We start from the raw sequence: 57,671 nt of genomic DNA on the forward strand, positions 1-57,671 counted from the left end.
TCCAGAACGCGATGGTTCAGCATTACTACACGGGCAAGGTCGTACTCGACCTGCAAGAGAATGATGTTTACTGGTGTACGGCCGATCCGGGCTGGGTAACGGGAACGTCCTACGGCATCTTCGCGCCATGGTTGAACGGCGCAACGATTGTTATTCGCGGCGGCCGGTTTAGTCCTGGCGACTGGTACGGCGTCATACAGAAGTACGGCGTAACGGTATGGTATAGCGCGCCAACGGCGTTCCGCATGCTGATGGGCGCAGGCGACGACGTCGTATCGCAGTTCGACCTGTCCAGCTTGCGTCATGTGCTTAGCGTTGGCGAGCCGCTTAATCCGGAAGTTGTCCGCTGGGGAATGAAAGTATACGGCCAGCGTATTCACGATACATGGTGGATGACGGAAACGGGAGGCCAGCTCATTTGCAATTACCCAAGCATGGACATTAAGCCAGGCTCCATGGGCAAGCCGCTTCCAGGCGTATCAGCTGCAATCATTGACGATAACGGCAACGAAGTGCCGCCTTATCGGATGGGCAATCTGGCTATACGGACGCCATGGCCTTCGATGATGCGCAAGATTTGGAACAATCCGTCCAAGTACGAGGAATACTTCCGCTTGGAAGGCTGGTATGTTTCGGGCGACTCCGCTTATATGGACGAAGAAGGGTATTTCTGGTTCCAAGGCCGAATCGATGACGTTATCAATACATCCGGCGAACGTGTCGGACCTTTCGAGGTCGAGAGCAAGCTGGTCGAGCATCCCGCAGTGGCCGAAGCCGGCGTAATCGGCAAGCCTGACCCGATGCGCGGCGAGATCATTAAAGCGTTCATTGCTTTGCGTGAAGGCTACGTGGCGTCCGAAGAGCTTAAGAAGGAAATATCGCAATTCGTCAAGGTTGGCCTTTCCGCTCACGCCGCACCGCGCGAGATCGAATTCAAGGATAAGCTGCCGAAGACGCGCAGCGGCAAGATCATGCGACGCGTGCTCAAGGCTTGGGAGCTTAACTTGCCGACCGGCGATTTGTCTACCATCGAGGACTAATAAATACTGAAGGCGGCGCAGGGATGATCCTGCGCCGCCTTCGGTTATTTTATGTAGCTTACCTTTGGAATAGCTCGATTCGCTCGCCGTCCGGTCCGCTGACGAAGAAGTAACGATAGCCGTTCGGCAAAGTCGTAATGTCTTCGTCGACGAATCGAACTTCAAGCTGCTTCAGACGCTTGAACTCCGTCTCGATATCGTCCACAGTAACCGCGAAATGATGCACCTTGCCTTCGATGGGCAAACCGTCATTGTAGCCTTGAATGAGCTCCAGATCGGTCTCGTCCGATTGTCCGAAGCCTAGGAAGGCAAGCTCGATTACGCCGTTCGTGTGAGGCAAACGCCCCTTAAGCTCGAATCCCATAACTTCGGTATAGAACCGGATGGAAGCCTCCATATCTTTGACCATTATCCCGACATGATCGATACGTTTGTTTGTCAAAACGACCATTCCTCTCATCTAGCCTCATAGGAGTAAAGTGAAATTTGAATCCTGTTTTATGTTATCGATCTAATTCAAAGCTGTCAAGCCGGGTTGCTGATAGAGGGTTGATCGTTCGAGAAGGATTCATCGTATGTCATCCAACGTATGGAAAACATAAAAAAACGGTATCCCGCTGCAAGCCGCATGGCTAAGGGGATACCGTTTCTTTTGTTTCATGGAAAGCTATTGTAATCGCTATTGGCCGCCTACAATGACCACTTGGGAAGCAGCGGATTGGCCGCTCGCATTCTCGGAGGTAATGTAGAACGCGCCTGTTACGAATACGCCGATATACTCGAATTGCGATTCGCTTGTCGAGCCGATTATTGAATACTGTCCGTTATTGTCCGGACTGTAGTAAATATGGTACTGCGTAACTTGATCCGATACGGAGTTCGGCGTCCAGCTAAGCTTAACGCTTACTTCGTTTTTGTCAGCCTGCAAGCCTTCAGGAGCGGCAGGAACGTTGCCCGCTGGTTGTTCCGTGCCTGGATCGCCGCCGCCATCGCCTGGGAGCTCAGGTATGACCGGGGCGTTCCCGTATTGAACCATTAAGCTTGGCTGGGATTCCTTGCCTACGACATCGACGGCCGTAACATAATAGCTGTAGCTATGCGCGTTCGACGCGTAAAACTTCGCTTTGTACTCGTTTCCGGCAGGAATCGATTCGCCTTCCTTCGTATAAGCTCCCGCGTCAACCGATTTGTACACGCGGTAACCTACGACATCCTTTGCTGCGCTATCGGTGAATGTTAGAATTAATGCGCCATTGGCATCTTTTAGCCTAACGTTGCTAGGAGGCGGCGGCGCTGCGCCATCGTCAACGCGCGGATCCGGCTTGGATGGCGCGTCGTTAGCCGCATCCTTCGGCAAGTAGGCCGACATCGGCCTTCTGCTCTTCGCAGGCAGCTTCGCTTGCGCGGCTTTGATTTCATCCATAAGCGCATCAAGCGGCTTCTTGCGCTTGACGACGATCTGCTCCTTAAGCATATCGAGCGGTGTAGCCGGATTCGGTACATAGTTGACGCCTTCATACGTTATATAAGCCATCTTCACCAGCGAATCGTCAACGGCCTTCGGCACATACTTTCTATTGAACCAATCCGTTACGAGCATGCCCGCCTCTTTCGTCAATTGACTCGGAAGCAAGCCGCTTGCGCTCGAGACGGTTGCTTTCACGAGACCGTCCGGTTTATTGAAACGATCGGTAACGAGCAGCTCAGGCTTTGTTTCCACCAGTCGATCCATAATTTTAGCCCATATCGCTCTGGCACGTTTCTTGCCTTCCGTGGAGAGGGAGTTGACCTGCTCCTCATAACCTGCCCATACGCCGAGCGTGACGTCCGGCGAGAAGCCCATGAACCATACATCGCCATAGCTTTGCGTCGAACCTGTTTTACCTGCAATCGGAATGTCGCCATAATGCTTGAACTGCGATGTTATGCCGTAGCCTGAGCCGGACGGGCTGGAAATAACCGTCTTGAGCATATCGGTCATCAGGAACGCGCTTTGCTCGGAGAACACGCGCTCCGGCTGCAATTTATGCTCATAAATGATTTTGCCTTCCGCATCCGTAATTTTCTCGATCATGTATGAATCGTTATAAATGCCGTTATTCGGTATTGAGCCGTATGCATTCGTAAGCTCTTCTACCGAGACGCCGATGCTGAGACCGCCGATTACGCCCGTCTGAGCGCCATCGTCCTCTGGCTGCAGTGTCGTAATGCCGAGCTTCTTGACGAAGGCCCAAGCGTTCTCGATTTTCAGCTTATCGTTAAAAATCTTAAGCGCCGGTATGTTCATCGACTTGTTAAGCGCTTCGCGTGCCGTTACAAGGCCGGAGAACTTTTTGTCGACGTTCATCGGGATGTGGAAGCCCTTCTGATAGTCCTTCATGACGATCGGCGAGTCATCGATGATGCTTGCCGGTTGAATAATGCCTTGCTCAATCGCAGGCAGATAGGCTGCGATCGTCTTCATCGTCGAACCTGGCTGGCGAGTCATCTGAGTGGCGTAGTTTAACTGCTCTTCGTAGAAGTCGCGACCTTCGAGCATGCCGAGTATGGCGCCAGTCTTGTGGTCGAGCATGACGGCTGCGATTTGCTCAAGGCCTTTCTCTTCGCTATAAGGCGTAAAGTTCTCTTCATTGGAGCCGATCTCGCGCATAAACTTGTAAATATCTTTGTCGATCGTCGTGTATACTTTGTAACCGCCCCGAAGCAGATGCTCTCTAGCTTCCTCGATCATTGGCGCGTTTTCCTTCTTGCGCAATTCTTCCTTCGTCAAGTCCGGATCTTTCTGCATAAGCATAATTTCCGCCGCTTGGCGTTCAGCTTCGAGCATGAGATACGGATACGTGGTATAGGCCTTCTCGCTAGGTGCGGCCAACGTCTTGCGAATGTCGAAGGCGAGCGCTTCGTCATATTGCTGTTGAGTGATGCGTCCTGTCTCCAGCATGCGGCGAAGGACGATCTGCTGGCGATCAATGGCAAGCTCGATGCCTTCTTCGTTGTATTGCCCTTTGCCCGTGTACGCCGTATAAGCGGATGGACGCTGCGGCAAGCCCGCCAAATAGGCAGACTGGGCAATATTAAGCTTGTTCAGATCGGTAATGTTGAAGATTCCTTTGGCTGCCGCCTTAATCCCGAATACTTGATATCCGCTCGAGCCGTTGCCGAACGGCATCTTGTTCAAGTACGCAGCCAAAATTTCCGGCTTCGTCAAATATCGTTCCATGCGGAGCGACAAGAAAATTTCTTTGATTTTCCGGCTGTCGGTTTTGTCCAAGCTGAGAAATACCCGGCGCGCAAGCTGCTGAGTCAGCGTACTGCCGCCGGTCTGGGTTTCCTCGTTAAGCAGCTTCTGCTTAACCGCACGTCCAAGACCGTTAATATCAACGCCGTAGTGCTCGAAGAAGTTGTTGTCCTCGACGGCGAGCAGGGCGTCGATCACTTGCTGCGGCAAGTCCTCGTACTCGACGATCAAGCGGTCCTCATCGGTTCGAAGCTGTCCGACGAGCGAATCATCATTGAAATATACATAACCGGTAAGCGAATTTTCCCCGACTCTCTCCTCGATGACGGTACGGGGTCTGACCTCTTCGTTTTTCACGAGTGCGGCCACATAGCCGGTTACGGCACCGCCTGCAAGCAAGCCGATGAATATGCCGAAGTAAACCATCCATTTTACGGTTATAAAAGTTACGATTCCGAATGTTCGCCATTTGCTTCGTTCCGTTGGCGCCGGTTGACGTTCTTCTTGCATCTTTTTAATTCCCCCTCCAAAATAGCAAGTCCATTATAACATAAAACACCTCTAGAAGCAGGTACTAACCATATGGTCATAGTATTCGTTAATCCATTGACGTATTAGGGGGAGAAAAAGTTCTGCTCGGATATGAATTTCGGCAATAAAACGGCCTGCGACTGCGAAAAACGAGGAAAATAGATCAAAATACAGATTATTTGCTTCTTTTTAAGCGATTTCGAAACATAACGGCTATTATGTCATAATACAAATCGGGAATAGTTGTTAAATATGGTTAAAGGAAGAGGATGAGCGATAGTGGAAACGCTGTACTTAGCCTGTCTCATCGGCGGCATCCTGTATGCGATCGTCAGCGTCATATTCGGCGATTGGCTTAGTATGACTTTGGACGGCATGCTTGATTTCCTGACGTTGGACGGCCATTCCTGGCTGCAGCCAACCGCTCTTATTGGAAGCTTAACCGTATTTGGCGGCGCCGGCATTATGCTAACCAGATATACTCCGCTTAGTGCAGGCGTCATATTGGCTCTATCGGTGCTTATTGCCTTAGCCGCAGGAGCTGGCGTTTTCTTACTATATGTCCGTCCGATGGAGCGAAGCGAGAATCCCATCGCATTCTCCTTGCATGCTTTGTCAGGCTCGCTCGCGGAAGTGCTTGTCACTGTTCCCGCCAAAGGATATGGCGAAGTGCTCGTTAAAGTGGGGGCGGGATTTACGAATCAAATTGCGGCGAGTTACGAAGGCGTCCCGATTATTGCCGGCTCCCGCGTCGTCGTTGTCGAGGTAAAGGACCATACGTTATATGTATCCGAAGTGGACTTATCCTAATGCTAAGCAATAGAGAGGAGTAATCGTATATGCCGGAATATTTGTTGATACCCACGATTGCGCGATATCGATCTGGAAGCGAAGGAATTATTGCGCCGCGAGAAGCAATACGATGCCGAAGTGAAGGAAGAAGGCGGATGCGGACAGATATGCCGTAGAGCAAGCCGCGGAGGCGGACAAGGCGAAGCGGCTGCGCGAGGCGGACGCCATCCAATATCGCATAGAAGCCGAGGCGAAGGCGCTTGCGGCGCAGAAGAGGCTTGACGGCCTTGCGGTTGCGGAAGCGGAGAAAGCGAAAGGCACGGCCGAAGCCGAAGTCATCAGATTGCGTGGTCTGGCGGAAGCAGAGGCGAAGGAGAAGCTCGCTCACGCTTTCGAGAAATTCGGCGAGACGGCCGTTCTCGATATTATCTTGAAAATGCTGCCCGAGCTCGCTGGACAGATTGCAGCTCCGATTCAGGCGATCGATACGCTCACCATTGCAACCGATCTAATGGCAACCGCACCCGAAATGCTGAAGAGCGTATCGGGGATAGATGTCAATCAGCTGATAATGGGACTAACCTCAAGAGCGATTTCGCCTGAGCCGTCCAATCTTAACCGAAGGACCGAGCAGGAGTAATCGATTTATTCTGCTATAGCAAAGAGGCCCGCAGCGCGGGCCTCTTGCTGTATAGGGATATGGGGTTAAATGTCTGATTGTGCATGGAGGCAACCGTTCAGAGCATTGGATTAGTAGCCGCCGCCGAAAATTCCGCAGCTACAAGCAATAATAACGAGCAGGATGAAGAGAACCAGAATAGCACCAACGTTGTTAAAAGCACCACCTACGTAACCGGACATTATACAATGCACCTCCTTACGTGTTGAGTACTCTTTACTGTATGAGCATCATGTGCCGGATGACTGGGTATTTGTTACGGGGGCTAACGTTTATATGTAAAATGGGCGAGGCGAGAAGGCAGACTCAAAAAAGAAAAACCGCATGAATGCTGGTGCATTCATGCGGCTTAATCTTATTAACGGCTGTAGAACTCGACGATTTGTTTCTCGTCGATATCTTGGGACAGCTCGCCGCGGTCTGGCAGGCGAACGTACTTGCCTTCCATTGCTTGCTCGCTGAACTCAAGGTAGTTAGGAAGGTGATGACGGCCTTCCATAGCTTCTTTAATAGCTTTCAGGCTGCGGCTGCGCTCGCGCAAGCCGATTACGTCGCCAACAGCAACGGTGTACGAAGCGATGTCGACTTTTTTGCCATTTACAGTTACGTGACCGTGAGCGACCAATTGGCGTGCTCCAGCACGGGAGTTGGAAAGTGCAAGACGGTACACAAGGTTGTCAAGACGGCTTTCAAGGAGAGCCATGAAGTTTTCACCGGCTTTACCTTTCATTTTTGCCGCTTTGTCAAACAAGTTGCGGAATTGCTTTTCGTTCAAACCGTACATATGGCGAAGCTTTTGTTTCTCTTGCAATTGAATGCCGTAACCGCTCATTTTCTTGCGTTGGTTAGGGCCGTGCTGACCCGGAGGGAAGGCGCGTTTCAATTCTTTTCCTGTACCGCTCAAAGAAATTCCAAGGCGGCGGCTCAACTTAAATTTAGGTCCTGTATAACGTGACATGCGTCGTGTTAACTCCTTCATCAAATAAATTTTGAGAATGGGGTTGTGTTTCGCCGTATACGTTCGAGTGTCCGAGCATGCTCGTCCCTGATCTGCACTTCAGCCGCTGGCCTATCAGCGAACGTAATCCTTGAGGGTGACACAAAACCGTACGCCCATGTATTCAACAATAAATATTATATGAAATCTACCCAAAATGTCAAGCTATGCTTTGAATATTTAAAAGTTTGTAATAAGCATCTAAAGTCCTATAATTTTTTGATCGAGTAGTGCAAAAACATCAAATATGAAGTAATATATTAATATTCTTACTTAAGGAAATATTAGTTAACACGCCTGATTCAGGCGTATTAACCGCCTCCTGTTTATGGTATAAAATACAGTACAGGCTGAACTTATCTATTATGTCTATCATATAATGTAACCTCATCTCCTGGCTATACAAACGGAAGGGTTGGGTGCCGGATGGTTAATCGGATTAACAATGATCCTGCTTACAGTGAATCGTTAACGGAAGATCTCGCATCTACAGAAACAGAAGCCGTTTGGTTTGCCAGCGAAGATATTACCGAAGCGGACGAGCCATATTTGCCGCCGTTACTAGCAGACAGCTTTCACCAGTGGATCAATGAGGCAGATGGACTTCCTTTGCTCCGTTCTGGTGAATTTTCATTATTCGGAGCAGATCGCGGACGTATAGCCGCAGCAGGGCACCATGGAGTTGATTGGCAGGAAGGCTATGCGGTGTTATTGAATGACGTTATTTCTTCCGTGTTTGAGCGGAAAATTGCGATTTCAGCGAGTTCGGACACGTTGCATCTGGTAGGAGTACCGATTAGGAAACGCACGGATGATCGGATATTTTCGGTCTTATGTTATGCAGCCCAATCCGAGGCTTCAACAGCGCAATATGCGCAAAGCGTGGAAATATGCGGCTTCCACTTCCGGAGCTGCTTCTACCGCCGATTCGAACAACTATTCGTACAGGATCTTCTCTTGCAGCAGAAGCAGACGGAGAAGGAAGCAAAGCGGAGAGATGCGCTGTTTCTCGCCGCGAAGCGGCTTTACGATCAGATAGACGTATCGTCGGTGCTGTCGGAAATGCTCAGCAGCCTGGAGCAGCTTTACCCAAACTCCGAGGTCCATCTTTATTTATCGCAGGACCATCTGAACGGGGACGAGCGCGTGAAGCCGCTCGTATTCAAGAATGCGGCGCATGATCTCGTTGCGAAAGCGTTTCTGGACGGGCGGTCCGAAACCGAGCACGACCGTGACGGAACGATTCGTCTCGCCGTGCCGATGACAGGCAAGCAGGCCGCATATGGCGTGTTATGCATGACGATTGGTCCGGGCAAATGGGACGAGGCAGACTTGCCGGCGTTTCTTCTGCTTGCCGATACGGCGGGATCGGCGTTCGAGAATGCGAAGCTGTACGAGCAGTCTAATCTGCTTATTAACGAACTTAGGCTTATCAATGAATTGACGAAGCGGCTCAATCAATCGCTGCGCCTCAAGGAAATATTCCAATTCGCGACGAGCGAGTTATTAAAGATATTCGATGCCGATTATTGCTGCGTCCTGCAGATGAACAAGGAGAAGGATCAGTTTGTCGTTATGTCGAGCAACTTCCCCGCGCTGGCAAGCGAGCGTTTCTCGCCTGAATACGGCTTCTGCGGCATGGTTTACAGGACGAGAGAGCCTCTTATCATATCGGACTACTGGCATACGAGAGTCGTTACTTCCAAGCTGATGGACAATACGGGCTCGCGTTCGCTTATTGCCGCTCCGATTATCGTGGACGGCGAAGTGGTAGGAGTCATCCTCGTTACGCATAAGGTGCCGAACTTCTTCTCGTACGAGAACTACAAACTTCTTCAAGTGATGAGCACGCACATCGGTCTGGCCGTAACGAATGCGTCACTGCATGCCGAGGTACGAAGAATGGTCATTACCGACAACTTAACCGGCCTGCATGCACGCCATTATTTGAACGAGCAAATTCAGAACCGCCAGAGGAAAGATCCGTTCGGCGCGCTCATTCTGGTCGACATCGACTATTTCAAGAAGGTAAACGATACGTTCGGTCATCAGGTAGGCGATCAAATATTGATCCAAGTGAGCAATATTATTAACGCATCGATCAGGCAAGGCGATATAGCCGCACGCTGGGGCGGCGAGGAGCTGGCGGTTTATTTGCCCGGCATTAGAGCGGAGCAAGCTTACCGTATTGCCGAGCGTATTCGGATCCATGTCGAGGCGGAGACCGATCCGGTCGTCACTGTATCCTGCGGCGTATCGGAATGGACATTCGAGAATGAGAAGATTAGCGTTGAGTCCTTATTCTATCGCGCGGATATGGCCTTATATGAAGCGAAGAACAACGGAAGAAACTGCATTTTCGTCGGACAGAGCTAGCTGGCTGAAGCCTATACAGATATGTTCATAGTACAAGGAAGGGGCGCCGTTATCGGCGCTTCTTTCTTTATTTCTGTCCGGCAAGAGGAATAAGGCGGGGATACGTCGGGGGAATCTACGTAGAAGGTCTGTAACGCGGAAGGAGAGCTTATGAGATACAAACAGGTGAAGACGGCAGCTTGCATCTTGTTATGCGTTAGCATCGCTTTAGGAGGCTGTAGCAGCATGGCCGTACAGAGAGAACCCAAACGTTGGCTTTCGTTGTCTTATTCCGGGCTTGCGGCGATGGATCAATATACGTTCACCGGGTCTATGAATATGAGTTTGAACGGCGGAACGTCGTTCAGTCCCCGAACCTTCGAAGGCAAGGTCATCGACCATAAGCAATTAACGCTCCAAACAAACAGCGGCGATCAGCTGCATATTAATCCTGTACTCGTTCTGGAGTCGCTTGCCCAATCGGACAAAAATAACATTGTTATAAGCGAATCTTCCGATCCGGACACGATAACGCTGCAAATTGCGGAGGATGACGAGGCATCGAAGAAAAGGTGGGAGCAGCGTCTGAGGCAGCAGCTTGAGGCGCTAATGGTGAATGAGCCGCCTGTATCGGCCCCGTATAAAAAAGAATGGGATCAGGAGGCTGAGCGGTCACGCAAGCAGCTTGAGGCCATGCTGAGTTCGATGCGCACGAAATCGAGCTATGAGCTTGTTATCGACAGGAATCGGCTGCTGCCGCTGAGACTCGATGAGCAGACGGTATTCCAATACGAATACGGCGGCAAGACGGCTTCCGAGGCGCGCCATACGGCGATTCGATTCCAAGCCTTCGAAGGCTCTTCGAGCGCAGCCGTTCAATAACGTCTTCATTCGTGGTACGATAATGAAGTAGATGTTACATAATGACGAAGGAGATGAAACCATTATGCGCGATCCTCGAATACAGAAGCTGGCACAAAATCTGGTTGGCTACTCCATTGATGTGCAGCCTGGCGAAAATGTGTTGATCGATATAATCGGAACGGAGCGGGAGCTTGCCAAGAGTTTGATCGAAGAGGTGGCTAAGCGGGGAGGCAGGCCATTCATCGAAACGAGCGACCGTTCGGTGCTGCGGACAATGCTGCATCATGCAACCAAAGAGCAGCTTGAGCTGTGGGCGGCGCTCGATCTGGAGCGTATGAAGAACATGCAAGGTTATATAGCCGTTCGTTCGGGCGAGAACGCGAATGAGCTGTCCGATGTTCCGGAAGAGAAAATGCGCTTGTACGAACAAATTTACCGTAATCCCGTACATATGGAGCAGCGCGTCAAGAAGACGAAGTGGGTTATCCTGCGTTATCCGAATCCGTCCATGGCGCAGCTTGCCAATATGAGCACGGAAGCGTTCGAGAACTTTTATTTCGACGTATGCAATCTCGATTACGCGAATATGGATAAGGCGCAGGATCCGCTGCAGGCGCTGATGAAAAGAACGGATCGCGTTCGCATCGTGGCTCCGGGCACCGACCTTACGTTCTCGATCAAAGATATCGGCGCGAAAAAATGCTCCGGACACCGGAATATCCCGGATGGCGAAGTGTTCTCGGCGCCAGTCCGCGATTCCGTCCAAGGCACGATTACGTACAATGCGCCTAGCGTATACTCCGGCGTATCGTTCCAGAACATATCCTTCACCTTCGAGAACGGCAAGATCGTCAAAGCCGAGAGCAACGATACGAAACGTCTGAACGAAATATTGGATGCGGATGAGGGATCGAGATATATCGGGGAGTTCGCGATCGGCTTCAATCCCTACATTTTGCACCCGATGAACGATATCCTGTTTGACGAGAAAATCGCCGGCAGCCTGCACTTCACGCCAGGTCAAGCTTACGAAGAGACCGACAACGGCAACCGCTCGTCCGTACACTGGGATTTGGTTCTTATCCAGAGACCGGAATACGGGGGCGGAGAAATTTACTTCGACGACGTATTGATCCGCAAGGACGGCCGATTCGTTATTCCCGAGCTTGAAGCGTTAAATCCGGAAAACCTGAAAGGCGAAAAGTAAGGCTATGAAAATTGGAAATTAAAGCGTTTTTCATTTTGCCTCTTGATGGATGCGAGATTTCGGGTTATCATGGTGTCAAAGGTAAGCTTTACTAAAATAACTGGAGGGATCTCCCATGTCCAATAATGCCGCAATAGTTGAAATTTCCCAAACGGCTAGCCAATTCCGCTCATCCATCGTTCTACAAGCCGAGAGTAAATATATCGATGTAAAGAGCATTCTCGGACTATTCACGACATTAGTGGGAGGCCATGCTTACGAGCTTCACGTTCACGGACCTGACGCTGAAGAAGCGAAGGCTGCTATGGCTGCCGTATTCGCTAAGCACAACCTTAATGTTTCGGTCATTACGGAATAATCGAACAAGAATACGACTAGAGCACTCCTCGCTACGCGCAGGGGTGCTTTTCTGTTTTGTCCTTGTGTATTCGTCCTTTTTCGTCTAATATAAAAGGTATAGAAGACGGCGGTACGCGCACAGGGGGGAAAACGATGTCTTCACCGGAAATAACTGTCCAATTGCATGAGAAAGCGCTTCGTCTCCTTCAGGAAGATGCGAGTAAAATAGAAAAACTGATCGAAGTTCAGATGGAAAACTTGACTACTCGTCAATGTCCGCTGTACGAGGAAGTTCTAGATACGCAAATGTACGGTTTCTCGAGAGAGGTCGACTTTGCCGTTCGCGCCGGATTGATTGCCGAGCTGGCCGGGAAAGAAATCGTTAGCAGGCTTGAGAGAAATCTTGCCATGCTGTATGAAGCGTTAGATCGCAAAGAGTAGTCCCCCATTCGGGAGACTACTCCTTTTTTTTGCCCATATAGCCGTCTCAAGAAAGCTATACCAAATAGAACGCGATCCCGAGTATAACGTAAACCATAAGCAGCAGTACGCCTTCGTACCAGTTCGTATTGCCGTCTCGCGAGACGGACTTGGCGATGAAGACCGATACGCCGATAGCTGTCAGTTCGATTGGCGTGAATACGATATCCATCGTGTTGCCGAATAGCGTACTGATGATAATAAGCACCGGAGCAACGAACAAGGCGATCTGCAAGCTGCTGCCGATAGCGATCTCGACGGCTGCCCCGATCTTGTTCTTCATGGCGAGAACGACCGCGGCGCTATGCTCCGCCGCGTTGCCGACGATGGCAATGACGAACGCCCCGATGAACAGCTCCGACAAGCCGAAGCGCTCAGCGAACGAATCCAGCGTATGAACGAGCCATTCGCTGACGAATGCGACCATGACGGTGGCAAGCACGAGGAACAGGATCGAATTCCTCTTCGACCAGGCAGGCTCTTCGCCGTGATCGGCAGCCATCTCGACATCCGCGAGCATATCCTTATGCGTAACCATCGAGAAGACTAGCCACAGGACGTAGGAAATAATCAGGATGCCCGCTACCGCGAGGCTTAGAAACTGGTCCTTATCGAAGGTGAACTTCTCGGAAACGATGAATACGGCCGGAACGAACAGTCCGATTACGGCCATGACCATGAGCGTCGCGTTATGTTCGGCGAGCCGGTTATTGAACCGCTGCTCCTTGTATTTCAAGCCGCCAAGCAGAATACTAAGTCCAAGCACTAGCAGCAGGTTCCCGATAATGGCGCCGGTCAAGCTTGCTTTCACCATATCGAACAAGCCTTCCTTAACGAGGAAGATCGCGATTATGAGCTCGGCTGCATTGCCGAACGTGGCGTTAAGGAAGCCGCCAAGCCGTTGTCCGGCGTAGTGGGCGACGCTTTCCGTCGCTTTGCCGAGAAAGCCAGCCACGAATATAATCGCAATCGCGGAAATGACGAACTGTACGATCATGTCCCAATGGGCGTAATGGCCAATCGCGCTAAGCGCGAACATGAGGATGAGCCCTGAGAAAAACAACTTCTGATTCATTAGATCCACCTCTTTTTGACTGTGCTGAAATCCTGCTAATAATATAGCGAAAAAAACGGGGGAAGTAAACTTTTACCAATATAATAAGCTATACGGTTGTAAACAAAGCATGCGCTTCTTGATTACCGCGTATCCATCTATTACAATGTTCATATATGGCAAAAAACGAGGAGTGAATCACATGACCGAAGACCTTCAAACAGGTATAATTCGTATTTCTGATGATGTAGTAGCTACGATAGCGGGACTAGCGGCACTTGAGACACCAGGCATTGCAGCGATGTCGGGCGGAATCTCGGAAGGTCTGGCTAAGCGCCTAAGCGGCAAAAACGTTCAAAAGGGCGTTTCCGTCGAGGTTGGCCAGGTCGAAGCGGCAATCGATCTTCGGATTATCGTTCATTACGGCATTCCGATTCAGGAGGTTTGTCGACAGCTTCAGCTGAATGTGCGTGAATCGGTTGAGAATATGACGGGATTGCATGTCGTCGAGGTGAACGTGAAGGTCGAAGGCGTCGCGTTCAAAGAGGATGAGTTGGAAGAGGCTCAACGGCTCAAATAAGGCAGGTAAAATAAAACGGTATCCATCTTAGCGGATGGATACCGTTTTTTGGTTGCTTCTCGTTGTTGCAGCCTTCGAATTGCTTGTACTTGCTTTCTCGCTCCGATTCGATTCTCTCGATATGCTGAGGAGCACGCCCATGCACATTAGACAGATAAGCAAGGAAGAGCCTCCATAGCTAATGAACGGCAGTGTAACGCCGGTCAGCGGAATAGCGCCCGTGACGCCGCCGATGTTGATGAATGCTTGAATGGCCAGCAGTCCTACGATCCCTACGCCGACGACCGTGCCGTATTGATCCGAACACCGCAGCGCTACGATGAGGCCGCGCCATAGGAAGAATAAGTAGAAGAGTAGGAACAGCGTGCCTCCGATAAAGCCGAATTCTTCGCCTATGACCGCAAAGATGAAGTCATTGTACGCATATTGCAGATAATGCAGCTTCTGTACGCTTTCGCCGAATCCGGCACCGCTAATGCCGCCATGTCCGAACGCTTGAAGGGACGATACGAGCTGCCATCCCGCGCCTTGCGCATCGGCCAGAGGGTCGGCATAGGAGGTAAAACGATCGAACCGATATTCCCATTTCTTAGGGTCGATCGCCATCGAAATGCTGAACACGACGGTCACGAGCAGTACGACGGCAAGACCGGACGTCGCTGCCTGCTTCAGGTTCGCTCCGCCTGCGAATATCATGACGATGGCGCTTGAAGCGAGTACGAGACAGGATCCGAGATCGGGCTGCATCATTATAATCCCGCATACGGCTCCAACGATGATTATCACTGGCAGAAGCCCCTTCTTGAAGTCTCGGAACTTGTCGCCCTTCTTCGAAATGAGCGCTCCAAGGTAAAGAATGACGGCCAGCTTGGCCGGTTCCGTAGGCTGTACCGTAAAGGGGCCAATCTGAATCCAGCTTTTTGCACCGTTAATATCGGGAGCAATGAAAGGTACGAGAATGAGCAGAAACATAACGGGTATAAAGTATAGCAAAAATAGCTTCTTGTATACCTGATAGCGAATGTTCATGCTGAACAGCATGGCGAATACGCCAAGGCCAGCCCACATGAGCTGGCGTTTCGTAAAGTGTAGCGCGTCGTTTTCCTCGACGAGCGCAATGCTGGAGCTCGCGCTGTAGACCATAACCAGTCCGAAGCCGACGAGCAGCAGCGTCATTATGAGAAGCAGAAAGTCCGGTCTTCCACGGCCACCGTTCTGCGGTTGCTTCATAAAGTGACCGCCTAAGCTAACAGTTGTTTCAATTGCTCGATTCGTTGCGTTGCCGTGTTCATGATCGCCTGCGGAATCGGAGACTCATATTCCATGCCGTGCGGGAAAGTAGCTCGTCCGATATAGACGGCTTCGATAACGAGCACCGCATGAGCGGATTCCAGTTTGCCTTCTAAGGCGCGCGTGTTGATGCGCAGGAAGTAGTCGTTGCCGTTCACGCGATCCTCAAGCTTTAAATCGTATGTAGCGCGATAGTATTCCCATTGCCAACGAACAAAGCCGACTTTCTCGGCGGATTCGTCCAGGTGGTACAATTCGCTCTTAACACCGTTTAATCCGGTATTTTCAATAATCATGGTATTTCCTCCTAAAGGTTTAGTGAAGCAAACCTGGCTCTGCAAGCGACTGCTTCCAATCATCAGACATAAGTTGTGCATTCTTTACTCATGATAGTATGTTTCCCCAGCTAGCGCAACCCTTACTCCATAGTCATAAACACCTTAAAAGTGACATTTTTGAGAACTGTAGAGCTAGGCGGCATAGCTAGTCCAATAAGCTTCCGCAAGGCGGCGAATATCTGTTAAAATAGATGAAATAAAGTTCGCAAGGAGAGGGAGATTCGAGATATGCACAAGAACAAAGAGATAGAGCATGCGCTGCAGCATCTCTATCCCGATATGGTGCGTTGGCGCAGACATCTTCATCAATTTCCGGAGCTATCGTTCCACGAGAGAGCGACTTCGCAATGGATTGCAGCCAGGCTCGCCGAGATGGGCTGCGTCGTGAGGAGCGGCGTAGGCGGACATGGCTTGGTCGTAACAATAAAAGGAGACAAGCCAGGTCCGGTTGTGGCGCTCCGGGCGGATATTGACGCACTGCCGATTCAGGACGAGAAGCAATGCCCATATGCGTCGAAGGTGCCGAATGTCATGCACGCATGCGGGCATGACGGTCATACGGCGGCGTTGCTGGCCGTAGCTGCTTATTATTCGGCGAACCGCGAGCGGATTGCAGGCGAACGCCGATTGTTGTTCCAGCCGGCCGAGGAGCAAACACCGGGAGGAGCGAAGCCGATGATTGAGGACGGGGTGCTCGAAGGCGTAGACGTCATATACGGCGTACATCTATGGTCTCCGCTCCCGTTCGGGCTTATATCGTCCAAACCTGGGCCGTTCATGGCGGCCGCAGACGAATTCGTTATCGATATTACCGGTCGCGGGGGCCATGGCGGTCTGCCTCATCAAGCGGTGGATGCGATCGTCATCGGCTCGGCCATCGTGCAGGCGGCACAAACGATCGTCAGCCGCAGCGTCAATCCGCTTCATCCGGCTGTCGTGTCCATCGGCTCGTTCCAGGCGGGCACGACGAACAATGTCGTCGCCGAGAAATGCCGCTTGAAAGGAACGGTAAGGACGTTCGACGAGACGACGAGAAAACGGATACATGAGCGGTTAGAGTCATTAATCAAGCATACATGCGAAATGCACGGAGCGAAATACGATTATCAAATGCGCATCGGCTATCCGCCTGTCGTTAACGATGATAAGGAAGCGAAACGGTTCTTTGAAGTAGGTGCGTCCCTATTCGGCGACGAGGCTGTCCAGCGCTCGGAGCCGTTGACCGTCGCAGAGGATTTCTCCTATTATTTGAATGAAGTGCCGGGATGCTTCATGTTCGTTGGCGCCGGCAACGAGGAGTGCGGTGCGACCTATTCCCATCATCATCCTAAGTTCGATATCGACGAGCGCGCGATGCCGAATTCCGCGGCGCTCCTCATCGGCATGGCGGAAGATTACGCGGAAGAATTTGCAAGCTAAGCGGAACATCCACTTTGTATGAACGGTAAAATCGTAGGGAAAGCTATACGCCGAACACGTTCAAGAGAGGATGATAATAAAATGAGCACTAAGATCGAGAAATTGATGTCAACAAATTGCGTAACAGCCACGCTGCAGGATAATGTGTATGAGCTTGCGGTAAAAATGAAGCAGCATGATATCGGTTTTATTCCGATTGTCGAAGGCAAAAGGCTGATTGGCGTCGTAACCGACCGGGATTTGGTCGTTCGCGGTTATGCGGAGAAGCATCAGGGCTCGGAAGCGGTGGAGACGGTGATGACTCCCGCGCCGGTAACGATAACGCCGGATACTTCCGCTGACGATGCAGCAGAGCTGATGGCTGAGCATCAGATCAGAAGGCTGGCGGTTGTGCAGGACGAAGAGCTTGTCGGTGTCATCGCCATAGGCGATTTAGCTGTAAGGGATAAATTCGCCAATGAAGCCGAAGCCGCTCTTAGCGCTATTTCGGAGCAAGACCATTCAAACCAACTGCATTAATGTCAAAAGGCTGGCCGGGCATTCATTCATGCCTCGTGCCAGCCTTTTGTTTCTCAGCGATTACTTGTCCTCCCAGACGGTGACAAGCTCGTTATTTGCGTTGTACAGCTCTCCAGGGTCTGTCTCGCTATTGCTCCAAATGCTTTCCTTGCCCCAGCGCAAATGTTTATCGGGCAATAGATCTTTTCCGTTATTGGATGAAATCGTAACTTTATCTCCTGCGCTTAGCTTGTATTTCTCGAATTCATAGGTTTGATTGCCGCGGACGCTCACAAGTTTCCAGCCGCCAAGCTCAATGTTCATATCCGAGTTGTTGGTTATCGTGGCAATCTCGGCTTGCTTATCGACGATGAGCTCGATTCCGATTTGCTCTGCTTCCTTGACCGGATAGGCATTTTTGAATTTCTCCCGATCCGTCCCCCAAAGTCCCAGCTCCGCTTGTTTCGCTGTCTGCTCGATTTGCTTGTATACGTTTTCCAGCTTGACGTTCGGCTCTACGATCATGACTTTGGCAAGTCCTTCTTCGAGCAGCGCTTCATTCAGTATTCGTCCGTCCTTCAACTCGACAACGGCTAAGGTGCGATCGTACTTGTCCTCTTGCTCTTTATCGAAAGAAAGACGAATCTCTTCAGATTCGGACAATGCTTGTTTCGTATAGTCGTACGCCTCGCGGCCGAATGGTTCCTCGGTTCTATTCAAATCCGCATGGGCAATCTCGGGAGTGTTCACATAAAGCAGCCGGACGGTACGATTGCCGTCTCCGACTTTTATTTGGAAGGTATCGCCGTCGATGTAATCGGATACGGAATACCATACGTTTGTTTGCAGTTTCTGAGGGGATGTCGTTGCCCAAGAACAGCTTGCTAGCGAAAAGCAACCAAGCATGAGCAGCGCGATTCCTATTCGTTTCACCTTCGCATACCTCCAATCGGACATGTTAATGAAGCCTATTTCAATTAATATACCACATAATACGACCAAGAATCGCGCTTTATCGGTCATGGATTGGCATAAAATCATAAAAAACCTTTCATACTGACAAAAGGAGCATTCTGTTTGAGGAGGGAAAACGATGCCGGGCCATTCAGAAGGAGCGATTATCATCCAATCCGACTTGACGATATTGCTGGATGAAGAAAGCGCAGACGCGGAGCAGGCAAGGGATAAACTGCTGCTTTTTGCCGATGCAATGAAGCAAGCGGGCTCGATGCATACGTATCGGATTACAGCATTGTCCCTATGGAATGCTGCAGCGGCGGGATACGGAGCGGAGGAGCTCATTGGGTGGCTTAAGCAGTTCCGACGTTATGAATTGCCCTTTGCTGCGGAGACGGCCATTCGCAGACTGATCGGAAGATACGGCAAGCTGACGTTGACGGCTGTCCAAGGAGGGCTTCTGCTCAGCGGAGATGCGGAATTGATGGAAGAGCTTGCAGCGCAGCCGGCGATAGGCAAGCTTGTCAGCGGACGGCTGACAAAGGAGCAATGGGAGCTTTCGAAAAATCGCAGAGGCGAATTGAAGCAGGAGCTCACGAGGCTCGGATATCCGGTAATCGACCTAGCGGGATACCATACGGGAGAAGCGCTGGCGGTGAAGCTGAGAGACGTAACGCTTCAAGGCAAGCCATTCGAGCTCCGGCCTTACCAGAAGCTGGCGGCGGAACAATTCTACCGCGAGGGAACCGTACAAGGAGGAAGCGGCGTCGTCGTGCTGCCATGCGGAGCAGGCAAAACCATCGTCGGCATTGCCGCGCTGGCTAAGCTAAGCAGCGCCACTCTTATCCTGACGTCCAATTCGACGTCCGTGAAGCAGTGGAAGGACGAACTGATCGACAAAACGACGCTGAAGGAATCGGAGGTCGGTCAATACTGCGGCGCTCTTAAGCAGGTGCGACCGGTTACGGTAGCGACTTATAACATTTTGACCCATCGAAAGTCGAAGGACGCGCCGTTCTCCCACATGAAGCTGTTCTCGGAGCGGGACTGGGGACTCATTATTTATGACGAGGTGCATCTGCTGCCAGCACCCGTATTCCGTATGACGGCGGACATCCAAGCAACAAGAAGGCTTGGTCTGACGGCAACGCTCGTTCGCGAGGACGGATGCGCGGAGGATGTCTATTCGCTTATCGGGCAGAAGCAGTTCGATTTGTCATGGAAAGTAGCCGAACGGGACAATTTTATCGCTGCCGTCTCCTGTACGGAAATAAGAGTGCCGCTTACGCCTGCCTATGAGGATGAATATAAAGCGGCGGGCGCGCGCTCGCGTTTGCGCCTGGCATCGGAAAATCCAGGCAAACTTGACATTGTGAAGAAGCTTCTAGGCGAGCATGCAGGCAAGCCAACGCTTATTATCGGCCAATATTTGAAGCAGCTTCACGACGTTTCGCGTTCGCTTAATGCGCCGCTGCTTACCGGCGAGGTACCGCATGAAGAACGGCAGAAGCTTTATGAACAGTTCAAGACGGGGGAGATCCATGTGCTTGTCGTATCTAAAGTAGCTAATTTTGCCGTCGATCTGCCGGACGCTGCCGTTGCGATTCAATTGTCGGGCAGCTTCGGCTCGAGGCAGGAGGAGGCGCAGCGAATCGGAAGGCTTCTTCGCCCGAAAGCGGGCGCGAACGAGGCGTGGTTTTATACGATCGTGACCGATCAAACGAAAGAAACGGAATTCGCGCTGAAACGCCAGCTGTTCATGCTCGAACAAGGGTATTCCTATGATCGGCTGCAGCACTCCGATTCGGCGGCCGATAGGGAGGCAACAACAAGTGAAGTTGAGTGAGCTATGCAGGAAATTGACGGAACAACAACAGCGCGACTTCATTAACCATGACGTTTGGTCGGACGCGCGGCGAAGACAATTGACATGGATAGAGGCATTAAGGGACCGTCAGTCAATCGGCGAAGCAACGGACAAGCTGTCTGCGCATGCAGTTGCGCTGCTAACGGAAATGATAAGAGCGTTCGGGGCTGAACCGATCGCCGAAGAGCGGCTCGTGAAAGAGGTGCGAAGGCGGACGATGATGTCGGGCGCAGAGTGCGATATGTCGCTTGCGGAGCTGGAGCGATCCGGCATCCTGTTCGCAGTAGTTAAAGTATGGGGAGAACGGACATACTTCTTGCCTAGAGATTGTTTTTTGCCTTGGCAGCAGGCGTTGTTTCCGGCCAACGTTCAACCCGTCGCTCCGGACGATAAGCTTCTATCGGGTCCAGTGACGGTTAGGCCTGTTTGCAGACCGCTTGGCAAGCAGTTGATGGGCGCGCTCGCGGCAATGGGACGAAACGGAATGACCTTGACGGCGAAAGGCGTATTAGCGAAAAAAACGATCGCTGCCATCGAGCAATGGGCGGAATTCGACGAAACAACGTTAAAGGGTTCCGGTTTGAATTGGTCCAGTAGGGAGCATTATTCCATGAAGGCAGCGTTCCTGCTGGAAGCGGCAACGGCTTCCGGGCTGATTCAAGCGGAAGAGAATCAGCTGCTTTGGGAGGAGGATCGCCTCGCCGCCTGGCTATGCCAAGACGAGGAGGCCCGCGAGCGCCGATTGTTGCAATGGTGCTTGGACCTCTTGTTGCCCGTGAACGCTCAATCCGCGAATAGGGTCTCTGCTTTATGCGCGCTCGATGCAGGCAGATGGTATCGTTCCGATGATATTCGTGCTTTACAGGAACAATGGAATCCGGACGGGGAGACGGGGGAGATGACTCTTGATTGGTTGTCTCTGCTCCTCGGCTTCGGCTGGATGGAGGCTGCGCAAGCGACGTCAAGCGGAAAGACAACAGAGCTTTTTAGGTGGAAATTGGATGTGAATGCAACAGATATTGATGCAGCGCATGCGATCAAAGCCGATCCGCGCAGAGGGCAGCTGCGGGTGCAGCCGAATGGGGAATTAATCGTACAGCCGGGCTGCACTTTGGCTCTTCATTGGGAACTGGCGCTCCTTGCTGATTGGATCACAGACGAGACGGTTGCTATTTATCGTCTGACGGCAAGCTCCGTGTCGCGAGCGCTGGAATTCGGCCGCACAAAGCAGACAATCCGTTCCTGGCTGGAGCAGGCAAGCGGTCAATTGCCGCTGCCGGATACTGTCGAAGCGATGCTGGAGGAATGGACAAGCAAGGCATGCCGGAGCTGGTTCGAGGAAGTGACGCTGTTACGCTGCGACGATGAGCGGATGGCGGAGATCGTACGTTCGAACAGCGAACTTTCCCCGATGCTCATTCAAGCGATCGGCGCTACAGATTTCATCGTAAACGCGTCATCAATCGCTCAGATTAGGAAGCTTCTCCAGCGAGCCGGTTATCCTCCTATGAAAGCGCTGCGTACGCAGGAAGCAGCTCCCGTATCCTCATCCTACCCTGTCATTAGCGAAAGAACGGCCGGTATGAATAGGATTGCCGACGCCAAGACAGAGCTCTCGAGGGGCACGAACGCCTATTCATTTTTGTACGCACCTAGCAACATCACGCACTATGAGCTGGCGAGCCCAAGGGCTCAACTTGCCGAGAAGCTGCAATCGCAAGAGGAGGGGGTGCCATCGATGTGGACGAAGCAGCTTCGCGTCTACCATCACTCTACGCGCAAGGAACTGGTAGAGCGGGCATTAGCCTGGCAGTCGCCGCTGCAGCTGCGTATGGACAGCGAACTCCATTCGTTCGTTCCCGAGCGACTCGAGCTGCAGGGCGGCGATTGGGCCGTCGTGGGCATCCTTCGAAATGCCGCGGACAATAAGCCGATACGGCTGACGCCCGATATGTGGGATGAGATGAGAATCGTCGTTCCTGGCCGCTCGCAGCCATAATAATCTCTACCTATTGGCTAAGCGGTTATGATATGATAGTGTAGAAGTAAGCAAGTGGAAAAGAGGTGGACGAATGCCAACTGTCGAAGGGGTGCAGGAGACTTTATGCGAGCAGCCCGAAAGCGGCGTGTCTTCGCTCGATATGGCGTCGCTGCTGCTTTGTGCCTATGAATTAGGTGATTGGATCAATGAGTCGGCGGAAGTTGCCGAATATTTATATTGGAAGTCGGCTGTGAATGCAGACGAACAAGTGAAACAAATTTCCAGGCAGTTCGAGAAAGCGAAGGAGCTGTTCGCGGAATGCGAGCGCTTCGGAAGGTTCCACCCGGACTATAACGCCGCCAAGGATCAAGTGAAGCAGATCGAACGGAGCTTAGGCGAGATCGAGAGCGTGCGCAATTTCAAGATTGCGGAGCAGGCTGTCGACGAGATCTTGTACGAAGTGTCCCGAATGATCGCGGAGTCGGTGTCCGAGAACATCAAAGTGCCGGGCAACGAGAAGGCGGCCGGAGGAGGCTGCGGAAGCGGCGGCTCTTGCGGCTGCGGAAGCGGCGGCTGCGGGTAATATAGTGAAGCAGGAGGTTAGCGAACGATGCTGCCGGAGAGAACGGGTTATATCGTTTGGGTAAGTGATTTGAAGGCGGCAAGGTCGCTGGAACGCTTCGGAACGGTACATTATATGTCGCGCAAGATGCATTACGTCGTCATGTACATGAATGCCGACCGGGCTGAGGAAGCGGTGCGCCAGATGGATAGATTGCCTTATGTGCGCAAGATCGAACGCTCCTTCCGCAATGAGATCAAGACGGAATACAGCAAGGACAACGAGGATAAGACGAGAGCATATAGCTTGTGAATTAATGGATTATAAGTTGAATAGAGCGCCTCTAGCATCGTTAGTTTGCTAGGGGCGTTCTTTTTTGTTACACTAAATTAACATATAATTACATATTTGTATCGACTTTAATTTATTGTTGAAAAATCGGACGAGCATGATAGAATGGAATTAAATTCATAGTAAAAAAGCCCTGGTTCGTTGGGAGGAGTAGGTTGCGTAATGAAGGATAAAATGACCAGAAGATGGAATACATACGAGTCGTTTTATGTCGGTCTTGGCGATAAAAAAGTAGCTGATATCGTAATTACGAATCACGCCAAAAGCCGCTGGATCGATCGTATTGAGAGTGAGAAGACCGGATTCGACGATATTGCCGAGTTTTTGTGGGAATGTCTTAAGAACGGGCGGATCGAGCCGTACTACCGCAACGAGCAGGACGTTTATTTGATTGATGACGATTTGGTTTTTGTGGCCGAATTCGCGGATTCCTTAACGGAAACCGATATTACGGGCCACCCTTTGCAGAAGATGATCGTAGTCACGTTTCTTGGACGCATGTCGGAGACGATCGAGCTTCGGGACCTAAAGACCTATTACTCATGGCTGCGCCATTCGCGGCGCATGACTCTAGTGAAGAACAGCAGAAAGCGCAAGTAAAGGCGCGAACATACATGGAAAGCCGGAAGGCATGCAATCTTTCAACGATTGCATGCCTTTTTTTTGCGTAGACGATACGATAATGCAAACGGTTTGTAGTATAATAACGGGAAGACAAAGGAAGGAAGGCTTACCAATGGCGCTTAATTTTCATCAGTTGCATATTTTCTTTACGGTTGCGGAGAGGGGCAGCTTCTCGGCAGCGGCGCAGGCGCTCCATATGACGCAGCCGGCCGTGACGATGCAGGTGCAGTCGCTTGAGGATTATTTTGGGACGAAGCTGTTGCAGCGTTCGACCAAGCGGATCGACCTGACCGAGGCTGGACGCGCGCTTATGCCTTACGCGCAGCGCAGCATTGATTTGATACGAGATACCGACCAGGCGATGTCGCTTTTCACGAAGCAGCTCAAGGGAAGATTGCAGCTCGGATCCAGCCTGACGATCGGAGAATATATATTGCCAAGGCTGCTAGGGCCTTTCGGTCAAGAATATCCCCATATTGCAATCAGCATGAAAGTTATGAATACATCCCAGATTATGGAGGATATTCTGAATCATCAATTAAACTTCGGTCTCATCGAAGCACCTGTCAATCATCCCGATATGCATATGGAAGCGGTAATGAGCGATGAGCTTCGGCTCATCGTATCGAAGGATCACCCGCTTGCCGATCGCGAATCGGTTGCGCTCGAGGAAGTAATGGAATATGCGTTCGTATTGCGGGAACAGGGATCCGGCACGCGTATTGTCATGGAAGAGCAGTTGAAACGGAAGAAGATCGATCCTGCAAGCATGAAAATCGTCATGGAGCTTGGCAGCACAGGCGCGGTGAAATCCGCGGTCGAAGCGGGACTCGGCATTTCGTTCCTGTCGGCTTCATCCGTCAAGCATGAGGTGGCGCTGGGGCTTATTAAGATGATTAAGATTCCCGACGCCAACTTCCAGCGGCAATTTTATTCGATTTATTTGAAATCGGCGCTGTTGCCGATCTCGGCTGTTACATTTCTTACTTTTCTGAGAGAGAGGGACTTGCAGCAATGGTTATAAAGGGCGGGCTTGCCGATCTGCACACGCACACGACGGCATCGGACGGACTGCATTCGCCGACGGACATCGTTCAGTTCGCTAAGGCGGCCGGACTTTCAGCGGTTGCGATTACGGATCATGATACGATAGCGGGGGTAGCCGAAGCGATTGTTGCCGGCGAACGTATCGGCGTTAGGGTCGTTCCCGGCGTAGAGGTTAGCACCGTGGCGGGCGGCCAAGACATACATATTCTCGGCTACTTCACGGATGGATCGGATAAGCAATGGCTAGCGAGACTTGCGAGCCTCAGAGACGTACGCAATCATCGGAATGATATGATCGTTAGCCGGCTGAATGAGCTAGGCGTATCCATCACGATGGATGACGTACGCGAAGCAGCTCGATCGAAGCAGGCGGCAAGCGATTCAAGCGAGAAGGCGTTCAGCATCGGACGGCCGCATATTGCTGAAGTGCTCATTCGCCAAGGCGTTGTCTCTACGATGAGCGAGGCGTTCGACAAGTATTTGGCGAGCGGAGCGGCCGCTTATGTGAATCCGCCGCGGCTGACGCCATTCGAGGCGGTCGATTGGATTCATGAAGCCGGAGGAACGAGCGTCATTGCTCATCCTGGCTTGTATGGCGACGACGAGCTTGTGGAGGCTATTGCGAAGCACGGCGCGAACGGAATCGAAGTGTTCCATTCCGATCACGGGGCAGAAGAAGAGTCCAGATATGCAGAGCTGGCGGCTAAGTACGGCCTTATCGTAACGGGCGGCTCGGACTTTCATGGCTCGCGGCAAGGCGAAGTATTTCATGGCGCCGTCGGAAGCCGGACAGTAGACGCAGTGACGATTGAGCTTTTGCGACCGAAGAAGAAATGATTATCTTATGCAGTTGCGATCAACAAAAAAAATCACGGCAGCTTGTTCTAGTGAACAAATCCGTGATTTTTTTTTTGGTTAGTTATGCAGCTATTCGATAAGGCTTGTTAGCTGCTGATCGATGCCAAGCTTTTGATCCGTTGCTCATCCGGCGTTATGAACAGCGTCTTCTGATTGTCGTAGATGACGAAGCCCGGCTTAGCGCCATTCGGCTTGCGAACGTGGCGAATGAATGTATAGTCGACGGGAATCATGCTTGAGTCGCGAGCTTGACTGTAATGCGCCGCAAGCATAGCCGCCTCCTCCAGCGTCGCATTGCCGAAGTCTCCGCCCCGTATAACGACATGGGAGCCGGGAATATCCTTCGTATGCAGCCATGTATCGGACGGAGATGCGAGCCGATTCGTCAAATATTCGTTTTGCGTATTGTTTTTGCCGACGTAGACTTCCACACCCTCGGAAGAGGTGTATCGCAGCAGCGTAGGCTTGAGCGATTTCTTCTTCTTGGGACCACGCCGGCCCCGTTCCTTCATATATCCTTGTTCTACAAGCTCATCGCGTATTTCTTCAATGTCGGTGATGGCCGCGTTATCGAGCTGTTGGAGCAGCGATTCGAAGTATTCGATTTCCTTGCGGGCGATGTCCATCTGCTCGGCTACGATCGATAGACTATTCTTATGTTTCGTATAACGTCTGAAATAGCGCTGCGCGTTGTCCGAAGGCGTTAGCTGCGGGTCGAGATCAATCGTAACGATCGCTTGCTCCTCATCGTAGAAGTTGACAAGCTCGATACTCGAATCGCCGCGCTTCATTTGATGCATATAAGCGGTCAGAAGCTCGCCGAGCACTCTATATTTCTCTGCGTCCTTCGCTTCCACAAGCGTTTCCTCTAGCTTCGCGATCTTCGTGGTATTCTTCGCTTTCTCATTTTGCACGAAACGAATAAGGTCGGCAGCGCGCTGCTTAACCGTATCGCGCTCGGCTTTGTCGCCGAAGAATGCCTCCAGGCATTCGCTAACGGCAGGATAGGAAGCTGCTTCTCCGTTTATATGTGTCAGTTCGGTAACCGAGAAAAACATTTTGCCGCTAGCTTCATCGGACTTGATCACGGGGGAGTATCGATGCGCTCTCATCTCGCCGATAAAGGGTTCGAAGCTGCGCCATAAAACTCCAGCGTCTTCCGCCTCTGTTCCGGCACGATATGCGATTTCCTTGGCGATAAGCGGGCTTAGTCCGCTGAACGCTTCTACTAACCGTTTGCTCGCTGCCGAGCCTTCCCCGGTATTGTCGTACGCTTCCCGGAACTGTCCCTCGCCGTCAATCGCGAAAGGATCCGTCTTGCCTTGATCGGGCGGAGGCGTATATTGGCTGCCCGGCATAACGATCCGGTAGCTGCTTATAGAAGGCGTTACATGATGAATCCCGTCATGAATGCTTTGCGTTGCAGGATCGACCAATATAATGTTGCTGTGGCGGCCCATAATTTCAATAATGATCGTCTTGACGGAAATATCGCCGAGCTCGTCCCGATGCTTCACGTCGATATGAATAACGCGCTCGTTGTCGATCTGGCGAACGCTCTCGATAATGCCGGATTCGCAATATTTGCGGAGCAACATGCAGAACATCGGCGCTTCCATCGGATTCAAGTAGCTTGCCGTCGTCCAGTGTACTCTCGGGTATGTCGGATTGGCCGACAGCAGAAGCTTGCCCTGCATGCCCGCCCCTCTAATACTAAACACTAGCTCATGTTCGGTAGGCTGATGGATCTTATGTATACGCGCGCCGATGCAGCGCTGCAGGTCATGCGTAATTGCTCTGGTGACAATGCCGTCTAAAGCCATAGCTGTTATTCCTCGCTTCCTTCGCGTAAGTCTTCTCCTATCATGCCATAGTTAAGCCAAAAACTTAAGTCCCTTTTGGGATAATTTGAAGGATGTCCGAATACATTTACCCTAGAAAGGCTGTCCGAAGGGCCGGGGTCGGCCAATACGCTGCTTCCTTTGAAATATAGGAACGTATATCTCAGCCATACTTTCTCTATATTTCTTGGAATGAAACGCGCAGCGCCGCCAAAGAACGGCGACAGCCGTTTCACCTTGAGGCAGCGGGTACATTATGGGAGGGAGTTATACCATGGAGCAAAAGAATTGGCATCAAATGGGGACAAGCGAGCTTATCGACATGTTATCCATCTCCCCTGAGAAGGGGCTGACCGCGTCCGAAGCGGCGCAGAGGCTGGAGGAGCATGGACGCAACGAACTGTCCGAGGGGAAACGAGTGTCTCCGATCATTCTGTTTCTGAATCAATTTAAAGATTTCATGGTGCTCGTGTTAATGGGGGCGACCCTTATATCGGGGCTGCTCGGCGAGTACTTGGACGCTATTACGATTATCGCCATCATCGTCATTAACGCCGTTCTCGGATTTGTACAGGAATTTCGAGCTGAGCGGTCGCTGAGCGCGCTTAAGGAGCTGTCCGCCCCGACGGCCAAAGTCATGCGCGGTAGCGAATGGGTCACCATCCCGGCGAAGGAGCTTGTCGTTGGCGATATTGTCGGTCTGGAGAGCGGCGACCGTATTCCGGCCGATCTGCGGCTGATCGAGGCTAATAGCTGTTATGCCGAAGAGTCTGCGCTTACGGGCGAGTCCGTTCCCGTAGGCAAGCATGCCGGCGCTATCGATGACGAGGATCTGCCGCTAGGCGACCAGCGCAACATCGGCTTCATGGGCACGATGCTGACGCGCGGAACAGCCAAGGGGGTCGTCGTACGAACCGGCATGAACACCGAGATGGGTAAAATCGCCGATTTGATCCAGCAGACGGAATCGATGGAAACCCCGCTGCAGCATCGGTTGGAGCAGCTCGGAAAGCTGCTTATCATCGTCGCAATAGGACTGACGATTATGGTCGTCGTTGCAGGCATTTTGCACGGACAACCGCCTTACGGCATGTTCTTGGCGGGCGTCAGTCTGGCGGTTGCCGCAATTCCTGAAGGGCTGCCGGCTATCGTAACGATAGCTCTCGCCCTAGGCGTCCAGCGGATGATTAAGCGCAAGGCGATTGTGCGCAAGCTGCCCTCCGTAGAGACGCTCGGCTGCGCTTCGGTTATTTGTTCCGATAAGACGGGTACGCTGACGCAAAATAAAATGACCGTTACGCATGTATGGCTCGGAGGCCGCCAACTCGAAGTGAGCGGGGAAGGCTACGAGCCTGTCGGAAACATATTCGAGGACGGCAAGGCAATCGATGTGAAGCATGACCTATCGGTCAAGAGGCTGCTGCAGATCGGGGCGTTATGCAATAACGCGCAGGTTGTAAAGGTCGAAGCAGAGGAGCCGAAGCGCCGCAAGAGCAAGGAGCCGCAGGAGGAATGGGTGCTGAAGGGAGATCCGACAGAGGGAGCGCTCGCCGTGCTTGCGGCTAAGCTGGGCTCTTCAGCCAAGTCGCTGGAAATGCTCTATAAGCGGGAGCAGGAGTTTCCGTTCGATTCCGAGCGGAAGCGAATGTCCGTCGTCGTATCGCATCAAGGCGGCAGACTCGTCTGCACCAAGGGCGCCCCGGATCTGCTGATGGAGCTATGCAACTACGTATTATGGGATGGCAAGGTTGTGCCGTTCACGCAGACGCTGAAGCGCAAGTGCGCGGATGCGGGGGAAGCGATGGCGCAGTCGGCTCTACGCGTGCTGGGCCTCGCCTACCGCGATCTGCGCACTACGGACAAATGCGATTCGGAGCAAGACGTGGAGAATCAGCTCGTATTCGTTGGTTTGACGGGCATGATCGATCCGCCTCGCCGCGAAGTGAAGGACGCGATAGCTACTTGCCGACGCGCAGGCATTAAGACGGTTATGATTACGGGCGACCATCAGCTGACGGCCGAAGCGATCGCGGGACAGCTCGGCATTATGCCGCGCGGAGGCATTGCGATGAGCGGCAAGCAGCTCGAAGCGATGAACGACGATCAGCTTGACCGATTAGTCGATAACGTTTATGTGTATGCGAGAGTATCTCCGGAGCACAAGCTGCGCATTATCAAGTCGTTGCAGCGTCAAGGCCATGTCGTGGCGATGACGGGCGACGGCGTGAATGACGCGCCCGCGATCAAAGCGGCCGACATCGGTATCGCAATGGGCATTACGGGTACGGACGTATCGAAGGAAGCATCAGCGCTCGTGCTGAGCGACGACAACTTCTCTACGATCGTAGCCGCGATCGAAGAAGGCAGAGGCATTTACGAGAACATCAGAAAATTTATCCGGTACTTGCTCGCGTCGAATGTCGGCGAAATACTGGTCATGTTCCTGGCAATGATGGCCGGTCTTCCGCTTCCGTTGGTACCTATACAAATTCTTTGGGTCAATCTGGTGACCGATGGCTTGCCGGCCATGGCGCTGGGCGTCGACCAAGCGGAGAAGGACTTGATGCAGCATAAGCCGAGAACGTCGAAGGAAAGCATATTCGCACGCAGGCTAGGCTGGAAAATCATTAGCCGCGGCATTCTGATCGGTGTCTGTACGCTAGGGGCGTTCTGGATTACGCTCATGGAAGCGCCGGGAAGCGCCGACCACTTGATGAAGGCGCAGACGGTCGCTTTCGCGACTCTCGTCATGGCGCAGCTCATCCACGTATTCGACTGCCGCAGCTCGCGTTCGATTTTCCATCGCAATCCGCTGCAAAACAAATATTTGGTGCTGGCCGTTCTGTCGTCGCTCCTCCTTATGCTAGGCGTGCTTTATATCGAAGCGCTGCAGCCGATCTTCAAGACCGTGCCGCTAGGGTTCCGCGAATGGTGTCTTGTATTCGTCGCCGCAGGCATCCCGACCTTCCTTATGGGAATCGGCAGCGTCATGAGCAGATCGAACAAAAACAAGACGCAATCGAAGACGCCCTACCGTCCGCAAACGGCAGCCAGATAACGTAATAATGCAAATGATGATACAAATTATGAATAGCGTTTCTCCTTCCTTTACGGTATGCTAATAGCATTATTAATAGCTTATTAGACATACGCAATTAAGGAGAGGGCTAGCAAATGAACTTTACGAAAATGAACGGACTAGGAAATGACTTTATCGTTGTCGCAGGCGAGCGGCAGCTTCCAGGCAACGCGGCGGAACTTGCAATCGAGCTTTGCAACCGTTACTTCGGGATCGGCGCAGACGGCCTCGTTTATATTTTGCCATCGGAGATCGCTGATTTCCGTATGCGCATCATCAACTCGGACGGCTCGGAGGCGGAGCAATGCGGCAATGCGATCCGCTGCGTCGCCAAGTACGTCTACGACAACGGTCTTACGAATAAAGAAGAGATTACGATTGAGACGCTTGGCGCAGGCGCACAGAAAGTGCAATTGACGGTAAGCGACGCGAAAGTGCAAAGCGTTCGCGTCGACATGGGCGAGCCGATCCTGAACGGTCTGCAAGTGCCGACAACGGTTGATGCGGAGCCCGTCATTCAGCATCCGATCGAAGTGGACGGACGCGAATTCCGCTTCACGGCCGTATCGATGGGCAATCCGCACTGCGTCATCTACGTCGACGATGCCGTGAACTTCGATCTGAATACATGGGGACCGAAGCTGGAGAAGCATCCGATGTTTCCGCGCAAAATCAACGTCGAATTCGTAACGGTCAACTCCCGCACGCACACCGATATGCGCGTATGGGAACGCGGCGCAGGCCCGACGCTCGCTTGCGGCACAGGCGCATGCGCGACTGTCGTGGCTTCCGTGCTTAACGGAGCGACAGACCGTACGGCAACGGTATCCCTTAAGGGCGGCGACCTGCTTATCGAGTGGAATGAATCGGATAATCACGTATATATGACAGGACCTGCTGCGGAAGTATTCCGCGGGACGCTTTAGGCGTCAGGCAGGATGGGTGAAAGAGACAAGATGAAGCCGGATTTGCGACAAGCTCTGCAGGAGCGCATATTGACCGGAGACGGCGCGATGGGAACCTATCTATATCAGATGGGGTTCCCTGTTGGCGTTTCTTACGAGGAATTCAATACGCTCCGTCCTGATGTTATTGAACATGTTCATCGCAGCTACTATGAAGCGGGAGCGAGAGTCATCGAGACGAATACGTTCTCGGCGAACTACGAAAAGTTGTTGAAATACGGACTTGAGTCGGAGATGGAAGCGATTAACCGGGCCGGCGTTCGTATTGCGCGCAGTGCTGTTGGCGCGGATGCTTACGTCGTTGGCGCCGTCGGCTCGATTCGCGACGGCAAGCTTAGAAACATGCGCACCGCCAAAGTGAGCGACGCCTACGAGCGTCAAATTGGGGCTTTGCTTGAGGAGGGCGTGGACGGCTTGCTGTTCGAGACGTTCTACGATCTGGACGAGATGCTGCTTGCACTTCGTCTAGCAAGAAAAGCGTCGTCGAAATTGCCCGTCATTTGCCAGTTCGCGGTTGACGATGTTGGCCGGACGCAAGACGGCGCAGGCCTGAAGGATGCGTACGAGCAGCTCCGCCTGGAAGGCGCAGACGTCGTAGGTCTTAATTGCCGCAGCGGCCCGAACGGAATTATGCGGGCAATCGATACGATTGACGGTCCGATTGGTCTGCCTTTGTCCGTCTTCCCGAATGCGGGTTTCCCGGATTACGTGGACGGCAAATATACGTACTCGGCAGGACCGCAATACTTTGCCGAGACGGCGCTTCGCTTCGCGGACCGCGGAGCCCGCATTATCGGCGGCTGCTGCGGAACGACGCCGGAGCATATCGAGGCGATCGCTAAGGCGCTGGACGGTTATGTACCGCAGAGCGGAAAAGTCGCATCGCCGGTTGCTCAGGCACAACCCCGAGGAGAAACGATCATACCTCGTTCCGCTTCCGCGGACGCAGCACAGCAAGAGCAAGAGCAGCAGGCAGATAAGCCGCAAGCTCAGCGCGAGCCATCCATTGTCGACCTCGTTAGGCAGCGCCATACGGTCATCGTTGAGCTTGATCCTCCGCGCGATCTTGATATTCGCAAGTTCATGGACGGAGCAGCGGCGCTGAAGGCAGCTTCCGCGGATGCGGTTACGATGGCGGACAACTCGCTTGCGGTTACGCGGATGAGCAACATCGCGCTGGCCGCGCTCGTGCAGGAGCGGGTCGGCATCCGGCCGCTCGTTCATATCGCGTGCCGCGATCGCAACCTGATCGGCACGCAGTCGCATATGATGGGGCTGGATGCATTGGATATCGACCATGTGCTCGCGGTAACAGGCGATCCGGCACGCTTCGGCGATCTGCCCGATTCGAGCTCCGTATATGACCTGACGTCATTCGAGATGATCCGAATGATCAAGCAGCTTAACAACGGCACTGCCTTCAGCGGGAAGCCTCTGAAGCAGAAGGCGAAGTTCGTCGTCGGCGCGGCGTTTAACCCGAACGTCAAGCATTTGGACAAAGCGGTGCAGCGTCTTGAGCGAAAGATTGCGTCCGGCGCCGACTACATTATGACGCAGCCTGTCTATGATCCCGAACTGATCGTGAAGGTTGCGGAAGCGACCAAGCATTTGACCGTTCCGGTGTTCATCGGCATTATGCCGCTTGCCAGCGGCCGCAACGCCGAATACTTGCATAACGAAGTTCCCGGCATTCAACTGTCGGACGCGGTTCGCCGGCGAATGGCGGGGCTTGAAGGCGAGGCCGGTCGCGCTGAAGGAGTCAGCATCGCGAAGGAGCTTCTCGACTGCGCGCTGCCTCATTTTAACGGGATCTATTTAATTACTCCGTTCATGTTCTACGATATGGCGGTTCAATTGACGGAGTACGTATGGCGTAAAACGGAGAAATAATAAGCGGCATCGACTGAGGAGGAGCGAATATGAGCATAGCATTTTGCGCTCTTTTCGCTTTTTCCCTTGTTCACAATCGAAAAATCAATTAGAATATAATAAAGTTTGGATACCGTTGCCATGGTCCTTCCAATTCAGACAAGCACAGGCCGTTCGATGAAGGGCCCCAGCACAAGGCGGGCAGCAGCCGTATCACGTATGCTCCGAGGTTTTTTCGTCAACAATAGTGCAGTAGTTCTGTCGGTATTTGGCAAGAACGCAAACTTCGTCGTATTCACAATATTATAATAGAAGTTTATTAGAGGCAGAAGCATAAGGAATAGTGAGGGCGAAGGGGGAACCTGGGTTGGCTATTAAGCTTATTAATATCGGATTTGGCAATATTGTTTCGGCAAACCGCATTATTTCGATCGTAAGCCCGGAATCGGCGCCTATCAAGCGAATCATCCAAGAAGCGCGCGACCGTCATATGCTTATCGATGCGACATACGGACGCCGGACGCGTGCCGTAATCATTACGGACAGCGACCACGTCATTTTATCGGCTGTACAACCGGAAACGGTGGCGCACCGGTTATCCACCAAGGATGACGATAACGACGAATAGTACGGGGAGTATTAAGAATATGGGATTGCTAATTGTTTTGTCCGGACCGGCCGGTGTCGGCAAAGGAACGGTTTGTTCCGCTCTTCGGGGCAAGATGCCGGATATCGTCTACTCCGTATCGGCTACTACGAGGCAGCCGAGACAGGGTGAGGTTGACGGCGTCAACTACTTCTTCAAGTCGAAAGAGCAGTTCCAGGAAATGATCGCGCGCGACGCGCTGCTCGAGCATGCCGAGTATGTAGGCAACTACTACGGAACGCCGAGAGACTTTGTCGACCGCACGCTAGCGAGCGGCAAAGACATCATTCTGGAGATTGAAGTGCAAGGCGCTCTTAAAGTAAAGGAGAAGTTCCCGGAAGGGATATTTATTTTCCTGATGCCTCCTTCCATGGAGGAATTGAAGCAGCGTATTACGGGCCGCGGCACGGAATCGCAGGATACGATCAATCATCGGATGAACGTTGCAGTGGAAGAGATGAACCTGCTTCGCCATTATGATTACGCGGTTGTGAACGATCAGATCGACGCAGCCTGCCATCGTATTCAAAGCATTATTGTCGCCGAACATTGTCGCAGCGAGAGGGTTATGCCTTATCTCGCGGAGTCGCAAGCGGCTATCGAGAAAGCATGAGTGAGGAGAATGAATAATGTTATATCCGTCCATTGACGAAATGGTTAAGAAGGTCGACAGCAAGTACACGTTGGTCGTTGCGGCTTCCAGACGCGCACGCATGCTCCGCAACGGTGATAAGTCGGAGCTTCGCAATCCGCGTTCCCGCAAATATGTCGGCGTAGCGCTTGAAGAAATTTATAACGATATTTTAATCGTGGAATCCAACATCACCAAAGACGAGCAATAAGGCGCGGAATAGGGAGCTGTCCGATGGTCAATGACCTTCGGACAGCTTCTTTGTATTTTCATGGAGCGAGCGCTTCATGTAGAGGACGGGGGATTAGAAAATGAACACGAAACTGGAGCAATATAAAGCTTTATCGCAGCCGATTGTGTGGGGAGCGGTAGAGAATTGTTTTACGCTGGAAGCCCAGGTTGATGAATCGTTTGTGAGCAATATCAGCATTATACCGACTGTTGGGGATCGTTATGCGGTTATTCAGCTTGAGGACGGCAGATGGGAATTGGCGGGAGGAACGTTAGAACCGGGCGAGCATCATATGGACGCGCTAGTACGGGAAGTGAAAGAGGAGCTCGGAGCGGAGCTGAAGTCGTATACGAGAATTGGCTGCTTCAAATGCCGTTCCTCGGCACCTGAGCCCTATCGGCCGCACATCCCGCATCCGAGCTTCATAAGGCTCGTCGGGTATGGCGAGATAGAGATCGTCGGCAAGCCGCTAAACCCGCCGGACGGCGAACAGATCGCCGCCGTCGACGTCGTCGACATTAATGAAGCGGTACGGCGATTCGAGGCGATCGGAAGGCATGACATCGCCGAGCTCTATTTGCTGGCACATCGATTAAGGCAGGCGGAAGGACGCATCTAATCGGCCTAAAAAAGATGAAAGCGCAGTTAGATTTTAAATCGGCATATGGTATGATAGGGAAAATAGGTGTCAGGAGGCGAAGCAAATGGAAAAGCTGCGTTACCCGATTGGCAGATATGTGTATGAAGGTATGACGACGAAGCAGATGGAACAATGGATTGCCGATATGGAGAGGCTGCCTGGGCAGCTCAGAGAATCGTTATCCGGACTGTCCGAGGAACAGCTCGATACCGCTTATCGAAGCGGAGGCTGGACGGCGCGTCAAGTCGCACATCATCTTGCTGACGCCGCAATGAACTGTTTCTCCCGCTTCAAGCTTGCCTTGACGGAGACGAATCCGACGATCAAGCCGTTCGACGAAGAGCTGTGGGCAGAAACGGCCGATAGCTTGAACGCCTCGCCGGATATAAGCCTGGCTATAGTAGAGGGAATTTATGCGCGCTGGGTTTTGCTGCTTCGTTCGATGGAGCGCGCCGATTACGATAAGCAGTTCTATCATCCCGAGCAAGGGAAGCAGATCGGCCTTGCTTATTTTCTTGGTTTCGCGGCCTGGCATGGCAAGCATCATGTCGCGCATATCAATATTGTGAAAGAACGGACGAATGGGCATTGACAGGAGACAAAAGCATGCTAAGAGGAAAATCAATTATTCTCGGAATTACCGGCGGCATTGCCGCCTATAAGGGAGCGGCGCTTTGCAGCAAGCTTGCGCAGGCGGGCGCGAAGGTTCGCGTCATTATGACGGAGTCGGCGACGAAGTTCATAACGCCGCTTACGCTGCAAACGCTGTCGCGAAACCCTGTATATATCGATACGTTCGACGAGCGCGATCCGGCCGTCGTCTCGCATATCGATTTGGCCGACCATGCAGATCTCATTATTATAGCTCCGGCGACGGCGAACGCGATTGCCAAGCTGGCTGGCGGCCATGGGGATGATATGCTGAGCACGACGCTGCTCGCGGCAACATGCCCGGTCGTCGTCGCCCCGGCTATGAACGTGCATATGTATGAGCATCCGGCCGTTGTCGCGAATATGGATCTGCTCGCCTCGCGAGGCGTCATGTTCGTCGAGCCCGGGACGGGGCAGCTCGCTTGCGGCTATGTCGCGAAAGGCCGGCTGGCCGAGCCGGAAGACATCGTCGCCGCTGTTGAGGATTGGCTGTCCAGCGGCGGTCTGCTTGCCGGCAAGCGGGTCATCGTAACGGCGGGAGGAACGATGGAGCGACTCGATCCCGTTCGCTACCTGACAAATGATTCCTCCGGCAAAATGGGCTTCGCTATTGCAGAAGCCGCCCAGCTGATGGGGGCGGACGTGACGCTCGTAGCGGGCAGAACGTCGGCTTCCCCGCCTGCGGGGGTTAACCTCGTTAAGGTGGAATCGGCCGAGCAGATGCTGGTTGCCGTTACTGCGCGGTATGACGAGGCGGATATTGTCGTGAAGGCGGCGGCAGTGGCCGATTACCGCCCGGTCGTCGTCAGCGGACAGAAGCTGAAGAAGAGCGGCGACCGGCTCACGCTCGAGCTGGAGAGGACCGCAGATATCCTGCAGACGCTTGGCGAGCGGAAGAAGCATCAATTTCTTGTTGGCTTCGCAGCGGAGACGGAGCAATTGGATCATTACGCGATGGACAAGCTGCGGCGCAAAAACTGCGATCTGATCGTTGCGAACGATGTGAGCGAGAGCGGGGCGGGCTTCAACGAGGAGACGAACATCGTTAAGCTGTTCGATGCCGGCGGGCTTGTGGAATCGTTGCCGCTGCAATCGAAAAGGTCGATCGCCCGCAAGCTGCTGGAAATTGTAGCGGAACGTTTGCCGCGCAGCGGGGGAATGGAAGCATGATTGCCAAAGTGATCGTAGACGTGCCGAGCCGCCAGACGGATCGGCCGTTCGACTATTTGGTCCCATTCGAGATGGAGTCGTGGATCGAGATCGGCAGCAGAGTCGGCGTACCGTTCGGCGGCCGCGTGCTGCAGGGCTTCGTCGTCGGGCTTGCCGCGGAAGCGGACATTGATCCGAAGCGACTGAAGCCCGTGTCCGAGCTGCTCGACCCCATGCCGCCGCTGCTGCCTGATTTGGTGGAGCTGGCAAAGTGGCTAAGCGATAAATATTGTTGCTCATGGACGACGGCGCTGCAAGCGATGATACCTGCGGCTTTGAAGGGAAAGGCGGAGCGGTATGTCGAGCTCGCGGAAGAGGCGGAAGAAGGCGAGCTTCCAAGCGAACTGGCGGCATGGCTGGCTTCGCAAGGAGGAACGGCGAAGCTTGAAGCCTTGCTGGAGCGCTTCCCTCAACATGCCAAGGAAGTAAAGAGCGGACTTCGTACAGGCGCGATAATCGAGCATGCGTCCATTAAGGATCGGTTATCGATCAAGAAAATGTTGACTGTCTTTCTAACCGCCGATGAAGAGACGATTCGTGCTGCAGCCGAGGAGCTTCCCGCAAGAGCGGCCAAGCAGCGGGAAGTGTTGCTCTATATGCTGCGCCATGGCGGGCCGCTGCAGATGCAGGCGTTAATTGCCGCAACCGAAGGTTCGGCCTCGACCGTGCGGGCACTGGAAAGCAAAGGTCTGCTCGAGCTGCGCGAGGTTGAGCAGCAGCGCGATCCATACGCGGGCCGAGAATTCGAGCGAACGAAGCCTTTGCCGCTAACGGCAGGGCAGCAAGCGGTGTTCGAGCGTATTGTCCGTTCGGTGCGGGCGGGCGAGCCGGAAACGATGCTGCTGCACGGCGTTACTGGCAGCGGCAAGACCGAGGTTTACTTGCAATCGATTCAATATTGCTTGGGGCTCGGCAAGCAGGCAATCGTGCTCGTGCCGGAAATATCATTAACGCCGCAAATGGTTGAGCGGTTCAAGGGGCGCTTCGGCGAGGCGGTAGCCGTCATGCACAGCCGATTGTCGAACGGCGAACGATATGACGAATGGCGCAAGATCCGCAGCCGTCAGGTGCAGGTGGCGATCGGCGCGCGATCGGCCATCTTCGCCCCGTTCGAGTCGATCGGACTAATCATTATCGACGAGGAGCATGAATCTTCGTATAAGCAGGAGGAGAGCCCGAAGTACCATGCGCGCGATGTCGCGGTGCGCAGGGCGAGGCAGCATGGCGCAGCCGTTGTTCTTGGCTCTGCCACGCCTTCGATCGAAACGTTCGCGGCCGCGAATCGACCGCAGCCTTCGGGCACGGCAGGCGGGCGCGAGCCGGCGTTGCTGCCGATGCCGGAGCGGGTAGGCGGACGTCCGCTTCCTCCGGTAGACGTCATCGACATGCGCGAGGAGCTTCGCGACGGCAATCGCTCGATGTTCAGCCGCAAGCTGCACGAGCTGCTTACCGATCGGCTCGAGAAAGGCGAGCAATCGGTGCTGCTGCTTAATAGGAGGGGTTATTCGACCTTCGTCATGTGCCGTTCCTGCGGTTACACGGCGCAATGCCCGCATTGCGATATTTCGCTTACCTATCATCAGAAAACGCGTGTCATGCGCTGCCATTATTGCGGCCATGCCGAGCAGGCGCCAACGAAATGCCCTTCCTGCGAGAGCGAGCATATTCGCTACTTCGGGACGGGCACGCAGCGCGTCGAGGAGGAGCTTGCGAAGCTGTTCCCCGGGATTCGCGTCATACGGATGGACGTAGACACGACGACCGAGAAAAATGCGCATGAAAAGCTGCTTAAGCAGTTCGGGGACCGCAAAGCCGATGTGCTTCTCGGTACGCAAATGGTAGCCAAAGGTCTTGATTTTCCATACGTTACATTAGTGGGCGTTATCGCGGCGGATACGTCGCTTAACTTACCGGACTTTCGCGCGGCGGAGCGAACGTTCCAACTGCTTACACAGGTGGCGGGCCGAGCGGGAAGGCATCATCTGCCCGGGGAGGTCGTCATTCAGACGTATTCGCCGGAGCATTATGCGGTCACGACCGCTCAGCATCACGACTATGCGGCTTTCATCGCCGAGGAGCTGCGCCATCGCGGCGCTATGGGCTATCCTCCTTATTGCCGGATAATTCTCATAACGATGTCGCATGAGCAGCTTACGCTGCTGTCTTCGGTGGGCGAGCAATTCGCTTCGCGACTGCGCGAGCTGGCAGAGGAGCAGGGTATTCTCGTTCCGCTGAATAGCGGTCTGCCGAAAGCTTTCGACGTGCTGGGGCCGGTCGCTTCGCCGATCTCAAGAATGAAAGATCGCTACCGTTTTCAATGTGTGATAAAATATCGGGGTAGCATCGATGCTTCCGCGCTTATTCGGGAGGCGCTAGCTCCGTTTACGGATGGTCCGCCCCAGCGTCAGGTGCAATTCAGCGTCGATGTGGATCCGCAAGTTATTTTATAAGGCAGATGAATCGTCCATATAGACGTTATTCAGACTTTTATCACTATTAACATTCGTAAAGGAAGGGAATACCATGAGTATCCGTATTATTGTGAAAGACCCGGATCCTGTATTGCGGGAAGAGGCGAAGGAAGTAACGAAGTTTAACTCGAATTTGAAAAAATTGCTCAAGGATATGGCCGAGACGATGTACGATGCGGAAGGCGTAGGCCTTGCCGCGCCGCAGATCGGCATTTCCAAGCGCGTTATCGTTGTTGACATAGGCGATGAGACAGGCCTGATCGAGATGGTCAACCCGGTTATCGTCGAGCAAGAGGGCGAGCAGCTCGGACCTGAGGGCTGCCTCAGCATCCCGAACTTGAACGGCGAGGTGATGCGTGCCGATCGTATCGTCGTGAAGGGGCAAAATTCGGACGGCGAGCACTTCACCGTAGAAGCAAGCGGCTATTTGTCGCGCGCGTTCCAGCATGAGGTCGATCATCTGAACGGTATTCTGTTCACGGATTTGGCCGAGAGCATCTACGATATTTCGGAGAGACCAAGAAAAGGCGGCGAGTAGATTCATGCGCATTGTATTCATGGGAACGCCCGAGTTTGCCGTTCCCTCCTTGCGGCTTCTGCTGGAGCAGAAGTACGAGGTAGTTGCTGTCGTATCGCAGCCCGACCGGCCGAAGGGCCGCAAAAAAACGCCTACGCCGCCGCCTGTGAAGGAAGCGGCGTTGTCGCTTGGCCTGCCAGTGCTGCAGCCGGAGCGGATGCGCAGCGCGGAAGCGGTGGCCGCGATTGCCGAGCTGGCGCCGGATCTGATCGTTACGGCCGCATATGGGCAAATATTGCCGAAGAGCGTACTCGATCTTCCGCGTCTTGGCTGCATTAACGTGCATGGCTCGCTGCTTCCGAAATACCGCGGCGGCGCGCCGATTCAGCGCTCTATTATAAACGGCGAAGACAAAACCGGCGTTACGATTATGTACATGGCCGAGGGGCTCGACACCGGCGATATGATTAGTGCGGTAGAGGTTGCCATCGAAGACCATGATACGTCGGGCACGCTATTCGAGAAGCTTAGCGCGGCTGGAGCGGAATTGCTGGGCAACACACTGCCTTCGATCTTGGCCGGTACCGCGGTCGCCGTTCCGCAAAATAATGAAGAAGCGACTTACGCCCCTAATTTAACACGCGACGACGAACGTATAGATTGGGGCAAATCAGCCCGTGCCATCTATAATCAAGTGCGCGGCCTATCGCCGATGGCGGGGGCATTCACCTATCTTGGCGGCGAGGTGTTCAAAGTATGGGCTTGCTCGCCTGTAGCGAACAAGGATAAGGTTGGTGCGGCGCCGGGAACGATTATTCATGCCGATAACCTAGGAATTACCGTTCAAACCGGACAAGGCCAGCTGCTGCTTACGGAAATCCAGCCTGCGGGCAAACGGGCGATGGCTGCGGCGGAGTGGCTTAAGGGAGCCCGCCTCGAAGCCGGCAGCAGGTTCGATGAGGGAGGTGCGGTATGACCGGGACTAGCAACGGCAAGCCGCTGGGCGGAAGGCAGGGCGGAAATCCGCCGCGGAAGAACCAGCAGGGAGCGTCCGTTTCTAACGCGGCGTCTCCGCAAACGCAGTCCCGCAAGGCGAAGTCTCCGCGGGAATTGGCAATGGACGTTCTCGTCAAAGTCGCCGAGACGGGTGCCTACAGCAACTTGCAGCTCAATCGCACGCTGCAGGACGCGAGGCTCGAGCGTGCCGACGCCGGGCTCGTTACGGAGCTTGTCTACGGCACGATCCAGCGTCAGCTGACGCTTGATTACTGGCTCGACAAATTCGTGGCGAAAGGTGTCCGCAAGCTTCAGCCATGGGTGCATCAGCTGCTTCGTCTAAGCGCCTATCAGCTTCTCTATCTGGACCGCATTCCATCGCATGCGGCGGTTAACGAAGCGGTTACCATAGCGAAGAAACGCGGGCACATGGGCATTTCCGGCATGGTTAACGGCGTTTTGCGAAGCATGGACCGGGGCAAGAGCGAGCTTAGTCCCGATCATATTAAGCATGACGATCCGGCCGTGCGGCTATCGCTGCGCCATTCGTATCCGGAATGGCTCGTTAGACGGTGGTTGGCTACATATGGAGCGGAGACGACCGAATCGATATGCGCGGCAGGCAACGATCAGCCGCATGCCAGCATTCGCGTCAACACGCTGCGGACGAGCCGCGAAGCGTTGCTTGAGCTGCTTCGCGAGAGCGGTTATAACGCAGAGGCGTCCAAGATTGCTCCGTCCGGCATCAATGTAGGCAAGGGCGGCAATATGGCCGACACGATCGAATTCCGTGAAGGCTTATGGTCGGTCCAAGACGAGAGCTCCATGCTCGTCGCCGAAGTCGTCGCTCCGGCAGCCGGCATGAAGGTACTCGATTGCTGCGCCGCGCCTGGAGGCAAGAGCACGCATCTTGCGGAGCTTATGGGCGGCAAAGGAAAAGTTTGGGCGAATGACTTGCATGAGCACAAGCGCGAGCTGATCGTATCGCAGACGGAGCGCCTTAAGCTGCGCAACGTCGAAGCGATTACGGAAGATGCGACGAAGCTGTCCGAGCGATTCGCTCCGGGGTCGATGGACGCCGTGCTGTTGGACGCGCCTTGCTCCGGCTTCGGCGTCATTAGAAGGAAACCCGAGATTCGGTGGACGAAGACGGCGGGAGACGTCGCAGAGATCGCAGCGGTGCAGCATCGGCTGCTGGATGCGGTATGCGGACTCGTACGCGAGGGAGGCGTGCTTGTCTATAGCACGTGCACGATGGAGGCGGAAGAGAACGAGGAACAGGTTGCGGCTTTTTTGCAGAGGCATCCCGAGTTTGAACGCGATGCGGCTGGCTGGCCGGATACGATTGCGGACAGCTTGCGCGAGACAGGCGTGATCGGCGACGATTTCAACGGCCAGGCGCAGCTTCTTCCGCATCATTTTGGCAGCGACGGCTTCTTCATTGCGAGGATGGTTCGGCGCTCCTAGTACGATTATGGCTGAATATGGGCGTTTGTGGTAAAATAAATCGATGGCGGCTCGTAACGTTCGAAGCCCGCCCTACTTTAAGGTACAGGTGTGATGAGATGAAACCGTTCATTTATGACTATACGCTCGAGCAGCTTCAAGAATGGGTGAAGGAAAACGGAGAGCCTGCGTTTCGCGCGGGACAGCTGTTTGACTGGCTCTACGTGAAGCGGGTCAAGAGCTTTGAAGATATGTCCAACTTGCCGAAGCAGCTTCGCGATAAGCTGGAGGATCAATTCCAATTCGTGACGCTGACGGAAATTACGAAGTTCGAATCGAAGGACGGCACGGTTAAGTTTCTATTCGGGCTTCACGACAATCATGCGATAGAGACCGTTATTATGAGACATAACTACGGCAACAGCGTATGCGTAACGACGCAGGTCGGCTGCCGTATCGGCTGTACGTTCTGCGCGTCCACGTTAGGCGGACTGAAGCGTAATCTGACCGCAGGCGAGATTATCGCGCAGGTCGTAACCGCGCAGCAGATGCTCGACGCTACGGGAGACCGCGTATCGAGCATCGTCATCATGGGCTCCGGCGAGCCGTTCGAGAACTATGACGCGACGATGACGTTCCTTCGGAACATGATTCATGAGAAGGGCCTTAATATCGGCCAGCGCCATATTACCGTCTCCACGAGCGGCATCGTGCCAAGCATGTACAAGTTCGCGGACGAGAATACGCAGATCAATCTGGCGCTCTCGATCCATGCCCCGAATGATACGCTTCGCTCGAAGCTGATGCCGGTTAACCGCCGCTTCCCGTTCGAGGACGTAATGGCAGCTTGCCACTACTATATTGCGAAGACGGGACGCCGCATCACATTCGAATACGCGCTGATCGGCGGCGTGAACGATCGTCCCGAGCATGCGCAGGAGCTTGCCGACGTGCTTCAAGGCATGCTGTGCCATGTCAATCTGATTCCGGTCAACCATGTGCCGGAGCGCAATTACGTGCGGACGCCGCGCGAGGATATATTCGAATTCCAACGCATTCTGGAACGCAACAAGATCAACGCGACGATCCGTAGAGAGCAAGGCCATGATATTGCGGCTGCATGCGGCCAATTAAGAGCCAAACATATGGAGTCCCAAGCGAGGTAGGTGAAGATCGATTGCTGACTGCAAATCGCAGCGATATTGGACGAGTTCGGCAAGTTAATGAAGACTATTCATGGGTTAGCCAGTACAATAACGGCGTTACGCTAGCCATTGTGGCCGACGGCATGGGCGGTCACAAGGCGGGCGACGTAGCAAGCCAGAAGGCGGTTGACGCCTTCCGCAGCACGGTCGAGCAAGGCGCGGCCAAGCCCGATCTGTCGCTGCAGGAGGGCAAGATGCTCATCCGTCAGGCAATCTCGTCGGCGAATGAGGCCGTATATGATTTAGCCTCCCGCAACGAGCAGTATTACAATATGGGAACGACGATCGTTGCGGCGCTTGTGAAGAGCGACAATGCGATCATCGGTCATGTCGGCGACAGCCGCGCTTATAAGATCGGCGAGGGAGACATTACGCAATTGACGGTCGATCATACGCTCGTCAATGAATTGGTCAAGTCGGGGCAGCTTAGCGCGGAGGAAGCCGCCCACCATCCTCGCCGCAACGTATTGACGCGTGCCGTGGGGACGGATTCCCATGTTGAAATCGACATCCAGACGATTGATTTAATGCAAGGCGACGTCCTGCTCCTGTGCAGCGACGGACTGACGAACATGGTTACCGAGGAGCAAATACTGGAGACGGTAACGAGCGAGCAGTTGGAGCTGGACGCGAAGGCTGAGCATCTCATTTCGCTGGCGCTGCATGCGGGTGGAGACGATAACATAACGATTGTTCTTCTACAGGATGCAGTTGGCGCGAATCGAGAGGAGCGGGTTGGATGATCGGACATGATCTAGGCGGACGCTACGAAATACTGACTAGAATCGGCGGCGGCGGCATGGCGCTCGTCTATAAGGCGCATGACGTGCTGTTGAATCGCAAAGTAGCCGTGAAAGTGCTGCGGCAGCAATTCGTGCACGACGAAGAGTTTATTCGCCGTTTTCGCCGCGAGGCGCAATCGGCCGGGGCGCTGTCCCATCCGAACGTCGTAAGCATCTATGATGTAGGACAAGAGGAAGATACGCACTATATCGTTATGGAATACGTTGAAGGCAACAATCTTAACGAAATCATTCAAGAGCGGGCGCCGCTGCAGGCAGACGAAGCGGTGCGCATTGCTATGCAAATATGCGACGCGCTCGATCACGCTCATCAAAACCATATTATTCATCGCGATATTAAGCCTCATAACATACTGATCGGCAAGAACGGGCGCGTCAAGGTAACCGATTTCGGCATCGCCCGCGCGGTAACGTCGTCGACGATTACGCAGACGGGCTCGGTTATCGGTTCGGTCCATTATTTTTCGCCGGAGCATGCCAAAGGGATCAATACCGGCGAGAAGTCGGATATTTATTCGCTGGGCATCGTCCTGTACCAGATGCTGACGGCCAGGTTGCCGTTCCTTGGGGAGAGCCCGATCAGCGTTGCGCTTAAGCATTTGCAGGAAAACTTCGAGGAGCCGCGCGTGGCAAATCCTCATATCCCGCAAAGCGTGGAAAACGTCATCCTAAAAGCTATGCGCAAAAATCAAATCGAGCGTTACGGCTCAGCCCGCGAAATGCTGCTCGATCTCGATACGTGCCTGCGACCGGATCGGCTTAACGAGAAGAAAATAACGTTTAGCGGCGACAGCGACATGGATGAAACAAGAGTCATGCCCGCTATTCGCGATATACCGATGCCGATTGCCGGCACAGATAGAGCTGAGCAAACCGCGGCGGCTAATACGAACACGGATACGCAATGGAACGACAAGGTTTTGGAGACGAAAGAGAAGAGCTGGAAGAAGCCGTTAACGGTAGTGGGCGTAACGCTAATTGTGCTGGCGCTAATTATTTGGGGCTTCATACGGCTGCTCGATAGTCTTGATGTCCCTGAGGTCAAAGTGCCTTATGTCGTAGGTTATACATTCGAGGCCGCCAAAGCGGAGATCGAAGAGGCTGGTCTGCAAGTGCAGGATCCGGTCACTCGGGAGTTCAAGAAGGATATTCCGAAGGATCAGGTATTCCAGCAGTCGAAGTCGAATATGAGAGTCAAGGAAGGCTCGCTGATTGAGCTGTGGGTCAGCGACGGACCCGAGATGGAGACGATGGACAATTACGTCGGCAAGCTGTTGCAGGACACGAAAGACGCGCTTGCTGTACTTGGCGTCGATGTGGATTCTCAGATTAAGTCGGATCCTGTGTTCAGCGAAGAACCGGAAGGTACGGTTCTGAAGCAAACCCCGGAGGCCGGCGCGGACTTCGACCCGGAGACGGATGTAATTACGCTTATGGTCAGCAAGGGCAAGGAGACGGTGGATATGCCGAATCTGATCGATCAGTCGCTCGATGTAGCGAAGGATCTGCTGAAAGCGAATGAGCTCGTTCTGAACGATGCCGATATCCTGTATGAGGCAAGTTACCTGCATCAGAAAGATTATATCATTAAACAAAGTCCGTTCGAGCCGAATGAGAAGGTGGAAAAAGGATCGAAAATTTCGGTTGTCGTAAGTACCGGACCGCCAGCCGATGCGAAGGAACATAAATTCAATTTCATCATCTCTCCTGCCGAAGCGGGCAAGACGAGCGAGATCCGCATCTTGTACTCCGACGCGCGCGGTGAGGAGATGGAGTGGGATAAACCGCGACAAATCGACAGCACGCGGACATTCGCGGTAACGGTTGTCGTCTCGCCGGATACGGAAGCGCGGGTAACGATTATCCGCGATAATCAATTCGTCGAGACGATGACGATTACGTATGACGAAGTTGCGGGAGGGTCAGACTCATCGACCGTGACGATTCCGGGTAACGAAGCGCCTCCTCCCGAGGAGCCTGCCCAATCGGAGGTAGACGAAGAAAATGAGCAGTCAGACGAAGAAGAACAGCAACAACAGCAAGAACAACAGCAATAGTCATCACGGCGCTATGCTGAGAGGGACGATCGTCAAGGCGCTCAGCGGCTACTATTATGTTCGTGCGGAAGGCGTATCCACCGATACCGCGCCGGTCCAATGCCGCGCGCGCGGCGTATTCAAGAAGCGGGGAGTGTCCCCGCTTGTTGGCGACGAGGTGCTGTACAGCATGACCGATAACGGCGAAGGAACCGTTGAGGAGGTTATGCCTCGCAGATCCGAACTGATTAGGCCTCCCGTAGCCAATATCGACCTTGCGATTCTTGTGTTCTCGGTGACGGAGCCTGCTCTTAACTTGCAACTGCTGGATAAATTTCTGGTCCATATCGAGCATGCGGGCATCGAGCCCGTTCTTTGCTTGAGCAAGCAGGATCTGGAAAACGACGGTATGGAAACGGAGGAGGCGCAGCTGGCTGCCTCCTCCGTTAACCGTATTTACCGCTCTATCGGCTATGAGGTATTTGGTACAAGCTCGCGCAAGGGCGATGGCATTGAAGCGCTGCATGAGAGGCTTAAGGGCCACTTAGCAGTATTCGCGGGTCAATCCGGCGTAGGTAAGTCGTCGCTGCTTAACGCGATCGTACCCGGTCTTGCGCTGGAAACGAACGAGATCAGCAACAGGCTCGGCCGCGGCAAACATACGACGCGCCATGTCGAGCTGATCGCGATCGGGGGCGGCTACGTGGCGGATACGCCGGGCTTCAGCCAGCTCGACTTCGCAGAGCTGGGCATCGAGGATTTAAGTTATTGCTTCGTGGAAATGCGACACCTTGCTTCCGATTGCAAATTCCGCGGCTGTACTCATCTGCATGAGCCGGGCTGCGCGGTGCTTGCGGCGGTAGATAAAGGCGGGATCGAGCGAAGCCGATACGACAACTATGTATTGTTCATGAATGAATGGAATGACAGGAAGCGGAGGTACTAACGATTATGACTACTATTATTGCGCCTTCAATATTGTCGGCAAACTTCGCCAAGCTTGGCGATGAGATTAAGGATGCGGAGAGAGCTGGCGCGGACTGGATTCATGTGGACGTCATGGACGGCCATTTTGTCCCGAATCTGACATTCGGTCCGCCTGTTATCGCGGCTGTTCGCGGCGCAACGAAGCTGCCGTTCGACGTTCATCTCATGATCGAGCGTCCCGAGCTGTCGCTATCCGATTACATATCGGCCGGCGCGGACCGGATTACGATTCATGCGGAAGCATGCGTCCATCTGCACCGTACGGTGCATTTCATTAAGGAAAAGGGGCTGCCGGTCGGCGTCGCTATTAATCCGGCTACGCAGGTATCGGTGCTTGAGCCGATTCTGCAGGATCTCGATCTCGTATTGATCATGACGGTAAATCCGGGCTTCGGCGGGCAATCCTTTATTCCGTACTCGCTCGTCAAGCTGCGTCAGCTGCGCGCTGCTCTCGATGAACGCGGTCTGGATGCCGTACACGTTCAAGTCGATGGCGGCGTTAATCGCGAGACGGCTCCGCTTATCCGCGAGGCAGGCGCTAACGTGCTTGTGGCGGGCAATGCGGTGTTCGCCGAGAACGATCGCGCAGCGGCGATTGCGGCTCTCAGATAGGGGAGACATCGATGAGCGATAGATTCAAGTCGATATTATGGCTGATTCTTTATTCATTAGCGGCTGGGGTACTGCTGGCCGCATTCAGCTTTACGCCGGGCATATGGAAGTACATGTTCTCGCTCTTGGCCTTATACTTGGGTATCCGTTTCTTCCGCAAGTACGACAGCATCGGGCTGCGAATCGCTTTTTTCGCCGTTGCGATTTTATTTTATCTCCTGGCCGCTGTCATCATTTCTATCGTTACGTACATGCGCGATAATCCGGATATTTTCAATAACGTATAACAGCCTTTTTGGGCGCGCTCACGATGGAATAGGACAAACTTGGGATGCATAGGATGGTTACATAAGCGTATGTTCTGGTCACGGTACAATTCGATGAGCGTGTCCGAGGAGGGATGAGGCATGAAATTTTACACGATCAAACTGCCGAAATTTTTGGGCGGTTTCGTAAAGGCGATATTGAATACCTTCCAAAAAAACTGATAATGTTCTTGGCTGCCGCCTTACGACCGCGATCGCGTAAAGCCATAACAAAAAGCACCTGAAGCCTCAGGTGCTTTTATCTATGGCGAAAGCCATCATTATACGCGTGTAACTTTGCCGGATTTCAGCGCGCGAGTGCTGACATAAACACGTTTCGGTTTACCGTCAACTAGGATGCGAACCTTCTGCACGTTTACGCCCCAAGAACGGCGCGTTTTGTTGTTGGCGTGGGATACGTTGTTCCCTTTGCCCGGAGCTTTACCTGTAAGAAAACATTTGCGGGACATGACTACACCTCCTTCAAGAATTGCGTATGCAAAAACTTAAGTTCGTTAGCGAATATTCATTTGAACACACTTGAACATCGTACCATAAACTAAGGTTCTGTTCAACCCAAATCTGAGTGGTAAAATAGCCGAAAACGAATGATTCATGAAGTAATCTGCTTGATTGTGACCGGATTACACGTGTACACTTCTATAAAGGCGCTGTTTATAGTACAATGATACATAGTCCATAATACTTACAGTAAGGGAGTGTAGTTTATGCCTCTGCAGCTTAGCACCGAGCTTGGTTCCATTCACGTTACAGATCACTGCATTGCCGTTATTGCTGGCTCCGCAGCCTTGGATTGTTATGGACTTGTCGGAATGGCTTCGCGAAAGCAACTGAAGGACGGTATCGCCGAGCTATTGGGAAGAGACAATTATACGCGCGGGGTAGAAGTGCGGCGCGAGCAAGAGAAGCTGCATATCGATCTTCATATCGTTGTGAGCTACGGAACGAAGATTTCCGAGGTTGCCCATAACATCCAATCGAAAGTGAAATACGTACTTAACGATGTATTCGATCTACAAGTGGAACAAGTCCATATATTTGTTCAAGACGTGAGGGTATCCAGGTAGCGGAAGGGGAATTTTCTTTGAGTAAGCGCTTTATTAACGGATCTGATTTTGCCGCAATGGCACTGCTGGGTGCAGAATATTTGCAGCGTAACGCCGAACACGTTAACGCTTTGAATGTGTTTCCTGTACCGGATGGGGATACGGGAACCAACATGAATTTAACGATGACCTCCGGTATTCGCGAGCTGCGCAGCAAACCGTCCGCACAAGTGGGCAAAGCGGCAGAAGCTCTTTCGAAAGGGCTGCTCATGGGCGCGCGCGGCAATTCCGGCGTTATTCTATCGCAGTTGTTCCGCGGCTTCTCGAAGTCGCTCTCCGGCGTAGAAGAGGCGGGCGTGCTCCAGCTGGCGAATGCGCTTCAGCATGGTGTGGATATGGCCTATAAGGCGGTAGTTAAGCCGGTCGAAGGAACGATTCTTACGGTTGCGAGAGAAGCAGCCAAGCATGCGGTTCAGTATGCGCGCAGAACGAACGACGTAGCGGATCTGATGCGCGAGGTGCACGCGAAGGCGTTTGAGGCGTTGCAGCGAACGCCCGATATGCTGCCAGTGCTTAAGCAGGTCGGCGTTGTCGATTCCGGCGGGCAAGGGCTCGTATTTATTTATGAGGGCTTCGTTCATAGTTTGACGGCCACTGCCGGCAGCGGTGAGCAAGAAGCGTATACATTGCCTTCCGAAGCTGCACCGCCAGAGGAAGTAGCCGTGCCTGGGTCCGTGCCAAGCCTGCGCAAGCTAGAGCCAAGCTCTGCTCAAGCGAGACTGTCGACGGATGCGATAGAGTTTTTATACGACATGGAATTTTTCATCAATCGCAAGCTTGTCGGCAACAGAGCGGCGTTGTTCGATGAATCCGCTTACAAACGAGCGCTCGAGAAGGATGGCGACTCCATTCTCGTCATTACGGACGACGATATTATTAAGGTGCATGTTCATTCGCGCAAGCCTGGCGACGTGCTTAATTTATCTTTGCCTTACGGCGAGTTGACCGATATTCATATTTTGAACATGAGAGAGCAGCACCGCGAGCTCCTAGAGCAAGAGCAGGAGACGGCTGGATACACGACCGCAAGCCTCGCCTCGGCGGAATTGCTGGCAGGGCAAGTGCCGGATGCAGCGGTAGCGCCTGGACAAGTGTACGAACGTGCTCCTTATGGCATTATCGCGGTAGCGCTTGGCGAAGGCATCGCCGACATTTTCCTCGAAAACGATGTCGATACCGTATTGTCGGGCGGACAGACGATGAATCCGAGCACGGAAGATTTCGTGAAGGCAATCGAGGCGCTATCTGCCGAGCATATTTATTTGCTGCCCAATAACGGCAACATCATTCTTGCTGCCGAGCAGGCAGCCGAGCTGAGCGAACGCAGCGTGACGGTTATTCCTACGCGTACGATTCCGCAAGGACTTGCGGCAGTGCTTGCCTTCAAAGAGGATGAATCGACAGAGCGCAACGCGGATTGGATGAAGAACGCGGCTGAGCAAGTCGTGTCCGGCCAAGTGACGAAGGCGGTAAGGGATACGACGATTGAAGGCGTTGCGATTCGCGAAGGCGAGTATATCGGCATTAAGGAGAAAACGATTGTCGTCTCTAACGCAGACGTACTAGGCGCTTGCCAATCGCTGCTTGCGAGCATGCTGGAGGAAGGCGGCGACATGGTGACGGTGCTGACAGGCGAGGATGCGGATCCGAGCGTAACGGCAGCACTCTGCGAATGGATCGCTGAACAATATCCGGAGCTTGAGACAGAGGTGCAAGAAGGCGGACAGCCTCTTTACCCATATTTGTTTGCCGTGGAATAATTTGCAATCGTTTTTATGTCCGGGAGGGGTTCAGATGGGGAAGGTTCGAATTGTAACGGATAGCACCGCTGATATTCCGTTAGAGGTAAGAGAGAAACTGGGCATATCGATGGTGCCGCTTAAGGTGCTGTTCGGAGAAGAAACGTATTTGGACGGCGTCACGATCCAGAACGAGGAATTTTACGCGAAGCTGGTAGCATCGCCAGTGCTGCCGACCACGTCGCAGCCATCGCCGAGCGAGTTCTCGGAAATGTACGAGCGGCTGCTCGCCGAGGATCCGGAAGGACCGATTATTTCGCTGCATTTATCGGCAGCACTCAGCGGAACTTACCAGTCTGCGGTCATAGCGCAGTCCATGCTGGAGGAAGCCGGCGATATTACGATCGTAGATTCGAAGTCGGCTTCGTACGGATTCGGCATGCGCGCCATTCGGGCGGCGGAGATGGCGCAGGCCGGTGAATCGAAGGAAGCGATTCTGGCCGAGCTGCAGCGTCTCGAGAGCGAGATGCAGATCTATTTTCTAGTCGACTCGCTCGAATATTTGCAGAAGGGCGGACGGATCGGCAAGGCGTCCGCGCTGATCGGCTCGATTCTGAACATTAAACCGATCCTGTCGCTGGAACCGGACGGTACGGTGTATCCCGTCGATAAGGTACGCGGAACGAAGAAGGCGATGGCGCGTGTCCTTGAGCTGCTGAAGCAGCGATTCGATGCGCAAGAGCCGGTATCGATGACGATCGCATGGTCATCGGGCCAAGAGACGGCTATGGAGCTCTGCGAATACTTGAAGAGCCACTTCAATATCCAAAAGATAGGCTTCACGACGATAGGCGCGGTTATTGGCACGCATACCGGACCCGGGCTGTCGGCCGTATTCATGTACAAGGTGTGAATGAATGATGATTAGCTTGGATCAGATTCCCGTTAAACAAATTAAAGGCGTGAGCGCTCCCAAGGAACAGGAGCTTCACGCCTTTGGCGTTCAATCCGTCGCCGATCTGCTCGACTATTTTCCATACCGGTACGAGGATTACCGGATTCGCAATTTGGCGGATGCCAAGGATGGCGAGAAGGTGACGGTGCTTGGCTATATCCGCGGCGTACCGCTGCTTCAGCGCTACGGCAAAGGCAAGTCGCGGCTGACTTGCAAGATCGAAATTGACGGATGGCTCGTGACCGCGGTTTGGTTCAATCGGCATTACTTGCTGGAGCAGCTAACGGTTGGACGCGAAGTGATGCTGACCGGCAAGTGGGAGCAGCACCGGCTGCAGTTGACGGTATCCGATTCGGAGTTCCAAGGCGGCAGCAGCGAGAGTAACGGCACGGGCGCGGGCGGCAAGTCGGCTAAGAGCGGTACGCTTCAGCCCGTCTATTCCGTCGGCGGCAGCATCACGCAGCCGTGGATGCGCAAGACGATCCGCCAGGCGCTGACCCAGTACGAGACGATGATCGAAGAGGTGCTGCCGCATGAGCTGGTGCAGCGTCATCAACTTATGGCCAGGCGAGAGGCCGTGCGGCATATTCATCTGCCGGAGGACGCCAAGGAAGGACAAGCTGCCAGACGGCGGCTTGTGTACGAGGAGCTGTTCCTGTTCCAGCTGAAGCTGCAAGCTTATCGCGCGCTTAATCGCAAGCGCAGCGACGGCTTGGCGCTGCGCGTCGAGAGCGAATGGATACGCCAGTTCGCGGCGACGCTGCCCTTCGAACTGACGGATGCGCAGAAGAAGGTCGTGAATGAAATTCTAATGGACATGCGGCGTCCATCGAGTATGAACCGATTGCTGCAGGGCGATGTCGGCTCGGGCAAGACGGTCGTTGCCGCTATGGCGCTGTACGGGGCCGTCAGAGCTGGCCATCAAGGCGCGCTTATGGTGCCGACGGAAATATTGGCCGACCAGCATATGCGCTCGCTTCAGAAGCTGTTCGGCGGCATGGGCATCGAGGTCGGCCTGCTCACGGGCAGCTTGACGGAACGGAAACGGCGCGACGTGCTTGCCGGCTTGCAGATGGGAATCATCGATATTGCGGTCGGCACGCATGCGCTTATTCAAGACGACGTATTTTTCCGCAGTCTGGGCCTTGTCGTGACCGATGAGCAGCATCGGTTCGGCGTTAATCAGCGCAGCGTGCTGCGACGGAAGGGCATGAACCCGGACGTGCTGACGATGACGGCTACGCCGATTCCGCGGACGCTGGCCATTACGGCTTTCGGAGACATGGACGTGTCGACGCTTCGCGAGCGACCGCATGGACGGAAGCCGATCAAGACGTATTGGGTCAAGCATGACATGATGGATCGCGTGCTTGAATTCATCCGCAAGGAAGTCGATCAAGGCCGTCAAGCGTACATTATTTGTCCGCTTATCGAGGAGTCGGAGAAGCTGGATGTGCAGAACGCGATCGATCTGCATATACAGATGCAGCAAGCGTTCCCGCAGTATAAGGTAGCGCTGCTGCACGGGCGGTTGTCGGCAGCCGATAAGGAGGCTGTAATGGGCGCCTTCGGAGCGAACGAGACGCAGGTGCTCGTGGCAACGACCGTCGTCGAGGTCGGCGTCGACGTGCCGAATTCGACGCTGATGGTCATTATGGACGCGGAGCGCTTCGGCCTGTCGCAGCTCCATCAGCTTCGCGGACGCGTTGGGCGGGGCGAGCATCAGTCGCATTGCATTCTCGTAGCCGATCCGAAGTCGGAGACGGGGCGCGAGCGGATGAAGGTGATGACGGACACCGATGACGGCTTCGAGGTCGCGAGGCGCGACCTGGAGCTTCGCGGTCCGGGCGACTTCTTCGGCACGAAGCAGAGCGGACTTCCCGAGTTCCGGCTGGCCGATATGGTGGCCGATTACGAGACGCTGGAGGAAGCGCGCGACGATGCGGGCGAGTTGACGGGACAAGACGATTTTTGGACGAACCCCTCCTATGCGAGATTGCGCGCGTTGTTGCAGAAGGATCAAATTTTTCAAGGGGAACAGTTGGACTAGGCAATTATTTCCTCCTTCCGGCATATAGTTAACCGTTAACACTGCCGGTTGGAGGTGTCTAGTCTGTGAGTTACCAAAAGTACGGCATTAAGCCGCAGTTGGTCGAACGAGTCAAATATAAGTTGAAAAATCCGGTCACGAAGGACCGGATTCGGGAGCTGCTCGGCAATGTAACGAAATATGATTTGCAGGATCGTCCGAAGGTGCGCAGGCTGGTGAAGGCTGCCGCCGTTATTTTGCAGGAGCCGCTCACCGATGTGCAGGAGGATCAAATCGTCGCTTTCGTTCTGGGACAAAAGATCGATCCGAACAATACGTTTCATTTGCTCAAGCTTTGGGGCATGTTTCGCTGACCGATTCGGTTGGCGATTTTTTTTGATTTTGGGCAAGCAAGGTGATGCTCTTTCTTGCAGCATAGAGGTGAGTCTTTTTGTAGGCGAGAGGAGATATGTTGGATTTTCGCAGTAACTTCGGTCCATATTCTTAGACCCGGGGGGCCATGATGGATTTCCGCACTAACTTTGCTGGCAAACGGTTGTTTCAGGAGGATTGGTTCAAAAGTTAATGCGAATATCCAATGTAGCTTATACGAACGGGTCACAATTGAGAAAGTTGTTGCGATTATCAATATAGTCGATCATAAACGAAACAGCTTCTCAGACGTAATCCAGCCTCGGTTGAATTATTATTCGCCGAACGCCACTTTCTTAGAATAGACGCATCTGCTCGTCCACTGCGATTTGCTCGATTAATTCGGGCGAGTCGTTGCGGACGTTGCCGACAGCGGGCGAGACCGCGTAAGCGACCATATCGCGGTCGTCGTAAGGGCGCAGAAGCGGAAGAAGGGCTTCTACGTCCTGCGTCTTGCGATCAAGCCACAGTGCTTCGTTCTCCGGCCTTAGTATAACCGGCATCCGATCATGAATAGGAGCCATTAACGGATTAGGTTCTGTCGTAAGGATCGTGCAGCTGTTTATTTTCGCGCCGTCCGGCGAAATCCATGTTTCATACAGGCCGGCCATGCTGAATATTTCGCGGCTCTTCATCGTAATCCGCATCGGCTGCTTGCCGCCACCGCTCAGCTTCTTCCACTCGAAAAATCCGTCGGCCGGGATAAGGCATCGCTTGCTGCGAAGCGGCTTCTTGAACGCCGCCTTCTCGGCCGCCGTCTCGGCGCGGGCGTTAATCATCATGAACCCGACCTTCGGATCGTCGGCCCATGGCGGAATAAGCCCCCACTTCAGCTCGCCGAGCCGATTGTCGTTGCCGTCGTTAATGACCGCCAGCACTTGCTGGCTCGGGGCTACGTTATATTTCGGACGATGGAACGGAATGCCTGTCTCGTCTACCATATACCGCACCATGAGCTCTTCTATCGTTATTGTGAGCGTATATCTCCCGCACATCGGCCTCGTTCCTCCGTCTCCGCCGCGCTTCTTAAGCGACGATAATTTGGCTCTATTATACTATGAGTTTCCTCTAATTCATAACTTGAGCGCCGGGTTTCGTATGGCAGCGTTCGACTTGGAGGATACTGGTGATATAAGGACGAACGGGAGGGGCGTGTATGGAAAAACAAGGAAATTCCCAAGGGCAGCGGCGCAGCGGCAAATCCTTGCTCAGCCGATTGCTTGCGCTTCCGCGGGCAGCTATCGCCTACGCCGTCGGGAAGTGGAAGGCCATGAGCGTATCCGAGCAGATGATTGCCGAAGCTTCGCCGATCGTCCTGGCACCGGCGGCGGTTGCCCGGCTGACGGCCGCATGGAGAAGGCTGGAAGAGGCAGGCGGGGCGCTTCCTCTGCCGGCTGCTGAACCGTGGACCGCCGAGGAACTGGCGAATATCGCCCAGATCCGCTCCGAGACGGAGATGCACAACCGCAATAACCTGACGCGGACCGAGGCGTATCGGACCGTGTATTTCCGCACGCCGGAGCTTCACTGGGCGCTGCTTGCGCATCTCGTCTCGCGCAATGGCGGCTGGAATATGACCGATCTGCAGGGCGAATGGCTGCCTTATTTACTCCGGGACGAACAGCGGGAGGAGCTGTTCCGTTTCCTGGAGCGCGCGAATGCGCTTATTTTCCAAGACGCGTATCCGCAGCTGCTTCTCTACGAACGCAGCTTAAGGGAAGGCAGAAGCCTGTTCCATCTGCTGCCGGCTTTTGGCGTTTCGGTGTTCATGTCCCCTGTATGGCGGCTGTTCTGGAAGGAAAGGGATCCCGTACCCTTGACGGTTGCGCTCATCGTCAACGAGCAGAATTACATTGAACAGCGCGTCATACAGAACGCTCATTTCAAGGAAAAGGTGCTGCATACGCTATTCTTCGGTATGCAGTCTCTGCTGCAGGTGAACGGCGTTATCTTTCCTTACGGCAGCGGCGACCCCGTTGCGGACTGCAGCACCGACGCAGGCACGCAGCTGGCGGGTATCATTATCGAACGGTTCGAGGATCTGGATGAGCGGATCGAGTTCGGCAAGCGGCTCTATGCCGTGCTGTTCGGCATCGCTCCCGTGCTTCATGGGGCGCGCTGCTTCGCCGCCGCGGTGGAGCACACAGGCTCGCGCGCAGACTTCGCGCCGCAGCTCTATGCCCGCATCCGTCAATTGCCGCCGCAGCGCGTCTACAAGGAGCGGCTGATCGGCGGCGCGCTGAAGCCGGGAGCGAAGCCGCTGTACAGCCCTGAGCTGGGGACGGCCTGGGGCGATCGCC

At 53.6% G+C, this 57,671-nt stretch carries 54 protein-coding genes and 1 pseudogene (2 of these 55 cut by a window edge); 44 read left to right on the plus strand and 11 right to left on the minus strand.

The genetic code is table 11. The features are described 5' to 3' along the window. A protein-coding gene (gene acsA / locus J2T14_RS08300) for an acetate--CoA ligase (RefSeq protein WP_307203887.1) crosses the window boundary here: on the plus strand, positions 1-1,040 show its 3' portion. It extends 685 nt beyond the left edge of the window; the window shows 1,040 of its 1,725 coding nt (coding positions 686-1,725); its start codon lies off the left edge, out of view; the stop codon is at positions 1,038-1,040. A gap of 58 nt (positions 1,041-1,098) precedes the next feature. Here acsA and J2T14_RS08305 read toward each other — a convergent pair whose 3' ends face one another. Together J2T14_RS08305 and J2T14_RS08310 are read right to left on the minus strand one after the other, a co-directional pair. Further along, complete coding sequence (locus J2T14_RS08305) at positions 1,099-1,491, minus strand: VOC family protein (RefSeq protein WP_373458118.1); 393 nt, start codon at positions 1,489-1,491, stop codon at positions 1,099-1,101. Positions 1,492-1,719: 228 nt separating this feature from the next. Beyond that, positions 1,720-4,788 carry a transglycosylase domain-containing protein gene (locus J2T14_RS08310; protein ID WP_307469744.1) on the minus strand — a complete coding sequence of 1,023 codons (3,069 nt, stop codon included), beginning with the start codon at positions 4,786-4,788 and terminating at the stop codon, positions 1,720-1,722. A gap of 300 nt (positions 4,789-5,088) precedes the next feature. Between J2T14_RS08310 and J2T14_RS08315 the strand changes: the two genes are divergently transcribed. Both J2T14_RS08315 and J2T14_RS08320 read left to right on the plus strand, forming a co-directional pair. Next, positions 5,089-5,619, plus strand: coding sequence for a protease (locus tag J2T14_RS08315; RefSeq protein WP_307469746.1), 531 nt, complete (start codon positions 5,089-5,091; stop codon positions 5,617-5,619). A 60-nt stretch (positions 5,620-5,679) separates the two neighbouring features. Continuing rightward, positions 5,680-6,241 (plus strand): annotated as a pseudogene (locus J2T14_RS08320) (flotillin domain-containing protein); the annotation flags it as partial. Between the two features lie 110 nt (positions 6,242-6,351). Here the strand turns inward: J2T14_RS08320 and J2T14_RS08325 are convergent. Continuing rightward, entirely contained in the window at positions 6,352-6,462 is a 111-nt protein-coding gene (locus J2T14_RS08325; protein WP_307203893.1) for a YjcZ family sporulation protein, read from the minus strand. A 176-nt stretch (positions 6,463-6,638) separates the two neighbouring features. Further along, on the minus strand, positions 6,639-7,238 hold the full coding sequence (rpsD, locus tag J2T14_RS08330) for a 30S ribosomal protein S4 (protein ID WP_307203894.1): 600 nt from the start codon (positions 7,236-7,238) through the stop codon (positions 6,639-6,641). Positions 7,239-7,703: 465 nt separating this feature from the next. Between rpsD and J2T14_RS08335 the strand changes: the two genes are divergently transcribed. The 5 genes from J2T14_RS08335 to J2T14_RS08355 all read left to right on the plus strand — a co-directional run bounded on the left by J2T14_RS08335 (position 7,704) and on the right by J2T14_RS08355 (position 12,483). After that, entirely contained in the window at positions 7,704-9,653 is a 1,950-nt protein-coding gene (locus J2T14_RS08335; protein ID WP_307469750.1) for a diguanylate cyclase, read from the plus strand. 225 nt (positions 9,654-9,878) lie between these two features. Next, a complete protein-coding gene (locus tag J2T14_RS08340) occupies positions 9,879-10,514 on the plus strand; it encodes a hypothetical protein (protein WP_307469752.1) in 636 nt (211 codons plus the stop codon). Positions 10,515-10,578: 64 nt separating this feature from the next. Next, positions 10,579-11,703 carry an aminopeptidase gene (locus tag J2T14_RS08345; protein ID WP_307469754.1) on the plus strand — a complete coding sequence of 375 codons (1,125 nt, stop codon included), beginning with the start codon at positions 10,579-10,581 and terminating at the stop codon, positions 11,701-11,703. A gap of 115 nt (positions 11,704-11,818) precedes the next feature. Continuing rightward, positions 11,819-12,061 carry an HPr family phosphocarrier protein gene (locus tag J2T14_RS08350; protein ID WP_307203899.1) on the plus strand — a complete coding sequence of 81 codons (243 nt, stop codon included), beginning with the start codon at positions 11,819-11,821 and terminating at the stop codon, positions 12,059-12,061. Positions 12,062-12,195: 134 nt separating this feature from the next. Further along, positions 12,196-12,483, plus strand: coding sequence for a YlaN family protein (locus J2T14_RS08355; RefSeq protein ID WP_307203900.1), 288 nt, complete (start codon positions 12,196-12,198; stop codon positions 12,481-12,483). A gap of 55 nt (positions 12,484-12,538) precedes the next feature. Here J2T14_RS08355 and cax read toward each other — a convergent pair whose 3' ends face one another. Continuing rightward, on the minus strand, positions 12,539-13,597 hold the full coding sequence (gene cax, locus J2T14_RS08360; RefSeq protein ID WP_307469758.1) for a calcium/proton exchanger: 1,059 nt from the start codon (positions 13,595-13,597) through the stop codon (positions 12,539-12,541). A gap of 181 nt (positions 13,598-13,778) precedes the next feature. Between cax and J2T14_RS08365 the strand changes: the two genes are divergently transcribed. Next, positions 13,779-14,156 (plus strand): Asp23/Gls24 family envelope stress response protein, encoded by a 378-nt coding sequence (locus J2T14_RS08365; RefSeq protein WP_307203902.1) that lies wholly within the window; start codon positions 13,779-13,781, stop codon positions 14,154-14,156. 27 nt (positions 14,157-14,183) lie between these two features. On the opposite strand, the gene ftsW is transcribed toward J2T14_RS08365, so the two are convergent. Both ftsW and J2T14_RS08375 read right to left on the minus strand, forming a co-directional pair. Next, positions 14,184-15,386 (minus strand): putative lipid II flippase FtsW, encoded by a 1,203-nt coding sequence (ftsW, locus tag J2T14_RS08370; RefSeq protein WP_307203904.1) that lies wholly within the window; start codon positions 15,384-15,386, stop codon positions 14,184-14,186. An 11-nt stretch (positions 15,387-15,397) separates the two neighbouring features. Next, complete coding sequence (locus tag J2T14_RS08375; protein ID WP_307469761.1) at positions 15,398-15,742, minus strand: YugN family protein; 345 nt, start codon at positions 15,740-15,742, stop codon at positions 15,398-15,400. Between the two features lie 270 nt (positions 15,743-16,012). Here J2T14_RS08375 and J2T14_RS08380 point away from each other — a divergent pair, with 270 nt between their 5' ends. Further along, positions 16,013-17,203, plus strand: coding sequence for an amidohydrolase (locus J2T14_RS08380; RefSeq protein WP_307469763.1), 1,191 nt, complete (start codon positions 16,013-16,015; stop codon positions 17,201-17,203). Between the two features lie 81 nt (positions 17,204-17,284). Next, complete coding sequence (locus J2T14_RS08385) at positions 17,285-17,722, plus strand: CBS domain-containing protein (RefSeq protein ID WP_307469766.1); 438 nt, start codon at positions 17,285-17,287, stop codon at positions 17,720-17,722. 60 nt (positions 17,723-17,782) lie between these two features. On the opposite strand, the gene J2T14_RS08390 is transcribed toward J2T14_RS08385, so the two are convergent. Beyond that, entirely contained in the window at positions 17,783-18,634 is an 852-nt protein-coding gene (locus J2T14_RS08390) for a thermonuclease family protein (RefSeq protein ID WP_307469771.1), read from the minus strand. A 160-nt stretch (positions 18,635-18,794) separates the two neighbouring features. On the opposite strand from J2T14_RS08390, the gene J2T14_RS08395 reads away from it, so the two are divergent. The 7 genes from J2T14_RS08395 (at position 18,795) to J2T14_RS08425 (ending at position 25,927) form a co-directional block, all read left to right on the plus strand. Next, positions 18,795-20,504 (plus strand): DNA repair helicase XPB, encoded by a 1,710-nt coding sequence (locus tag J2T14_RS08395; protein ID WP_307469774.1) that lies wholly within the window; start codon positions 18,795-18,797, stop codon positions 20,502-20,504. Then, positions 20,491-22,524, plus strand: coding sequence for a helicase-associated domain-containing protein (locus J2T14_RS08400; protein WP_307469777.1), 2,034 nt, complete (start codon positions 20,491-20,493; stop codon positions 22,522-22,524). Before J2T14_RS08395 ends, J2T14_RS08400 begins: the two co-directional genes overlap by 14 nt. A 73-nt stretch (positions 22,525-22,597) precedes the next feature. Then, positions 22,598-23,089 (plus strand): YlbF family regulator, encoded by a 492-nt coding sequence (locus J2T14_RS08405; RefSeq protein ID WP_307469779.1) that lies wholly within the window; start codon positions 22,598-22,600, stop codon positions 23,087-23,089. Between the two features lie 27 nt (positions 23,090-23,116). Then, the gene (locus J2T14_RS08410) at positions 23,117-23,380 is read left to right on the plus strand and encodes a YlbG family protein (protein WP_307203912.1); all 264 of its coding nucleotides are present in this window, start codon (positions 23,117-23,119) and stop codon (positions 23,378-23,380) included. A 201-nt stretch (positions 23,381-23,581) separates the two neighbouring features. Then, positions 23,582-24,019, plus strand: coding sequence for a hypothetical protein (locus tag J2T14_RS08415; RefSeq protein WP_307469782.1), 438 nt, complete (start codon positions 23,582-23,584; stop codon positions 24,017-24,019). A gap of 136 nt (positions 24,020-24,155) precedes the next feature. Next, on the plus strand, positions 24,156-25,067 hold the full coding sequence (locus J2T14_RS08420; RefSeq protein WP_307203914.1) for a selenium metabolism-associated LysR family transcriptional regulator: 912 nt from the start codon (positions 24,156-24,158) through the stop codon (positions 25,065-25,067). Beyond that, the gene (locus tag J2T14_RS08425) at positions 25,058-25,927 is read left to right on the plus strand and encodes a PHP domain-containing protein (protein WP_307469785.1); all 870 of its coding nucleotides are present in this window, start codon (positions 25,058-25,060) and stop codon (positions 25,925-25,927) included. The genes J2T14_RS08420 and J2T14_RS08425 overlap by 10 nt, the downstream gene beginning before the upstream one ends. A gap of 107 nt (positions 25,928-26,034) precedes the next feature. Here J2T14_RS08425 and J2T14_RS08430 read toward each other — a convergent pair whose 3' ends face one another. Then, positions 26,035-27,771, minus strand: a complete 1,737-nt coding sequence (locus J2T14_RS08430; RefSeq protein WP_307469788.1) for an Rqc2 family fibronectin-binding protein — start codon at positions 27,769-27,771, stop codon at positions 26,035-26,037. Positions 27,772-28,063: 292 nt separating this feature from the next. Here J2T14_RS08430 and J2T14_RS08435 point away from each other — a divergent pair, with 292 nt between their 5' ends. The 20 genes from J2T14_RS08435 to spoVM all read left to right on the plus strand — a co-directional run bounded on the left by J2T14_RS08435 (position 28,064) and on the right by spoVM (position 49,272). After that, positions 28,064-30,847 carry a calcium-translocating P-type ATPase, SERCA-type gene (locus tag J2T14_RS08435; protein ID WP_307469791.1) on the plus strand — a complete coding sequence of 928 codons (2,784 nt, stop codon included), beginning with the start codon at positions 28,064-28,066 and terminating at the stop codon, positions 30,845-30,847. A gap of 116 nt (positions 30,848-30,963) precedes the next feature. Continuing rightward, positions 30,964-31,794, plus strand: a complete 831-nt coding sequence (gene dapF / locus J2T14_RS08440) for a diaminopimelate epimerase (RefSeq protein ID WP_307203918.1) — start codon at positions 30,964-30,966, stop codon at positions 31,792-31,794. A gap of 30 nt (positions 31,795-31,824) precedes the next feature. Further along, a complete protein-coding gene (locus J2T14_RS08445) occupies positions 31,825-33,723 on the plus strand; it encodes a bifunctional homocysteine S-methyltransferase/methylenetetrahydrofolate reductase (protein WP_307470404.1) in 1,899 nt (632 codons plus the stop codon). A gap of 346 nt (positions 33,724-34,069) precedes the next feature. Then, positions 34,070-34,330 (plus strand): extracellular matrix/biofilm regulator RemA, encoded by a 261-nt coding sequence (gene remA, locus J2T14_RS08450; RefSeq protein ID WP_005548256.1) that lies wholly within the window; start codon positions 34,070-34,072, stop codon positions 34,328-34,330. A gap of 19 nt (positions 34,331-34,349) precedes the next feature. Beyond that, complete coding sequence (gene gmk, locus J2T14_RS08455) at positions 34,350-34,961, plus strand: guanylate kinase (protein WP_307203932.1); 612 nt, start codon at positions 34,350-34,352, stop codon at positions 34,959-34,961. Between the two features lie 16 nt (positions 34,962-34,977). Further along, positions 34,978-35,190 carry a DNA-directed RNA polymerase subunit omega gene (gene rpoZ / locus J2T14_RS08460; protein WP_307203933.1) on the plus strand — a complete coding sequence of 71 codons (213 nt, stop codon included), beginning with the start codon at positions 34,978-34,980 and terminating at the stop codon, positions 35,188-35,190. 100 nt (positions 35,191-35,290) lie between these two features. Next, on the plus strand, positions 35,291-35,830 hold the full coding sequence (locus J2T14_RS08465) for an NUDIX domain-containing protein (protein ID WP_307469794.1): 540 nt from the start codon (positions 35,291-35,293) through the stop codon (positions 35,828-35,830). Between the two features lie 85 nt (positions 35,831-35,915). Beyond that, entirely contained in the window at positions 35,916-36,443 is a 528-nt protein-coding gene (locus tag J2T14_RS08470) for a YfiT family bacillithiol transferase (RefSeq protein WP_307203936.1), read from the plus strand. Between the two features lie 14 nt (positions 36,444-36,457). Beyond that, on the plus strand, positions 36,458-37,672 hold the full coding sequence (coaBC, locus tag J2T14_RS08475; RefSeq protein WP_307469795.1) for a bifunctional phosphopantothenoylcysteine decarboxylase/phosphopantothenate--cysteine ligase CoaBC: 1,215 nt from the start codon (positions 36,458-36,460) through the stop codon (positions 37,670-37,672). Then, positions 37,669-40,161: a primosomal protein N' gene (gene priA / locus J2T14_RS08480; RefSeq protein WP_307469797.1), complete on the plus strand. Its 2,493-nt coding sequence runs from the start codon at positions 37,669-37,671 to the stop codon at positions 40,159-40,161. The genes coaBC and priA overlap by 4 nt, the downstream gene beginning before the upstream one ends. 73 nt (positions 40,162-40,234) lie before the next feature. Next, positions 40,235-40,720, plus strand: coding sequence for a peptide deformylase (gene def / locus J2T14_RS08485; RefSeq protein ID WP_307203939.1), 486 nt, complete (start codon positions 40,235-40,237; stop codon positions 40,718-40,720). 4 nt (positions 40,721-40,724) lie between these two features. Next, positions 40,725-41,675, plus strand: a complete 951-nt coding sequence (gene fmt, locus J2T14_RS08490; RefSeq protein WP_307469799.1) for a methionyl-tRNA formyltransferase — start codon at positions 40,725-40,727, stop codon at positions 41,673-41,675. Next, positions 41,672-43,162 carry a 16S rRNA (cytosine(967)-C(5))-methyltransferase RsmB gene (gene rsmB / locus J2T14_RS08495; protein ID WP_307469802.1) on the plus strand — a complete coding sequence of 497 codons (1,491 nt, stop codon included), beginning with the start codon at positions 41,672-41,674 and terminating at the stop codon, positions 43,160-43,162. The genes fmt and rsmB overlap by 4 nt, the downstream gene beginning before the upstream one ends. A 98-nt stretch (positions 43,163-43,260) precedes the next feature. Continuing rightward, a complete protein-coding gene (gene rlmN, locus J2T14_RS08500) occupies positions 43,261-44,307 on the plus strand; it encodes a 23S rRNA (adenine(2503)-C(2))-methyltransferase RlmN (RefSeq protein WP_307203943.1) in 1,047 nt (348 codons plus the stop codon). A gap of 11 nt (positions 44,308-44,318) precedes the next feature. Next, a complete protein-coding gene (locus tag J2T14_RS08505) occupies positions 44,319-45,089 on the plus strand; it encodes a Stp1/IreP family PP2C-type Ser/Thr phosphatase (protein WP_307469804.1) in 771 nt (256 codons plus the stop codon). Beyond that, the gene (gene pknB, locus J2T14_RS08510; RefSeq protein ID WP_307469807.1) at positions 45,086-47,206 is read left to right on the plus strand and encodes a Stk1 family PASTA domain-containing Ser/Thr kinase; all 2,121 of its coding nucleotides are present in this window, start codon (positions 45,086-45,088) and stop codon (positions 47,204-47,206) included. Before J2T14_RS08505 ends, pknB begins: the two co-directional genes overlap by 4 nt. A 13-nt stretch (positions 47,207-47,219) precedes the next feature. Beyond that, the gene (gene rsgA / locus J2T14_RS08515) at positions 47,220-48,131 is read left to right on the plus strand and encodes a ribosome small subunit-dependent GTPase A (RefSeq protein ID WP_307470407.1); all 912 of its coding nucleotides are present in this window, start codon (positions 47,220-47,222) and stop codon (positions 48,129-48,131) included. Positions 48,132-48,136: 5 nt separating this feature from the next. Further along, the gene (gene rpe, locus J2T14_RS08520) at positions 48,137-48,784 is read left to right on the plus strand and encodes a ribulose-phosphate 3-epimerase (RefSeq protein ID WP_307469808.1); all 648 of its coding nucleotides are present in this window, start codon (positions 48,137-48,139) and stop codon (positions 48,782-48,784) included. Positions 48,785-48,795: 11 nt separating this feature from the next. Beyond that, complete coding sequence (locus tag J2T14_RS08525; RefSeq protein WP_307469811.1) at positions 48,796-49,071, plus strand: hypothetical protein; 276 nt, start codon at positions 48,796-48,798, stop codon at positions 49,069-49,071. Between the two features lie 120 nt (positions 49,072-49,191). Then, a complete protein-coding gene (gene spoVM / locus J2T14_RS08530; protein WP_010345573.1) occupies positions 49,192-49,272 on the plus strand; it encodes a stage V sporulation protein SpoVM in 81 nt (26 codons plus the stop codon). A gap of 98 nt (positions 49,273-49,370) precedes the next feature. On the opposite strand, the gene rpmB is transcribed toward spoVM, so the two are convergent. Next, a complete protein-coding gene (gene rpmB / locus J2T14_RS08535) occupies positions 49,371-49,559 on the minus strand; it encodes a 50S ribosomal protein L28 (protein WP_114378912.1) in 189 nt (62 codons plus the stop codon). A 258-nt stretch (positions 49,560-49,817) separates the two neighbouring features. On the opposite strand from rpmB, the gene J2T14_RS08540 reads away from it, so the two are divergent. The 5 genes from J2T14_RS08540 to J2T14_RS08560 all read left to right on the plus strand — a co-directional run bounded on the left by J2T14_RS08540 (position 49,818) and on the right by J2T14_RS08560 (position 55,313). Next, positions 49,818-50,177 carry an Asp23/Gls24 family envelope stress response protein gene (locus J2T14_RS08540; RefSeq protein WP_307203949.1) on the plus strand — a complete coding sequence of 120 codons (360 nt, stop codon included), beginning with the start codon at positions 49,818-49,820 and terminating at the stop codon, positions 50,175-50,177. 56 nt (positions 50,178-50,233) lie between these two features. Beyond that, the gene (locus J2T14_RS08545) at positions 50,234-51,976 is read left to right on the plus strand and encodes a DAK2 domain-containing protein (RefSeq protein WP_307470409.1); all 1,743 of its coding nucleotides are present in this window, start codon (positions 50,234-50,236) and stop codon (positions 51,974-51,976) included. A gap of 34 nt (positions 51,977-52,010) precedes the next feature. Continuing rightward, positions 52,011-52,868 carry a DegV family protein gene (locus J2T14_RS08550; RefSeq protein ID WP_307469814.1) on the plus strand — a complete coding sequence of 286 codons (858 nt, stop codon included), beginning with the start codon at positions 52,011-52,013 and terminating at the stop codon, positions 52,866-52,868. Positions 52,869-52,872: 4 nt separating this feature from the next. Next, positions 52,873-54,960 (plus strand): ATP-dependent DNA helicase RecG, encoded by a 2,088-nt coding sequence (recG, locus tag J2T14_RS08555; protein ID WP_307469815.1) that lies wholly within the window; start codon positions 52,873-52,875, stop codon positions 54,958-54,960. A 65-nt stretch (positions 54,961-55,025) separates the two neighbouring features. Then, positions 55,026-55,313, plus strand: a complete 288-nt coding sequence (locus J2T14_RS08560) for a stage VI sporulation protein F (RefSeq protein WP_307203953.1) — start codon at positions 55,026-55,028, stop codon at positions 55,311-55,313. A 354-nt stretch (positions 55,314-55,667) separates the two neighbouring features. Here J2T14_RS08560 and J2T14_RS08565 read toward each other — a convergent pair whose 3' ends face one another. Further along, complete coding sequence (locus tag J2T14_RS08565; RefSeq protein WP_307469817.1) at positions 55,668-56,366, minus strand: SOS response-associated peptidase; 699 nt, start codon at positions 56,364-56,366, stop codon at positions 55,668-55,670. Positions 56,367-56,527: 161 nt separating this feature from the next. Here J2T14_RS08565 and J2T14_RS08570 point away from each other — a divergent pair, with 161 nt between their 5' ends. Continuing rightward, positions 56,528-57,671, plus strand: partial view of a DUF2515 domain-containing protein gene (locus J2T14_RS08570; protein ID WP_307469820.1) — the 5' portion only. Its footprint extends 167 nt past the window's final position; only the first 1,144 of its 1,311 coding nucleotides appear in the window; it begins with the start codon at positions 56,528-56,530; its stop codon lies off the right edge, out of view.

The organism is Paenibacillus harenae, from assembly GCF_030812415.1.
In the GTDB taxonomy this organism is placed as follows: domain Bacteria; phylum Bacillota; class Bacilli; order Paenibacillales; family Paenibacillaceae; genus Pristimantibacillus; species Pristimantibacillus harenae_A.

What these genes read in the sequence shown, in the direction of transcription:
- J2T14_RS08305 (WP_373458118.1), bottom strand. Translation starts at nt 1,491, where the DNA reads ATGGTCGTTTTGACAAACAAACGTATCGATCATGTCGGGATAATGGTC.
- J2T14_RS08310 (WP_307469744.1), bottom strand. Translation starts at nt 4,788, where the DNA reads ATGCAAGAAGAACGTCAACCGGCGCCAACGGAACGAAGCAAATGGCGA.
- J2T14_RS08325 (WP_307203893.1), bottom strand. Translation starts at nt 6,462, where the DNA reads ATGTCCGGTTACGTAGGTGGTGCTTTTAACAACGTTGGTGCTATTCTG.
- rpsD (WP_307203894.1), bottom strand. Translation starts at nt 7,238, where the DNA reads ATGTCACGTTATACAGGACCTAAATTTAAGTTGAGCCGCCGCCTTGGA.
- J2T14_RS08335 (WP_307469750.1), top strand. Translation starts at nt 7,704, where the DNA reads ATGGTTAATCGGATTAACAATGATCCTGCTTACAGTGAATCGTTAACG.
- J2T14_RS08340 (WP_307469752.1), top strand. Translation starts at nt 9,879, where the DNA reads ATGGCCGTACAGAGAGAACCCAAACGTTGGCTTTCGTTGTCTTATTCC.
- J2T14_RS08345 (WP_307469754.1), top strand. Translation starts at nt 10,579, where the DNA reads ATGCGCGATCCTCGAATACAGAAGCTGGCACAAAATCTGGTTGGCTAC.
- J2T14_RS08350 (WP_307203899.1), top strand. Translation starts at nt 11,819, where the DNA reads ATGTCCAATAATGCCGCAATAGTTGAAATTTCCCAAACGGCTAGCCAA.
- J2T14_RS08355 (WP_307203900.1), top strand. Translation starts at nt 12,196, where the DNA reads ATGTCTTCACCGGAAATAACTGTCCAATTGCATGAGAAAGCGCTTCGT.
- cax (WP_307469758.1), bottom strand. Translation starts at nt 13,597, where the DNA reads ATGAATCAGAAGTTGTTTTTCTCAGGGCTCATCCTCATGTTCGCGCTT.
- J2T14_RS08365 (WP_307203902.1), top strand. Translation starts at nt 13,779, where the DNA reads ATGACCGAAGACCTTCAAACAGGTATAATTCGTATTTCTGATGATGTA.
- ftsW (WP_307203904.1), bottom strand. Translation starts at nt 15,386, where the DNA reads ATGAAGCAACCGCAGAACGGTGGCCGTGGAAGACCGGACTTTCTGCTT.
- J2T14_RS08375 (WP_307469761.1), bottom strand. Translation starts at nt 15,742, where the DNA reads ATGATTATTGAAAATACCGGATTAAACGGTGTTAAGAGCGAATTGTAC.
- J2T14_RS08380 (WP_307469763.1), top strand. Translation starts at nt 16,013, where the DNA reads ATGCACAAGAACAAAGAGATAGAGCATGCGCTGCAGCATCTCTATCCC.
- J2T14_RS08385 (WP_307469766.1), top strand. Translation starts at nt 17,285, where the DNA reads ATGAGCACTAAGATCGAGAAATTGATGTCAACAAATTGCGTAACAGCC.
- J2T14_RS08395 (WP_307469774.1), top strand. Translation starts at nt 18,795, where the DNA reads ATGCCGGGCCATTCAGAAGGAGCGATTATCATCCAATCCGACTTGACG.
- J2T14_RS08405 (WP_307469779.1), top strand. Translation starts at nt 22,598, where the DNA reads ATGCCAACTGTCGAAGGGGTGCAGGAGACTTTATGCGAGCAGCCCGAA.
- J2T14_RS08410 (WP_307203912.1), top strand. Translation starts at nt 23,117, where the DNA reads ATGCTGCCGGAGAGAACGGGTTATATCGTTTGGGTAAGTGATTTGAAG.
- J2T14_RS08415 (WP_307469782.1), top strand. Translation starts at nt 23,582, where the DNA reads ATGAAGGATAAAATGACCAGAAGATGGAATACATACGAGTCGTTTTAT.
- J2T14_RS08420 (WP_307203914.1), top strand. Translation starts at nt 24,156, where the DNA reads ATGGCGCTTAATTTTCATCAGTTGCATATTTTCTTTACGGTTGCGGAG.
- J2T14_RS08425 (WP_307469785.1), top strand. Translation starts at nt 25,058, where the DNA reads ATGGTTATAAAGGGCGGGCTTGCCGATCTGCACACGCACACGACGGCA.
- J2T14_RS08430 (WP_307469788.1), bottom strand. Translation starts at nt 27,771, where the DNA reads ATGGCTTTAGACGGCATTGTCACCAGAGCAATTACGCATGACCTGCAG.
- J2T14_RS08435 (WP_307469791.1), top strand. Translation starts at nt 28,064, where the DNA reads ATGGAGCAAAAGAATTGGCATCAAATGGGGACAAGCGAGCTTATCGAC.
- dapF (WP_307203918.1), top strand. Translation starts at nt 30,964, where the DNA reads ATGAACTTTACGAAAATGAACGGACTAGGAAATGACTTTATCGTTGTC.
- J2T14_RS08445 (WP_307470404.1), top strand. Translation starts at nt 31,825, where the DNA reads ATGAAGCCGGATTTGCGACAAGCTCTGCAGGAGCGCATATTGACCGGA.
- gmk (WP_307203932.1), top strand. Translation starts at nt 34,350, where the DNA reads ATGGGATTGCTAATTGTTTTGTCCGGACCGGCCGGTGTCGGCAAAGGA.
- rpoZ (WP_307203933.1), top strand. Translation starts at nt 34,978, where the DNA reads ATGTTATATCCGTCCATTGACGAAATGGTTAAGAAGGTCGACAGCAAG.
- J2T14_RS08465 (WP_307469794.1), top strand. Translation starts at nt 35,291, where the DNA reads ATGAACACGAAACTGGAGCAATATAAAGCTTTATCGCAGCCGATTGTG.
- J2T14_RS08470 (WP_307203936.1), top strand. Translation starts at nt 35,916, where the DNA reads ATGGAAAAGCTGCGTTACCCGATTGGCAGATATGTGTATGAAGGTATG.
- coaBC (WP_307469795.1), top strand. Translation starts at nt 36,458, where the DNA reads ATGCTAAGAGGAAAATCAATTATTCTCGGAATTACCGGCGGCATTGCC.
- priA (WP_307469797.1), top strand. Translation starts at nt 37,669, where the DNA reads ATGATTGCCAAAGTGATCGTAGACGTGCCGAGCCGCCAGACGGATCGG.
- def (WP_307203939.1), top strand. Translation starts at nt 40,235, where the DNA reads ATGAGTATCCGTATTATTGTGAAAGACCCGGATCCTGTATTGCGGGAA.
- fmt (WP_307469799.1), top strand. Translation starts at nt 40,725, where the DNA reads ATGCGCATTGTATTCATGGGAACGCCCGAGTTTGCCGTTCCCTCCTTG.
- rsmB (WP_307469802.1), top strand. Translation starts at nt 41,672, where the DNA reads ATGACCGGGACTAGCAACGGCAAGCCGCTGGGCGGAAGGCAGGGCGGA.
- rlmN (WP_307203943.1), top strand. Translation starts at nt 43,261, where the DNA reads ATGAAACCGTTCATTTATGACTATACGCTCGAGCAGCTTCAAGAATGG.
- pknB (WP_307469807.1), top strand. Translation starts at nt 45,086, where the DNA reads ATGATCGGACATGATCTAGGCGGACGCTACGAAATACTGACTAGAATC.
- rsgA (WP_307470407.1), top strand. Translation starts at nt 47,220, where the DNA reads ATGCTGAGAGGGACGATCGTCAAGGCGCTCAGCGGCTACTATTATGTT.
- rpe (WP_307469808.1), top strand. Translation starts at nt 48,137, where the DNA reads ATGACTACTATTATTGCGCCTTCAATATTGTCGGCAAACTTCGCCAAG.
- J2T14_RS08525 (WP_307469811.1), top strand. Translation starts at nt 48,796, where the DNA reads ATGAGCGATAGATTCAAGTCGATATTATGGCTGATTCTTTATTCATTA.
- spoVM (WP_010345573.1), top strand. Translation starts at nt 49,192, where the DNA reads ATGAAATTTTACACGATCAAACTGCCGAAATTTTTGGGCGGTTTCGTA.
- rpmB (WP_114378912.1), bottom strand. Translation starts at nt 49,559, where the DNA reads ATGTCCCGCAAATGTTTTCTTACAGGTAAAGCTCCGGGCAAAGGGAAC.
- J2T14_RS08540 (WP_307203949.1), top strand. Translation starts at nt 49,818, where the DNA reads ATGCCTCTGCAGCTTAGCACCGAGCTTGGTTCCATTCACGTTACAGAT.
- J2T14_RS08545 (WP_307470409.1), top strand. Translation starts at nt 50,234, where the DNA reads ATGGCACTGCTGGGTGCAGAATATTTGCAGCGTAACGCCGAACACGTT.
- J2T14_RS08550 (WP_307469814.1), top strand. Translation starts at nt 52,011, where the DNA reads ATGGGGAAGGTTCGAATTGTAACGGATAGCACCGCTGATATTCCGTTA.
- recG (WP_307469815.1), top strand. Translation starts at nt 52,873, where the DNA reads ATGATGATTAGCTTGGATCAGATTCCCGTTAAACAAATTAAAGGCGTG.
- J2T14_RS08565 (WP_307469817.1), bottom strand. Translation starts at nt 56,366, where the DNA reads ATGTGCGGGAGATATACGCTCACAATAACGATAGAAGAGCTCATGGTG.